The following is a 54513-nucleotide window of genomic DNA, read 5'->3' as shown; positions in this document are numbered from 1 at the left end:
GGGGTGAAGGAAGAGGAGAGGAAGGTCGGCGGCGGGGGCCAGGGGCACAGCCAGGCCGACTGAGCGGCTGTGCGCGGGCCGGCCGCGCGGGGTCAGCCGACCTCGTTCTCGGCCACCGCCTGCCCGCGCACGGTGACGTCGCCGCCGTAGAACATCCCGGTGAACACCGGCGCGTACGTCAACTGCACCTCGACCTCGACCCGTTGGGCGTCCGCCGCCACGCAGTGGGTCGCGGCGATGTCCGGGCCGGACATGTCCATCTCGCGGGCGAACGCCTTGACCCGGGCGTCGCAGTTCTCGTAGTTGATCGGCGCCGGGCCGCCCTGGTTGTCGTAGAGGGCCTCCCGGTCGATGTCCTGGGCGGCGTAACGGGCGGCCTGTTCCGCTATGTCGGCGGCGCGTTCCCGCTTCGAGATGGACATGCCGCCGTCGATGACGAAGGCCGACAGCGACAGGAAGACGAGCGCGAAGATGATGACCGCGCCGGCGCCCGAACCACGGTCGTCCAGGCGGGTACGGCGGGACGACAGCCAGCCGCCTACACGTTGCCAGCGGTCCCGGTGGTCCGAGCGGAGCCTCACGCTGTCCTCCGGTACGGGTCCAGCGGTGAGCTGAAGCTCGCCGTCAGGGTCGTGGGCACGTCCAGGCCCAGCATCGCCAGGCCCCGGACCCGGCAGCTCACCTCGACCGTGAAGATGGTGTCCGGCTCGAAGCCCTGGCTGGTCTGCACCACGGTGACCGGGCCCGAGCAGACGTCCGCGAGGTCGGCCTCGGCCGCCTTCCGCGCCTCCGCCATCGCGGTCGCGTGGTCCTTCTGGATCGAGCCCGCGCGGGCCGCGTCGCGCGCCGCGCCGTCGAGCGCGCCACGGCCGTCGACGAGCTGGCCGAACGCCACCAGCACCAGGATGAAGAGGATCATCACCGGGGCGAGGATGACCACCTCCACGGTGGACAGTCCCCGGTCGTCGACGAGCCGCCTGCGACAGCGCTTCCTGGGACAGGACCACGGCATCAGTTCCCGTCCTCCCGTACGAACCTCTCCACCGGCCCCGCCGACTGGGCGTGCACCGTCAGGTCCAGCCCGGGGAACACGGTCGGCACCCGGGCGGAGATCTCCACGCCCACCGTGTTCTGGTCCGGCTGGAGCATGGTCACGTCCGGCGACAGCACCAGCTGCGGACCGAGCTGGCCGATGTAGCTGTCGACCACGGTCCGCGCCTCGCCGCGCCACGCCCCCGGCTGGTCGTGGGCCGTGGCGCGGGCCTTGCGGGCACCGGCCTGGGCCGCCGCCTGTGCCACGTGGTCGGCGAAGAAGTAGAGGGCGAACTGCACCGTGGCGAAGATCATGAAGAACAGGACCGGCGTGAGCAGCACGAACTCGATCGCGGTCATGCCGGAGTCACCGCGGGCGGAGGCGGCCTCCACCCGGCGGCGCATCCATCGAGCTACGCGCACCGACAACCCCGTTGACTCGAAGGGACGTTCAGCAGGTCTTGCTCGCGCTGGCGCCCTTGATGCAGTCGCCGACCTTGGTCGCTCCGTCGCTCAGCGCCTGGTTGATGATCGCCGCGACCACTCCCACGATCGCCACGACGACCGCCGAGATGATGACCCACTCGACCGCGGAGGCGCCGCGGTCCAGCTCGCCGGAGCGGGCCCGCTCGACACGGCCGCGCAGGAACGTGACCAGGAAGTCCACGGCCGGGACACCGGTGTGGAAGTTACGTGCGTTCATGACGCGTTGTCCTCTCGAAGTCGTCCGAAGTGCGAAGAAGGTCTGCGGAAGGGCTCTGCGGCTCTGCGGTAGGGCTCTGCGACCGGCTCACGACACCTGGAACACCCGCATCGCCGCCGGGAAGATCAGGAAGACCAGGAACCCGGCGCACAACAGCAGTTGCGCCACCAGCATCGACTGCGACTTCTCGCCCGCGCTGCCCTCGATCTCGGCGAGTTCGCGGTGCCGCATGGTCTCGGCGCGGGAGGCGAGGGACTCGCGGACCTTCGCGCCGTCGTCGGCCACCAGGGCCAGCGACGCGGAGAGGTCCTTCAGCTCCTCCACGCCGATCTCCTCGCCCAGCTGCCCCAGGGCCTGCCACTGGCTGATCCCGGTGATGCGGGCGTCGGCGAGGGCGTTGCGGATGCGCCGCGTCGCCCAGCCGTCGGAGACCTCCGCGGCGGCCATGAGCGCCTCCGGAAGGCCCCGCCCGCCGGCCAGGCTCATCGACACCAGGTCCAGGTACGCCCCGATCACGCGCCGCAGGTCACGCCGCTTGTCGGCCGCGTCCCGCCGTACCTCCAGGTCGGGCAGGAAGAAGAACAGCAGGGCGCAGACCAGCGCCAGCCAGACCGGGATGACCGGGCTGCTGCCGAAGCCCATCGTCCAGACGACGGCGAACAGGAACGGGCCGAAGAACAGCCCGGCCACCGCCAGCAGCACCTTGGTCGCCAGGAAGTTCTCCCAGCTGCGGTCCAGGACGGCCAGGTCCGCGCGCAACGACCGCTGTTCCCAGCCCTGTTGCAGATAGAACTCGGACACCCGGGCGCCGACCTCGGCCCGCAGCGAGCCGAGGCGGCCCCGGTCGGACGTCGTGCGTGCCGACTCGTAGGCCGTACCCCGCGCCCGCATCGCGTCGATCCGCGCGACCTGCGCGACCGCGCTGCGCCTGGACGGCATCAGGGCGCGGATCAGGACGTAGACGCCGAGGCCGAGGACCGCGCCGACCACGACCGGCATCGTCAGGTTCACCGTCGTACCCCCTCGTCGGACTGGGCGGACTGGGCGGGCGTCCGCGGGCGGACGAACTGCACGGCCGACTCGTCGCGGACCAGGAAGCGTTCGGGCGTCTCGATGGTCGACAGCTTGCGCAGCCACCAGAAGCCGAGCGCGAACAGTCCGCAGACGCAGGCGAGGACGAGCTGGCCGACCGCCGTGCCGTACGGCTCCACGAAGTCGCGGTTGAAGATGGACAGGCCGAGCACGAACGCGATGGAGACGGCTACCACGATCTGCACGGACCTGCGGGTGGAGGCGCGCTGCGCCATCACGCGCTGGCGCATGTCGACCTCCTCGCGCGCCGACTTCGCCAGCGCGCCCAGCACCTGCCGCAGACCGGGCCCGCGCAGGCGCGCGTTGAGGATGAGCGCCGCGACGATGATGTCGGCGGACGCGTCGTCGATCTCGTCGCCGAGCTGCTGGAGCGCGTCGGGCAGCGGGGTGCGCGAGCGCAGCCGGTCGACCAGGGCGTCCAGGTGCGGGCGCAGCACCGGGGCGGCGGCGCGGGCCGACGCCGGGATGGCCTGCTCCAGGCCCACCGCGCCGGCGATCGTGTCGCGCAGCGACTCCGTCCAGGAGGCGAGGGCCTCCACGCGGCGCATGGCGGAGCGTTCCTCCGCGGCGCCGCCGAAGAGACGGTCCCAGAAGAAGACGAGCACGCCGGCCGCGATGCCGGCCACCGCCCAGCGGGTCAGCAGCAGCACGACGAGCCCGACGATGGCGGCGAGCGAGCCGCGCTGCCCGGCGAACCGGATCAGCTCGCTCGCCCGCTCGGCCGCCTTCTGCTTCTCGTGGTCGGGCTTGGCGGGCAGGCCGCGTACGGCGACCACGAACAGCGCCAGTCCGCCGCCGACGGCGACGCCGCTCGCGATCGAGTACAGGACGGTCGTGGAGAACAGGCCGCCCATGGTGCCGAGCGAGCCGAGAGCCTCGTACGTCATGTCAACCCCACGTCCCGGTCGGCCGGTAGCCCTGCGCGATCAGGTCCTCCAGGCACGCTATGGGCGCGTGCGGGACGATCCGCCCGTCGGGGGCCTCGGCGAACACCTCGCTGGACAGCACACGGCCGTCGACGCCGTTGACCTCGCGGACGGAGGTGACCATGCGCTGCAGGCGGCCGCCCGTCTGGTAGTCGTTGCGCCGCTGGATGAACACGACGAAGTTGACCGCGCCCGCGATCAGCATCTGGCTGGCCTCGATGGGCAGCCGCTCGGACGCCTGCAGCGCGTAGGTCGAGATGCGGTTGAAGACCTCGCTGGAGCTGTTGGCGTGGATCGTGGACAGCGAGCCGTCGTTGCCCTGCGACATCGCGTTCAGCATGGTGACGATCTCGTCGCCGAGGACCTCGCCGACGATGACCCGGGACGGGTTCATGCGCAGCGACCTGCGCACCAGCTCGGCCATCGAAATGGCGCCCTGGCCTTCGGAGTTGGGCAGCCGTTCCTCGAACGCGACGACGTTGGGGTGCAGGTCGGGGAAGGTGTCGAGCCCCAGCTCCAGCGCCCGTTCCACGGTGATGAGCCGCTCGTGCGGCGGGATCTCGTTGGCGAGGGCGCGCAGCAGCGTGGTCTTCCCGGCGTTGGTGGCGCCCGCGATCATGATGTTCTTGCGGGCGCGGACCGCGCAGGCGAGGAAGTGCGCGACCTCGGGGGCCAGGGTGCCGTTGCCGACGAGGTCGGAGATGAAGACCTTGCCCATGCGGGCGCGGCGGATGGACAGCGCCGGGCGCCGGGCGACGTCCATGACCGCCGACAGGCGCGAGCCGTCGGGCAGCCGCAGGTCGAGCTGCGGGTTCGCGGAGTCGAAGGGCCGCGAGGACAGGCCCGAGTAGGCGCCCAACACCTGGATGAGCTCGATCAGCTCCTCGTCGGTGTCGGCGACCGGCTCGCCCCTGATCTCGCGGCCGTCCGCGAACCCGACGAAGACCTGGTCGCACCCGTTGATGTCGATGTTCTCGACCTCGGGGTTGTCGAGGAGGGGCTGCAGCCGGCCGACGCCGAAGAGGGCGGCGTGCACGGCGGCCGCGTACTGCTCCTCGGTCTCGGCGTCCAGCGGCGTGCGCCCGGCGTTGATCTCGGAGCGGGCGTACTCCTCCAGGATCTGGGCGATGACGGCGCGCGCGTACTGCCGTTCGTCCTCGGTGGACATCGGCGTGACGCCGTTCGCCTGGTCCAGGCGGCGCTGTTCGGCGATACGGTCGCCGGCCTCCTGCCGGAACCGCTTGACCAGCTGGTGGTCGACAGCGGTCATGCCCCGGCCCCCGCACGCCCGCCCACGGGGCCGTGCGCGGGTACGGACCAGGCGGCGCCGTACTGCTGGTAGAGGTCCGCGGTGACCTTGCGGGCGGAGCGGATGAGCAGCGACTTGTCGAGGCGGCCGCGTTTGCGTCCGGCCAACTGGTCCGCTCCGGCGGGGTCGTCGGCGATGGTGCCGACCACCCGGGCACCGGTCTGGGCGTGTACGAGCATGTCGTTGACCTGGCTCGCGAGTTTGCCGGCGTTGGCCGGGTCGGCGACGAGGACGACGCCGATCAGCGGGGTGCCGAGGCTGGCGGCGCCGCGCGGACCGCCGTGCAGCTTCGCGGACAGGGCGGCGGCGCGGTCGCGGACGCGGGCGATGGCCTCCGGCTCGGTGCGGGAGACCAGCAGTACGAGGGCGGCGTGCGGGAACAGTTCGACGGCCGGGGTGTCGCCGCTGATGCGTCCGCAGTCGGCGATGACGTCGGCGGGCGCGTTCGGGGAGTCGCCGAGGGAGGCGAAGGCGTGGCCGAGGGTGGGCCACAGCCCGGCCAGACCGGCGGCCTGCTCGGCGATGCCGAGCCCGACGAGCACCTCGAGGCCGCCGCTCAACGGCTGCACGTGGTCCCAGAGTTGGTCGGGGACGAGGCCGCGCCGGGCGGTCGCCGCTATGGACAGCATGCCGGTGTTGGGGTTGAGCGGGCCACCGTGCGCGGCGGCGCTGCGGTAGACGAGGTCGCCGCCGGCCGGGTCGGTCTCGGCGAGCAGGACACGGCGCGGCCAGACCGCCGCGAGGGCGACGGCCGCGGTGGTGACGCCGGGGGAACCCTTGTCGGCGGCCAGTGCGATGAGGGCCATGGTGTGCTGGAGCCGCCTTCTAGTTGCCGGAGACGAGCACGAGGGCGACTTCGCCGTCGGAGGCGGCCTGGGCCAGGGAGGCGGCCTTGTCGCTGTCGACGGTGAGCGTGACCGGCAGGTTCGTGCTGCTGACGAGGTCGCCGCTCTTCTGCGGCTGCACGTAGCTGACGCGGGCCTGCTCCACGATCACGGAGCCGCCGCCGGCGGAGGCCGAGGAGTTGCCGGTGCTGGTGTTGCTGTTGCTGTTGCTGTTGCTCGAGTTGGTGTCGGACCCGACCCGGTAGGCGGCGACGGTGTCCCCGGCCTCCAGCCCGCTCGGGTACTGGCCCGCCTTGAGGGACAGGCCGACGGTGGCCTTGCCCGCCTGGACGCCGGCGTCGTCGCCGAACATCTCCCCGACGGCGACGACGCCGGGCGGGATGGTGTTGACGGCCTTCAGCTTCTTCAGGGCGGCCAGCTGGGACCACTCGACGTAGTGGATGCCACTGTCCTGGGCGACCATCACGGAGGTCACGTTGTCGTTGGTGACCGAGCCGCCGGCCGGGATCTCCTTGGTCACCTTCACGACCTCGATCCGCTCACCGGCCTGCAGCACCAGCATCGTCGCACCGAGCGCGCCGACCAGGATCAACAGGACGGCCAGGGCGGCCAGGGCGGGTTTGCGCTCGCGAGGGGGTGTGGGGAGCCGCTCACCGACCGACGGCTGAGCCGGAGCGGCGGCACGGCCCGCGCCCGCACCCGTACGCTCTTGGATCTTCACGCAACCGCTCCCCGTACGTCCAAGACGTTGTCTGCCACGTCTGACAAATCCCCGGCACAATCGGACACTTCACCCCGCGTCCGCCCGCACACAGACGCGCCGGACGTGCCGGACGTGCGGGACGTACCGCCCGAGCTGGGCGAATAGCCATCGCTGGGGTGACTGTCAAGCCATGGCACCGTATCAGCCGCACATAAGCCCCTCAAGGCACGACGGACCCCATGCGTCGCAAACCACTTCGTCTCGTCTCATCTGCAACTGCATTCAGATCCGGGTCGGTTGTGCCAGGCGATTGACCGGGACATCAACTGTGCTCTGGCGAACCCGGGTTGTCGCCGCAAGGCCGCCACAAAAGGCGCCGCCAAACCACGGCACAGCAGCTCCGCGCCCCTGCCCAGCGACCTCCAACTCCCCCTCACGAGAAGGCCACGATGCCTGCACAGATAACTCACGCGGCGTACACGGCAAGGCGCCAGGGACTCCGCCGAACCGTGGGCGAGACTGTGCGGCGACGCCCGCTTCACCGCTTCGAGTGAACCCAACACCCGCCGCCGACAGACTTGTTCGCTGTGGCGAAACCCGGAACCCCACCGATAACGTCTGTGCCCTTGACGAACTTCAGTCTCACGGGGAGTCCACTGTGAAGCGCCGCACTCTAGCCGCTGCCGCCGCGCTCGCCGCGACCGCAGCCCTCCTGCTGACAGCCTGTGGGGACGGGGACGACAGCGCCAAGGCCAACGACAAGATCGCCGGAGCCGACACCGGCAGCGACTCGGCCAAGCCTTCACCCACCGAGGGGGACGCCGCCGACCGACCCAAGATCACTCTGCCGAGTGACCTCACCGACGCCTTCGACGGCTGGAAGACCGGCGATGCCACGAAGGACGCTGTTCTGGGGGATGTCGCGCAGAGGATCGACGCCACCAATTACGCCATCGCAAAGGGCGATGCCGACCTGCCGGCGCTCACCTTCTACTACAGCGGCGGTGCCCTGGCCGATGCGAAGGACTGGGTCCAGTCGATCGCGAAGGAGGGTTACTCCATCACCGGCGTCAATCGCTACTACAACGCCAAGGTCGACGTCTTCGACTCGGCGTCGGCGGGCGTCGTCTACTGCGAGGACCAGAGCAAGGCCTTCGCGAAGGTCCGCAAGACCGGCAAGGTCATCAAGACGGAAGTGAACAGCGACTCTTACGTCATCTACACAACCCGACTGGAGAAGAACAAGCAGGGCGTGTGGCAGACGACGAAGCTCACCTCGCAGAGGGGCCACAAGTCGTGCATGCCGTGACATCGCGCAGCCGCTTCGCCCTGACAGGTCTGCTCGCCGGGGCCATTGCTCTTGCCGTCCCCGGAACGGCATCCGCGACGTGGCCGCCGACCAAGGGCACTCAGGGCAACACCGAGCAGACCGGCAGTTCCAGTGCCGGCACCCTGATTTCCAAAGTGACATATTCCGGCTCCGTGCGATCCGGAGGCGGCACCACCGTCCAACCGGTCACGGACTGGACTCCTCCAGCGTGCTGGTACGAACCCCGTTCCGTCGACGAGTTCAAGACGTACGTCGAAACGATGTACGAGGAGACCCTCAACACACCCGGCCAGGCCAATTACGCCAAGGCTGCGGTCGGTCAGTTCCGGGACATCTACAAGGACGGCAAGTACAAGGACTACAACGAGGACAAGGCCGACGAGGGGAACTGGTGGGTCGCCGTCCAGAACCCCGACCGCCTGGACGACCCCGCCAGCATGGAGTGCAGTGAGCTCCCCTTCTGGGTGGCGAACAACGACACTCCCCCGGTGCCCCAAGCCGTCACTCCGAAGGTCCTCGCCGAGGCCGCGTACAACGCGATTCAGCTTCCTGTCACCAAGGTGACTCTCGCTCCCGAGAACATCACCAAGGTCAACCTCCCCACCTGGGCCTGGCTCGACAAGGCCAGATTCAAGGAGGTCTCCGTGACCGCGTCACTCGACGTCGCCGGTCTGAACATCCAGGCGACGACCACCGCGAAGCCGGTCTCCCTGAAACTCGAGCCAGGCACCAGTGACGCCGAGACCTACCCCGCATCCGGGACGTGCACGCTCGGCGCAGGCGGCTCGATCGGCGAGGCCTACGCAAAGGGCAAGGCCGACCGGAATCCACCGTGCGGCATCAAGTACCTTCGGTCGTCCGGCAACGGCACTTTCAAACTCCGGGCCACCATCACCTGGCAGATCAACTGGACCGGCACCGGCGGCGCGGGCGGCGACCTGCCCGACGGCACGTTCGGCAACGACCAGGCGGTCACCGTCCAGGAGATCCAGTCCGTCAACCGTTGACCGAACGCGGGAGGACCCAGCATCGCCCCGGTCCGCCCACCGATCGCAGAAACCGGACCACGTATGAGTGACCTGCACCTCGAAGACACGATCTTCCAGGATCTGAAGAAGACCTTCTCCTCCATCAGCGACCGTATGGAGACCACCCGTCGCGCCCTGCGCGGCGCGGACGCCTCCGCCGTCGGCGAGAGCAAACTCGTCGAGGACGTACAGGACTTCGCCGACGACTGGGCCTACGGCATCAAGCAGCTCGGCAAACACACGCACGGCGCCGTGAAGATGATCAACATGATCGGGGAGAGCTTCGGCAAGCTCGACCTGGACCTGGCCGAGTCCCTCAAGGCCCCGAAGAAGAAGGGGAAGTGACGTGGCTGGACAGCGGCCTGCCTTCCCGCACATCGGGTGGGATCCCACCCCGGGGAGCGTCGAGGACACCCGGGAACTCGCCAAGCGGTTGGGCAAGCTCGCCGGCGAACTGGGTACGGCACTCGGGGAACTGGAGCGGATCGAGTGCGGTGCCTGGAAGGGCAAGACCGCGATCGCCTTCACCGACTACATAGGGAAGGACGTCACCCCGCTCGTCCGCAAGAGCCACGACTCCTTCGACAAGGCCTCCCGAGCCCTGCACCGCTGGGCCGACGAACTCCAGGACTTTCAGGAGCGGGCGGACCGACTGGAGAAGAGCGCCGGCGAAAAGCTCGACGCCAAGGCCAAGGCCGAGGGGAAGGCCGGTGGCAAGGGCAGCGAGGAACTGGGCAAGGCCTCCAGCGCGGTGGACGGCGTCATCCAGAAGGTCCACGACCTGGAGGAGGAGTATCGCCAGGCCGCCCGGAAGATCAGCAAGGAACTCGACAAGGCCGCCGACATCGCGCCGGACGAGCCCGGGTTCTGGGACAAGCTGGGCAAGGGCATAGCGGACACCTGGGACGCCACCGGAGACTGGCTCAAGGAACACGCCGATCTGATCAAGGCGATCGGTGACGTCCTCAGCGATGTCACCGCGGTGCTGGGCATGCTGGCCATCGTCACGCTCCCGTTCCCGCCTCTCGCAGCGATCTTCGGTACGGCCGCGCTCATCGGCAGTGGACTGGCCCTGGCGGCTCACGGGTTGGCCAAGGCCAGCGGCGCCGATGTGAGCTGGATGCAGGTCGGCCTCGACGCGGTGGGGCTCTTGCCGGGCATCGGGATGTTCGGCAAGGGTGCCAAGGTGGTCGGCCGCGTCAAGGCCGTCGCTACCGCAGGAAGACTCGGCGAGGGTTTTCAAGCCTCAAGGATCGGTAGCGCGCGAATCTTTCTGTCGTTCGGGGGAGAATCGACGCACATCACAGGAGGGCTCGGCAAGGCGGGCCTAGTGAAGATCGGGGGTATGTCGAACGATGTCTACGAAGTTGCTCACGGCACCAGTGGCCTGATGTCGCGTATGGGCGGTCTCGCCGTCGCGGGCTATCACCCAGGCCAGTTGATCGGCACGAAGGGAATCAACGCGGTCGGTCTCAAAATCGATCCGTTCGGTATGGGCGGCAGAGCCCTGGACGCCGGCATCAAAATCGCGCCCAAGATCTACGGACATCTCACGGACGACTGATTCCTGGTCACGGATCAGCCTTTTTCCGTTCGCCGTGGGAAATTGCAACGGCAAGAGACAGACGTGAAGCGATGGCCCAGCGGCCGTCACGAAGGAGGTCCGCATTGCCATGAATATTTGGCAGCCCGATTCCCATGAGACGCTCATCGCGCGCGCTCCTCTTACTTTCGCCACCGGCACAGCCACGCGCGTCAAGGGAATGCGTTGGTTCCGGGACACCGAGCGCAACGACATCCAAGGTGAACTGCCCGGCTGGCCCAAGGGGCCGACGTACACCGCCCATTCCGTCGGCGGCACTGTGGGCCGGAACGTCATCAAGGGTGCCGCACTCGTCGCGGGCGCTGTCATCGTGGGGTTTCTCTCCTCACACGGAGGAAGCCTCAACGGCACCCCTTCCTCGAACGCCGGAACAAACATCTCGTACGACGAAGCTGACGAGGTCGACGACTTCCCCGTCATGTGGTCCGCGCCGGGGACCATCGCCCGCACCCTGCCTTGGCAGTTGGACCCCGGCCGGTCCTCAGCGAAGCGATACCGCACGCACGCCGTCATCACCGACCGACGGGTCCTGATCGTGGGCTTCCCCTACATCAGGGGTAATGACGCACTCATCGACGATGAGCTTCTGTGGGAGATCCCTAGATCCAGCATCGAAAGGGTTGAACTCCGTAACTTCAGAATCGGGAACGACGCGAAAATCGTCTTCACAGATGGCTCATGGTGCAGAGTTAGCAGCGTAAATCGGGAGAGGCTCACCCGATATTTGATCGAGCCTCTGGATTTCATTGCGCTGGACGCACTCACGCCGGCTCAGCGAAGCACTGCCGAATCCTTTGCGGCGGCCCAGGCACCGGACGCCCTGCCACCTCTCGTGAAACGTAACCCTTGCGGATGTTTCCGAATCGAAGTTTTTGCGCCCAGCACAACCCATGCGTTCTTCGGCCACTCGGGGCTTTATACGGTCATGGACGATAGCGGCAACGAAGTCGGGATCATGGATCACCACAAAGAAGACATGCTGACATGACTCCCACCCCGCCCGACCAGAACGGCGCACCCCTCACATGACCCCTTCCGCAGACCTCACCATCCCCCTACATGTCAGCCCAGCCGACGAGGACCTACCACCGATCTGGTTTCTCACCCCGGAGGGATTCTTCACCCTTCCTCTGGCCGCCACGCCCGAGGAACGAGCCGAAGGTGCCCGCGCCTTCGTGCGCGAGCTGTACTCCCGAGGCGACGAGAGCGTATGGGCGCCCGCCGCTCCCTACTACGCGGCCATCGCCGAACTCATGGGCGACACGGGGCTTTCCTATGCCGCGATGGGCCTGTTCTCGACAGCGGAGGACGACGGCCCAGAGGGCGAAGTGACCAGACACGAACCGTCGGAGGGCGTCGCCCAATGTGCTCTCACGGTGGCCATCACCCCCACGGACCAGGCAGTCCCCGACCCGGACGTCATCGCCCAGGGCACCCTCGCGGCTCTCTCCAGCGACCCTTACAACGACGCCATCCGGCTCGACCTGCCATGCGGCCCGGCGGTGTCCTGCATCACCCTGCGTGAGTACACCCTCAGTCCAGAGGTGACGGCCAGCGGCGAGGAGATGAAGCTGCTCACCGGGCAGATCCAGGTCCACGTCCCCTTTCCCACCGGTCCCTTCACCGCGATTTTCACCCTGCACACGGCATCGATGGAGCACTGGGCCGAGATCTACCGCCTCATGTCGACCGTGCTCCAGACGATCTCTTTCACGGACCCGGTCGAGGAACTGGAGTAACCGCTGGAACGACGCTGGTCGAGAGTCGGAGCGAGGCGGGCTCCGGTGTTCAGCACAGGACCGTCACGGCGACACCGACCATCGCCGTTGCGCGGGGCCAGAACCACCGCCGTGCCGTCCTTCGCCCTCTGCTGGAGGTCCTGGATGAACTCCTTCTTCAGGTGCGGCGAGTTGTCCACACCGCGGAAGGTCAGGTCCGCCGGCGCAATGTCCCGGTGGGGAGCGGATTGATCCGCATGGTCCGCACGGCCTCGTCGGCCAGTTCTGTGATCTCGGCGCTGAGTGCGATCTTCTCCCAGGTCACCGTGACGACGATGAGCGTCTGCAGATGCGGTGGGAAGACGGCGTACCGGATGAACTCCGTGACCTTCCGGCCGAGCCCGAGCATGCGCTTGACCTTCAGCAGTGACTGCACCCGCACCGCCGGTCCGGCGGCCAGTTCGAGACGGGTGATCTGCGGCTCCCCGATGGCTTCGGCGTTCCCCCATTCGAGCAGCAACGGGGTGACCTCCTCGGCACTCGGCCGGGGCACCCCCTCGTCGCTGTAGCCGTCGACCGAGAGATCGGCGAGTGCCTCCCCCGCCTCCGTGTTGTACGCCGCCGCCAGGGTCGGGAAGTCCTCGTTGAGGTCGACGGCCCTTCCGACCATGTCGTCGAAGACCGCGCTCTTCTCAATTTCCGGGCCGAGCGGGTTGAGCCGGTTCACCACCTCTGTGGCCAGCGCCTTCGCCTCGGCCTTGGTGCCGGCCTGAAGGGTCAGGTCGACCCAGCCGGGCTGGAACTCGAAGGTGCACTCGTAGTGTCCGGCCCGCAAGGTGCCCTCGTTCGGTGAGGTCACGTCTCTTTCCTTTGAGCAGGGCGTCGTCGTCCGCTCAGCCGAGGAGCGGGTCGCGGCTCGATGGCGTCGAGATCAAGCCGTCGGTACCGGTGCGGCGGGACGTGGCGGTCCCGCCGCGCCGGTACGGCCTGGAAGCGCCGGTCAGCCCTTGGCTGACCTGGCGAGCTGGTCGTCCAGCTGCTCGTAGGCTTCCTTGGCCTTCTTCAGGAAGTCCGACAGGCCGTGCAGGCCCTGGATGGTCTTCGTCGCGCCCTTGGTGAAGTCCTTCATCGAGTCGTCGTAGGCGCCGGAGGCCTTCTGGGTGGTGAAGCCGTTCTCCACCAGCTGGCTGACCCGCTTCTCGACCGACTTGATCTTGTCTTCCAGGTCGTGCATGTCCTTGATCAGGTCACCCGCGACCTTCTCCATCTCTGCATAAGTAAGGTCTGCGTCTTTGCCCTTGCCCATGACGGCTCTCCTCCCGTTCGTGCGGCCGCAGGGCCTGCCCCCGTGGCGCTGTCGTTCAACGCGGCTGGCGTGGACGCCCGTTGAGCGTCCGTGCGCGGTCGCGTCCGCATGAGCAAAGATCTTACGGGTGTGGCCCGTGGGGCCACAGCGCTCTCTTGCGAGGGAATCGTGAACCGGCGCGTATCCCGTTGCTATCGGCAAAGCCGTTGCGGATATGGTCACTTGCACGGTGAGTGGGCCCGGTGGGCCGAGCGTAGTGGGGGACTGACGTGCGTCTGAGTCTGACCGTCGTCGATCCGGTCGGCGGTGCCAGCGCCGACGTGGTGCTCGACGCCGATCCGGAGTCCACGGTCGGTGACATCGCCCGGGAACTGGCGCGTCACGTCGGCCTCGGCGACAGCGCGCAGGTCATTCCGATCGGGGCGTCCCGCACCCAGGCCGGTGGCCAGGCCGGCGGCGGCTCCGGTGCTCCTCTCGCCTACGTCGACGGGTACGCGCTCGACCTCGCCGCCACCGTCGTCGGGTCGCCGCTGCGCGACGGTGTCGTCGTCAGCCTGCACGACCCGGCGGGCTGCGTCCTCGGCGAGCCCACCGGCGTCGTGGAGTTCCGGGTGGTGGGCGGACCGGGGGCGGGTGCCGTGCACCGGCTGGGGGTCGGGAAGTACGACATCGGCAGCGGTGCCGCAGCGCAGTTGCGTATCGATGATCCCGAACTGCCGCGACGGGCGGCTACTTTGTCCATCGCCATCGACGGGACCTGCCAACTCCACTTGCACACGGGCAAAGAGGACGCCGTCCGGCTGGACGGGGAGGACTTCGAGGGCGGGGAGTGGCCTCTCCGGTCGCAGCTCGCGCTCGGGAACACCCTTCTGGAGCTGACCCCGTACGCCCCGCCGAACGCTGCCCTGAAGTGGTCCGACGACGGCGCGGCCCTCGACTACAACCGGCCCCCGCGGCTGCGCCCCGCCGAGCGCACCACGCACTTCATGCTGCCGAACCCGCCCGGCGACTACGAGGCCCGCCCGCTGCCGTGGCTGATGGCGCTGCTGCCGCTGGTCGGCGCCGTGGTCTCGGTGCTGATCTTCGGACGCTGGTACTACATGGTCATGGCGCTGATGAGCCCGATCATGCTCTTCGGCAACTACTTCATGGACAAGAAGCACGGCCGCAAGTCGCACGCCAAGCAGGTCAAGGAGTACAAGGAGCACAAGGCGCGGATCGAGAAGGACGCCCAGGACGCGCTGGTCACCGAGCGCGGCGACCGGCGGCAGGCCGTGCCCGACCCGGCCGCCGTGCTGACCTTCGGCACCGGGCCCCGTACCCGGCTGTGGGAGCGGCGGCGCACCGACGCCGACCATCTGCTGCTGCGCTTCGGCACCGGGCGGCTGCCCTCCGAGGTGGAGCTGGACGACCCGCAGCAGGACGAGCACAAGCGCAAGGTCCGCTGGTACATCGAGGACGCGCCCGTCGCGCTGCCGCTGCGCGAGCTCGGGGTCATCGGCGTCGCCGGCCCCGGCGACTCGGCGGCCGCGCTCGGGCGGTGGGCGGTCGCGCAGACCGCCGTGCTGCACAGCCCGATGGACGTGCAGTTCTACGTCCTCACCGACAACGACGCCCGCACCCGCTGGGACTGGGTGCGCTGGCTGCCGCACGCCCGCCCCGCCGCCGGGCAGGACGCCAACGTTTTGATCGGCACGGACTCCGAGACCGTCGGCGCGCGCGTCGGCGAGCTGACCCAGTTGCTCGACGCCCGGCAGAAGGCCCTCCAGCAGGGCGGGCGCAACAAGAACGACGGGCCCGCCTTCACGGACCCCGACATCGTCGTCGTGTGGGACGGCTCGCGGCGGCTGCGGTCGATGCCGGGCGTCGTACGGCTGCTGCGGGAGGGTCCGGCGGTCGCGATCTACGCGATCTGCCTGGACGAGGAGGAGCGGTTCCTGCCCGGCGAGTGCCAGGCGTTCGTGGTCGCCGAGCCCCGCCGGACCGACGGAAGGACCGACGGAAGCACCGACGCCGGTTCCCCCGTCGTCCCCGCCCAGCAGTCCGCCGGGGGATTCCCGTCGTTCCAGGCCTGGCATCAGGGCGCGCAGCATGCCGAGCAACAGAGCGAAGAGGAGCTGGAGTTCCGGCTGCGGGTGGAGCAGACGGGGGCGCTGCGCAAGAAGGACGTACGGCCGGACTTCGTGTCCGCCGCCTGGTGCGCCCGGCTGGCCCGCTCCCTCGCGCCGCTGCGCGACATCAGCGGGGAGACCGAGGACTCCGCGCTGCCGGCCGCCAGCCGCCTGCTGGACGTGCTGCAGCTGGAGCCGCCGACGCGTGACGCGATCGCCGCGCGCTGGCGGATGGGCGGGCAGTCGACGATGGCGGTCATCGGCGAGTCGTACGACGGGCCGTTCGGCATCGACCTGCGCCGGGACGGGCCGCACGGCCTGATCGCCGGTACGACCGGTTCCGGAAAGTCGGAGCTGCTGCAGACGATCGTGGCGGCGCTGGCGGTGGCGAACACGCCGGAGAACATGACCTTCGTCCTCGTCGACTACAAGGGCGGTTCGGCGTTCAAGGACTGCGTCAAACTGCCGCACACCGTCGGCATGGTGACCGACCTGGACGCGCATCTCGTGGAGCGCGCCCTCGAATCGCTGGGCGCGGAGCTGAAGCGGCGCGAGCACATCCTCGCCGCCGCCGACGCCAAGGACATCGAGGACTACCAGGACCTGGTGCGCAGGGACCCGAGCCATGCGCCGGTGCCGCGGCTGCTCATCGTCATCGACGAGTTCGCGTCCATGGTGCGCGACCTGCCGGACTTCGTCACGGGCCTGGTGAACATCGCCCAGCGGGGCCGTTCGCTGGGCATCCACCTGCTGCTGGCCACCCAGCGGCCGAGCGGTGTGGTGTCGCCGGAGATCCGCGCCAACACCAACCTGCGCATCGCGCTGCGCGTGACCGACACCGGCGAGTCCACCGACGTCATCGACGCGCCGGACGCCGGGCACATCTCCAAGAGCACGCCGGGCCGGGCGTACGTCCGGCTCGGCCACGCGTCCCTGATCCCGTTCCAGTCCGGCCGTGTGGGCGGCCGTCGCCCCGGCGCGGCCGACCCGGCGGTCCTCGCGCCGTGGGCGGGCGAGCTGACCTGGCAGGACCTGGGCCGGGCGGCGCTGCGCAAGCCGAAGACGGAAGCGCGCGAGGACGACGAGATCACCGATCTGAAGGTGCTGGTGGACGCCGTGCGGGAGGCCAACCGGGCGCTGGGCATCCCGGCGCAGCACTCCCCCTGGCTGCCCGCGCTGGACGAGACGCTGCTGCTCGACGACGTGCCGGCGGTGCGCGCCCAGGGTGCGTTGCCCGCCGCCCCGTTCGGCGTCGAGGACCTGCCTGCCGACCAGGCCCGCCGTCCGGTCGCGGTGGACTTCGCGACCTTCGGGCACCTCATCGTCGCGGGCGCCCCGCGTTCCGGCCGCTCGCAGGTGCTGCGCACCATCGCCGGTTCGCTGGCCCGCACCAACTCCTGTGCCGACGTCCACCTGTACGGCATCGACTGCGGCAACGGCGCGCTGAACGCGCTGACCCGGCTGCCGCACTGCGGCGCGGTCGTCGGCCGCAACCAGCTGGAGCGGGTCGAGCGGCTGATGAACCGGCTGAGCGGCGAGCTGAGCCGACGTCAGGATTTGCTGGCCGAGAAGGGGTTCGCCGATGTCGGGGAGCAGCGGGCCGCCGTCGCCGAGGAGGAGCGGCTGCCGCACATCGTGCTGCTGCTGGACCGCTGGGAGGGCTGGCTGCCCACGCTGGGCGAGCACAACCACGGTGACCTGACCGACCAGATCATGGCGATGATGCGGGAGGGCGCGAGCGTCGGTATCCACGTGGTCATCACCGGTGACCGGCAGCTGCTGGCGGGCCGCATCTCCTCCCTCACCGAGGACAAGTACGGTCTGCGGCTCGCCGACCGCGCCGACTTCTCGATGCTGGACATCAACTCCCGCAAGGTGCCCGAGGAGATCCCGCCGGGCCGCGCCTTCCGCAGCGAGTCCGCCACCGAGACGCAGTTCGCGCTGCTGTCCGAGGACACCACCGGCCAGGGCCAGAACGCCGCGCTGCTCGCCATCGGCGAGGCGGCCGCCGCCCGCGACGCCGAAGTGCCGCGCGCCCGGCGGCCGTTCCGGGTCGACGTGCTGCCCAGCCGGATCTCCTTCGAGGACGCGTGGGCGATGCGCGACCCGGCGACGACGTCGTCCCCGCTGTGGGCGCTGGCCGGCGTCGGCGGCGACGAACTCACCGCGTACGGGCCCGACCTGGCCGAGGGCGTCCCGGCGTTCGTGATCGGCGGTCCGGCGAAGTCCGGCCGCAGCACGATGCTGCTCGCCTTCGCCCGTTCCTTCCTCGCCAAGGGCGTCCGCCTCGTCGTGGCGGCGCCGCGGCCCTCACCGCTGCGTGAACTGGACGGGCAGGAGGGCGTGTTGCGGGTCTTCACCGGCCGGGACGTCGACGAGGACGAGCTGGAGGAGGTCATCGGGTCGGCCAAGCCCGAGGAGCCGGTCGTCGTCCTGGTCGACGACGCGGAGGTGCTGGACGACTGCGACGCCGAGGATGTCCTCAAGCGCATCATCGAGCGCGGCGCCGAGGAGGGGCTGGCCGTGGTGATCGCCGGTGACGAGGACGAGATCTGCGACGGGTTCTCCGGCTGGCAGGTGGATGCGAAGAAGGCCCGCCGCGGCATCCTGATCCTGCTCTCCCCGCAGGAGTCCGGCTCCGGCGAGCTGATCGGCATCCGCACCACCCGCAGCATGGTCGGCGGCCCCATCACCCCCGGCAAGGGCATGCTGCACCTGGGCAGCGGGGAGCACCTGACCGTGACGACGCCGCTGTGACCGTGCGGCGGGGATGAGTACGGGGCCGGCCGGGCCAGGCCAGGCCGAGGCGCGGGAGAGCGGCGCCGACCGGGTTGCGGTACGAGCACCGGCCGGGCCGCCCGCGGCAGGAGAAGCCGAGGTAAGGCGGGTTCAGCTGCGGTTTCGCCGTACCGGTCCTGCTCGCCGCGCCGGCCGTCGTCGTACCGCCGGCCGTGGCCCGCCAGGAGTGGGGCGAGGACGTCCGGGGCGGCCTCGCTCCTTCCTGGCCGGGGGGCGGTTACGCGTTCGCCGCCTGCGTCGGGGTGCTGGTGCCGGTCGCGTTCGGCGCCCTGATGACTCCGCTGTTCCGGATGGACTGGAAGAAGCGCAGGGCGCGTTCCCTCGCCCGGGCGGTCGCCGCTCTGCCCGGGCCGGCCGTCCGCGAGGCGCCGATGAGCGTGATCACGGGGGTTGTCCGTCCGAAACACGAGCGGGACCGGGACGGTGCGTGCTACAGCGAGGGCAGCCCCTGCTGGGTCCACGTGCACTACCGGTTCGTGTGGGCTGTCGGTCCGGCCGCCACCGTCGCGGGGTCCGCGCTGCTGATCGCCCCGCTCGTCAGACACGCCCGTCCGGCCGGCGCTTCGGCTACCCCACCCGGGACATCCGGGCCGTAGGGTTCCCTTCCGCCTCGCTGTCCGAGGCGTACGTCAGCTCGTCGCCCACCCGGGTCAGCCGTACCGTGTGCGCGGCCGGGTTGCAGCCGTCGTGGTTCGTCCTGGCGCCGACCGACGTGGCGACGATCTGCTCCTTCGTCACCGACTTCAGGGTCAGTACGTCGTTGCAGACGCCGCCCAGCTGGTCGGTCTGGCGGAGCTTGCCCAGTTCCTCGCCGACGCCCGCCCGGTGGACGGTGAGCCGGAAGGTGCCCATCGGCAGGGTGCCGTCGAGGCCGAGGCCCTGTCCCTCCCAGGTGCCGAGGTAGGCGTCGGGGACGGTGGACGGGGCTGTGCCGGTGGCGCTGGGGTCGCCGGTCGGGGTCGTGCCGGGCGGGGACGTGGCGGGTGTGGCGGGCGGTTCGGACGTGGCCGGGGTGGCCGGCGTGGCGCCGACGGAAGGTGAACGGGTGCCGGGGCCGCTCGCGGTGTCGTTGCCGTCCTTGGGCAACAGGTCGAGGACGAGCACCGATCCGACGGTCACCGCCGCGAGCGCTCCGGCGACCGCGAGCGCCACCGTGCAGCTCAGCCGGCGTCCCCGTCCGCCGTCCCCCGGCACGGACGTCGCGGCGACGGACACGGACAGCTTCCCGGGAGCCGCGCCAGGGTTTTCGGCGGGGCCCTCACCGGGACGCTGTTCCGCGGCGGGGGCGTCACGCGGCTCGGGCACCGGGGACGGCGGCATCGCCGGGGCGGGCCCGAACTCCCCCAGCGTCGGCTGCCCGGCCCCCTCTCCCCCGGCCGTGGGCGACTCCCGCACCGACGGGCTGCTGAACCCCAGCGGCCCCGAAGCGCTCTCCGCCGCCTCCAGGTTCAGCAGCCGTACGGCGCTGCGGCTGACCTGCTCCACCAGCGTCCCCGGCAGCCAGCCGCCCGCGATCAGCCGGGCCGCCCCCTCGGGGGCGAGCCGCCGGGCCACTTCGGCGGGGGCGGGCCGGGCGTCCGGGTCCTTGGCCAGGCAGCTCTCCACCAGCTCCCGCAGCTCGCCGCCCGGCAGGCCGAGTTCGGGCGGTTCGTGGACGACCTTGTACAGCAGCGCGGCGGACGAGTCCCCGGGGAACGGGGGCCGGCCGGTCGCGGCGAAGGCCAGCACCGCGCCCAGGGAGAAGACGTCGGCCGCCGCGCCGGCCGGCTTGCCGAGGATCTGCTCGGGGGACATGTAGCCGGGCGAGCCGACCGACACGCCGGTCGAGGTGAGGGAGGCCGTGCCGTCCGTGGCGCGGGCGATGCCGAAGTCGATCAGCAGGGGTCCGTCGAGGGTGAGCAGCACGTTGGACGGTTTCACGTCCCGGTGCACCAGCCCCAGCGCGTGCACCGCCGCCAGCGCCTCGGCGAGGCCCGCTCCCAGCGCCCGTACCGAAGGGGCGGGCAGCGCTCCGCCGTCCGCGACCGCCGACGCCAGGGAGGGGCCGGCCGCGTAGGCCGTGGCGACCCAGGGCACGGCCGCCTCGGTGTCGGCGTCGAGGACCGGCGCGGTCCAGGCGCCGCCGACCCGGCGCGCGGCGTCGACCTCGCGCCGGAAGCGGGCGCGGAACTCCTCGTCCAGCGCGAAGTGCGGGTGCACGATCTTGACCGCGACCGTGCGGCCGCCGGCGCTGCGGCCCAGGTAGACCCGGCCCATGCCGCCGGAGCCGAGCCGGCCCAGCAGCCGGTAGGGCCCCACGGCGGTGGGCTCGTCGACTCCGAGTGGCTGCATGGCCCTCCCCCGTGATGACCCCGTACGCCTCGTGTCCGGCAGCGTAGTGACTACGGCTGGAGCAGCTCCACCTTCACGTCCGCCGGGAAACCGGTCGTCGGCCCGACCCGCCGGGCGAACTCGGCGACGGCCTCCAGCTGCGGGGGCCCGAACCTGAAGTCGAGGGTGGTGAAGTACTGCTCCAGGACGCGTTCGTCGAAGGCCTCCCAGCGGGCCGCCTGCTCGGCGACCTTGCCGACCTCCTCCAGGGAGAGGTTGCGGGAGGCGAGGAACGCCTCGTGGACCTTGCGGGTGATGACCGGCTCGCGCTCCAGGTAGTCGCGGCGGGCCGCCCACACGGCGAAGACGAACGGCAGGCCGGTCCACTCCTTCCAGAGCCGGCCGAGGTCGTGCACGGCGAGGCCGTAGCGCGGGCCGTCGAGGAGGTTGGCGCGCAGGGCCGCGTCCCCGATGAGTACGGCGGCCTCGGCCTCCTGCATCATCACGCTGAGGTCCGGCGGGCAGGTGTAGTACTCGGGCGTCACGCCGAAGCGGTCGGCCAGCAGCAGCTGGGCGAGGCGGACCGAGGTGCGCGAGGTCGACCCGAGGGCGACCCGGGCGCCGTCCAGCCGCTCCAGCGGGACCTGCGAGACGATGACGCAGGACATCACCGGGCCGTCGCAGCCGACGGCGATGTCGGGGAAGGCGACCAGTTCGTCCGCGTGGCGCAGGAACTCGACCAGGGTGACGGGCCCGATGTCGAGGTCGCCCCGCACCAGCTGCTCGCTGAGCTTCTCCGGGGTGTCCTTGGTCAGCTCGAAGTCGAGGAGCGTGCCCGTTCTCGCGAGCCCCCAGTACAGGGGCAGGCAGTTGAGGAACTGGATGTGGCCGACGCGCGGCCGGGTGCGAGAATTGTCCACATCGCGAGGCTAGCCCCTATGGGGTACGCTCCAGACTCCGCCCCGGTAGTCAACCCCGACGCCATCTTCAAACATCCGGGTGACGTGATCTTGACCTCTGTTGCGTTCGGCTGCCCGCATGCTAGGCTCGCCGCAAGTTGCAGTTTGGTTTCCCTTGCAGTACAGAGCCTGCGGAGCATGTGACCGCGGGCTCTAGTCGTTTTCAGACGTATGCAGTTGTGCGGCATTCTTGTTTTCACACTTGCAGGGTTCTGGAGCAGGGCAACCCTTTGGGCCCAAGGAGGGCTTATGGCTACCGGAACCGTGAAGTGGTTCAACGCCGAAAAGGGCTTTGGTTTCATCGCCCAGGAAGGCGGCGGCCCCGATGTCTTCGTCCACTACTCCGCGATCAACGCGAACGGCTTCCGTTCGCTCGAGGAGAACCAGCAGGTGACGTTCGACGTGACCCAGGGCCCCAAGGGTCCCCAGGCCGAGAACGTCACCGCCATCTGAGTTGACGAGCCCAAAGCTCTGATCCGGAACAGATAGCAGTACCAAGGAGCCCCGCGCCGCAAGGCGACGGGGCTCCTGCCTTTCCCCGCGCGCCCCGCGCGACGCGCCCGCACAGCCTCCCGCCCGCCGGACCGGTCGGGCGGGGGCGGTGCGGGTGAGTGGGGTCGTCGTGCTCGCGGCCGGCACCCACGCCCTGCGACTGGCCGGGCCGGGTATGCGCGCCGCCCGGCCCGGCCCGGGCGGTGTCGGGGCCGGTGATCGCCCGGAGGGAGGAGCGGGTCACTTCAGGCCGATGGCCGCGCAGTCCGCCGCGTAGGCCGAGGTGCAGATGTCGTCGACGGTGTAGACGCCGTCCGCGATCACCGTCTCCTTGATGTTGGCCTTGGTGAGCGCGACCACCGGCACCAGCAACGAGGGGATGTCCTTCCGGGTCGGGCTGTCGACCTTCTCCTGGGTCAGCGCGTCGAACTCGATGTCGTGGCCCTGGACCTTGGTCACCGCCATCCTCGCGGCGTTCGTCGCCTCCAGCAGGAACGACTTGTACACGGACATGTACTGCTGCCCCGCCACGATGCGCTGCACCGCGTCCAGGTTCGCGTCCTGCCCGGTCACCGGCGGGATGTCGGTGGCGCCCGCCTCCTTCAGCGTGTCGATGACGGCGCCCGCCATGCCGTCGTTGGCCGAGTAGACGGCGGCTATGCGGCTCAGCCCGACGGCCTGGATCGCCTGCTTCATGTTCGCCGCGGCGGCCTCGGGCTTCCACTCCTTGGTGTCGTACTGCTCGGCGATCTGCACCTTGCCCTTGAGCTCGCTGAGCGCGCCCGACTTGAACCGGCCGGTGTTCGGGTCGGCGGGGTCGCCGTTCATCATGACGATCTTGCTGGTCGCCGCCTTCGAGCCGAGCGCGTCGAGGATGGCGCGGCCCTGCACCTCGCCGACGAGTTCGTTGTCGTGCGAGACGTAGGCGTCGATCGGGCCCTGTGCGAGCCGGTCGTAGGCGATGACCGGTATGCCGGCGTCCTTGGCCTTCTGCACGTCCGGGGCGATGGCCTCGGCGTCCACCGCGTCGACCAGGACGACGTCCACCTTGTCGTCGATCATCTCCTGGAACTGCCGGCTCTGGGTGGCCTTGCTCGCCTCGGCGTTGGCGTAGCGGACCGTGCCCTTGCCGTGGGTGAGCGAGGAGACCTCCTTCTTGATGATCGGGTAGTCGAACTTCTCGAAGCGCGCCGTGTCCTTGTCGGGGAGCAGGAGACCCACCGTGAGGTCGTCGCCCTTCGTCGGCTCACTGGAACTGCCGCTTGCGCCGACATCGTTGATGACGCCGCACGCGGCGAGGGAGAGCGCGGCGGAGAAGCCGGTCAGGGCTGTAGCGGTGCGACGCGCTACGGCCCTTCGGGTGGTGCGAGGGTTCACGTCAGGGGGCCTTCCGCACCAGGGAGCAACATCGGTGCCAGACCGCCGACAGCAAAGCGTCACCCGCCTGACACGTCAAGATGTTGTCGTAACAAGCGCGCAACTGATGTTTACCGGTCGGTATTTTGGGCATCGCGGGGCAGTCAGCGCCTGGCCGTCCGGGAGCCCCTCTCCTGCGCGTACAGGATCTCCACCTCGGCCGCGAAGTCCCGCATGATCGCCTCCCGGCGGAGCTTCATCGACGGCGTCAGATGGCCCTCCCGCTCGGTGAGGTCACGGGGCAGGACGGCGAAGCGGCGGATGGACTCGGGGCGGGAGACCAGCTTGTTGGCCTCGTCGACCGCGCGCTGCAGCACCGCCCGCAACGCCTCGTCGTCCACGAGCCGTTCCACCGGGACGGCGGGCCGGCCGTTCATCCGGCACCAGTGGGCGATGCCGTCCTGGTCCAGCGTGATGAGCGCGGAGATGTAGGGGCGGCCGTCGCCCAGGACCATGCACTGGGAGATGAGGGGGTGCTGACGGAGCCAGTTCTCCAGCGGGGCGGGCGCCATGTTCTTGCCGCCCGCGGTGATCAGGATCTCCTTCTTGCGGCCGGTGATCGTCAGGTAGCCCTCGTCGTCCAGGCGGCCCAGGTCGCCCGTCGCGAACCAGCCGTCCGCCGACGCGGGGGCCACCCCGCCGCCGTGCGGGTCCCAGTAGCCGCGGAACACCTGGCCGCCGCTGAGCAGGATCTCGCCGTCGGCGGCTATGCGCACCCTCGTGCCGGGCAGCGGCCAGCCGACCGTGCCCAGACGGGGCTTGAGGGGCGGTGTCACCGTCGCCGCGCCCGTCGACTCGGTCAGGCCGTAGCCCTCGTAGATCTCCATGCCGGCGCCCGCGTAGAAGGCGGCGAGGCGGCGGCCCAGCGGTGAGCCGCCGCAGATGATGTGCCGGACGCGGCCGCCCATGGCGTTGCGGATACGGCGGTAGACGAGGGGGTCGTAGAAGGCGCGGGCCGCCTTCAGCGCCGCGCCCGGGCCGGGGCCGGTGCCGGCATGGCCGGCCTCGGTCGCCTCTCCGTGGCGGACGGCCACCTTCGCCGCGCGGTCGAAGGCCGTCACCCGGCCGCCGCTCTCCGCCTTGGCCCGCGCGCTGTTGTAGACCTTCTCCAGCATGTACGGGATGGCGAGGAGGAAGGTGGGCCGGAACGCGGCCAGGTCCGCCAGCAGGTCCTCCGCCGCCATGCTCGGCGCGTGGCCCAGCCGGACCCGGGCGCGCACGCAGGCGATCGCCACCATGCGGCCGAAGACGTGCGACATCGGCAGGAACAGCAGGGTCGCGGCGTCCTCGGTCGACTTCGGCTTGAAGACCGGGTAGAGGAGTTCGATCGCGTTGTCGACCTCCGTCAGGAAGTTGCCGTGCGTGAGCACGCAGCCCTTGGGGCGGCCGGTGGTGCCCGAGGTGTAGATGACGGTGGCGAGGGTGTCGGGGACCAGCATCCCGCGGCGTACGGAGACCTCCTGGTCGGGGACGTGCCCGCCGAGTTCGGCCAGCCGCTCCAGGTGCTGCTTGTCGACGACCCACAGGTGGCGCAGATCGGGCAGGCGGCTGAGCTCCGGGCCCAGGGCCGCCGCCTGCCCGGCGGTCTCCGTCACCAGGGCCACCGCGCCGGAGTCCTGGAGGATCCAGCGGGCCTGGAAGAGGGAGGAGGTGGGGTAGATCGGGACGGTGACCAGGCCGGCCGCCCACGCGGCGAAGTCCAGCAGCGTCCACTCGTAGACCGTCCGCGCCATGACGGCGATCCGGTCGCCCGGCGCCAGCCCCTCGTTGATCAGACCCTTGGCGAGGTCCAGCACCTGCCGCGCGAACTCGGCCGCCGTCACGTCCGTCCAACGGCCGTCCTCCGTACGGCGGCTGAGGACGCGGTCGGCGGGAGCCGCCTCGGCGTTGTCGAACGGCAGGTCGGCCAGCGAGCCGTGGGTGGCCGGCGGGACGAGCGGCGGCACCGACACCTCCCGGACCTCCCCGTCCAGCTTCCGTACCTCCGGCTCCACCAGCCGGGGCACACCGTCGTAGTCGTACGCGGACGGATAGGACACGGACATGGCAGCTCCTGAGGCGTGCGGCTCGGTTCCGCTGTGCAACCGGGTGTACGGGACGCGCGTGCCGAGACGTTCACCGCCGGTGCGCGGCCGGCGGGGGCACCGCTGATCGGGACGGTGATCGTACGGGGCTCAGATGGGGAGTTGGTGCGGGTTCGGGGAGGGTCCGGGGCCGGGCGTGTGCAACCTCGGGGTGACGTGGGCTACGTGAGGACCCTTCAGTTTCGCTCCAGGATCGCCGTCACGCCCTGGCCGCCCGCCGCGCAGACCGAGATCAGGCCGCGTCCGGGGGCGTCCCGTTCGGCGAGCAGCCCGGCCAGCGTCGCCACGATCCGCGCGCCGGTCGCGGCGAACGGGTGGCCGGTGGCGAGGGAGGAGCCGGCGACGTTCAGGCGGGCGCGGTCCACGGGCGCGAGGCCCCGCTTCTCCCAGGCCGCGAGCGTGGCCAGCACCTGGGAGGCGAACGCCTCGTGGATCTCGACCAGGTCGAAGTCCTCGATGCCCAGGCCCGCCCGCTCCAGCATGCGCGGGACCGCGTACGCGGGCGCCATCAGCAGTCCGTCCTCGCCGCCGGCGACGTCGCCCGCGACGAAGTCCACGGCCGCCGTCTCGTACGCCGTCAGATACGCGAGGGGTTGGAGCCCGCGCGCCTCGGCCCACTCCTCGGAGGCGAGCAGCACGGTCGCTGCGCCGTCCGTCAGCGGCGTCGAATTGCCCGCGGTCATCGTCGGGTTCGGCGCGTCCAGGCCGAACACCGGCTTCAGGGACGCGAGTTTGGCGGTCGTCGAGCCCGGGCGCAGGTTCTGGTCGCAGGCCAGGCCGCGGAAGGGGATCACCAGGTCCTGGAAGAAGCCGCGTTCGTAGGCCGCCGCGAGCTTCTGGTGGCTGGCCGCCGCCAGTTCGTCCTGCGCCTCGCGGGTGATGCCCCAGGCGCGGGCGGTGACGGCCGCGTGCTCGCCCATCGAAAGGCCGGTGCGCGGCTCGGCGTTGCGCGGGATGTCGGGGATCAGCTGGGACGGGCGGACGCGGGCGAGCGCCTTGAGCCGGCCGCCGGCCGACTTCGCCCGCCGGGCCTCCAGCAGGATGCGGCGCAGCCGGTCGTTGACGCCGAGGGGCGCGTCGCTCGCCGTGTCCGCGCCGCCCGCGACCGCCGACTCGGTCTGCCCGAGGGCGATCTTGTTGGCGGCGGCGATCACGGCCTGCAGTCCCGTGCCGCAGGCCTGCTGGATGTCGTAGGCCGGGGTGCGGGCGTCCAGCTTCGAGCCGAGGACCGTCTCGCGGGCGAGGTTGAAGTCGCGGGCGTGCTTGAGGACCGCTCCGGCGACGAACTCACCGACGGCACCCGGCTCCTGGAGGCCGTACCGCTCGACGAGGCCGTCCAGCGCGGCGGTCAGCATCTCCTGGTTCGACGCGGTGGCGTACGGGCCGTCGGAGCGCGCGAACGGGATGCGGGCGCCGCCGATGATCGCGACCCGCCGTGCCGCCGGGCGCTTCAGGTGGCTCATCTCGACCTGCTCCTCACCTGTGACATAGGATTACCTCCGGTAACCTTACTCCAGAGTAACCAAGGATCCGCGTGGGGAGAAGGACTGTGGCCGACCGATATCTCCGCTTCACCGGCACCGCGCCCGGCCGGTTCCTGACCCGGCGGCTCGGGCTGCCGCAGCCGGAGCCGCTGCGGCGCTGGTCGCCGGAGCACCCCGCCCTGCCCGGTCCCCTGCTGCACCTCACCGCCGGGAAGTCCGGGCTGGACCTCGCGCCGGTCCTCGCCCGCACGGGGCTCTCGGCGGGAACCGGCTCCCCCGCCGCCGTCGTCCTCGACGCCACCGGCGTGCGGGACGTCGGCACGCTCGCCGAGGTGCACGCCGCCCTCCACCCCGTCGTGCGGTCCGTCGCGGGCAGCGGCCGGGTCGTGGTGCTGGGCGCGCCCCTCGACGCCGACGACCACCACCAGGCCGCCGCCCAGCAGGCGTTGGAGGGGTTCACGCGCTCGCTCGGCAAGGAGATCGGGCGGGGGCGGACGGTGAACCTGGTGCGGCTCACGGACCCGGCCGCCGCCGAGTCGACCCTGCGCTTCCTGCTCTCCCCCAAGTCGGCGTACGTCAGCGGCCAGGTGATCGAGGTGGGCCCCGCCGCCCCGGACGCCGTTGCCGCGGGCGCCGCCGCCCCGGACGTCACCGTCGACCCGGACCGCCGCCCCCTCGCCGGGCGCACCGCCCTGGTCACCGGCGCCGCCCGCGGCATCGGCGAGGCGGTCGCCGAGACGCTGGCCAGGGACGGCGCCCGGGTCGTCGTACTCGACGTGCCGCAGGCCGAGGCGGACGCGCGGCGGGTCGCCGAACGGCTCGGCGGCACGGCCCTCGCGCTCGACATCACGGCCGCGGACGCCGGCCGGCGGATGGCCGAGGCGCTGCCCGACGGCCTGGACGTCCTCGTCCACAACGCCGGCGTCACCCGCGACCGCAGGCTGGTCAACATGCCCGCGGAGCGCTGGAGTTCGGTGCTGGAGGTCAATCTGGCGAGCGTGCTGCGCAGCACGGACGAACTGCTGGCCGCCGGGACGCTGAAGCGCGGCGGGCGGATCGTGGCGACCGCCTCCATCGCGGGGATCGCCGGCAACGCGGGCCAGACGAACTACGGCGCGAGCAAGGCGGGCGTCGTCGGGCTGGTGCGCTCGCTCGCGCCGCGCGCGCTCGCCGAGCACGGGGTGACGGTCAACGCGGTCGCGCCCGGGTTCATCGAGACGAGGATGACGGCCGCGGTACCGCTGTTCATCCGGGAGGCGGGCCGCCGTATGAACTCCCTCGCCCAGGGCGGGCTGCCCGCCGACGTCGCCGAGGCCACCGCCTGGCTCGCACACCCGGCCTCGGGCGCGGTGAACGGGCAGGTCCTGCGGGTCTGCGGCCAGAGCCTGCTGGGGGCCTAGTGTCCGTCGTCCTCACCGGCTCCCCCGCGCTGGCGCCCCTGCTCGCCCGCGGCGCACTGCTGTCGCCGTTCAAGCGGCCCCGCCCGGACGCCGGCTTCCCGCACGACCGGCTCGTGCTGCCCGGCCTGCGCGCCGACCCCGACCGGCTGGCGGCCTACGAGCGGGTCTGCGGCTTCGCCGCCGGCGACGGCCGGCTGCCGCTCACCTATCCGCACGTGCTGGGCTTCCCGCTGGCCATGCGGCTGATGAGCGGCCGGGACTTCCCGCTGCCGCTGCTCGGTCTCGTCCACACGTCGATCGGCATCACCCGGCACCGGGCGCTGCCGGCCACCGGCGCGTACGAGATCGCCGTGCGGGTCGCCGGCCTGACGCCGCACCGGCGCGGAACCGAGGCCACAGTGGCCACCGAGGTGCGGGACGGCTCCGCCGTGGTGTGGGAGTCGACGAGCACCTATCTCGCCCGGCACCGTACGACGGCCGGAGCGGGCGCGGGCACCGGAGCGGGCGCGGGCGCGGGCGCCGGAGCGGCTGCCGGCGCTGCTCCCGGAGCGGGGACCAGTCCCGGAGCGGGGACCGGTCCCGGAGTGGGTGCCGCCGCCGAGCGGGAGGTACCGGGGTCGCTGCCCGCGGTCGCCGAGTGGCACCTGGCCGGGGACCTCGGCCGGCGCTACGGCGCCGCGTCCGGCGACCGCAACCCGATCCACCTGCACCCGCTCACCGCCCGCCTGTTCGGCTTCCCGCGCGCCATCGCACACGGCATGTGGACCGTGGCCCGCTGCCTCGCCGCCCACGGCACGCCCGAGTCGGTGCGCGTACGGGCCGACTTCCGGGCACCGGTGCTCCTGCCGGGAACGGTGACCTACGCGGCGGACGGCAACCGATTCGAACTGCGCGGCGGCGACCGCGTCCACGTGAGCGGCCGAGTAGAGGCAACGGCACCCTCTGCCGGCCGCTGACCCCGCGCCGGTGCCCCCCGGAGCAGCGCCGCGAACCCCTTCGCCGGGGGCCCGATCGGAGGCGCGACCGCCCTCGCGGGGGGCGCTTCTGACAGCGCCGCGAGCCACCGGGCCGCCCGGCGCACCGGCGCACCGGGGCCGACGCCCCGAACGCCGCCCGGAGGCTACCCGGCCGGCCTCCGCAGACCTGCGCACGGGCGCAGGGGCGACCTCGGGGGCTCAGGCCGCCGGGCGGGCACGGCGCGGCGCGGCGGCAGGGGCGCAGGGGCGCGAACTCCGGGCCGGACACGCCCCGAGCGTCGACGCGAGCCGCCGGGCCGCCGGGCCGCCGGGCCGTCCAGCGCACCGGCGCCGACACCCCGCACACCGCCCGGACGCTACCCGGCCGGCCTCCGCAGACCTGCGCACGGGCGCAGGGGCGACCTCGGGGGCTCGCGACCTCGGGGGCTCGCGCCGCCTGGCGGGCACGGCGCGAGGATGCGCGGCTCGGCGCTACGGCGCAAGCGCGGCGGCGCGCGACGCGACGCGATGACGCGCGACGCGGTCCAGCGCCGCGAACCACCGGGCCGCCCGGCGCACCGGGGCCGCCCCGAACGCCGCCCGCGGTCCTGCGCAGGGGGATCAGGGTTCGGGGGTGGGCGGGGGGGACCAGGGGTGTCCGGTCATCAGGTTGCTCAGGCCTGCCCAGGCGAAGTTCATCAGGGTGGCCGCCGCCTGCCGCGCGGTGACGCCGGGGGTGGCGTTGGCCCAGGCGGCGAGGGACTCGGCGGCGCCGACCAGGGCCTCGGCGAGACCGGCGACCTCGTGCTCGGGCAGGTCGGGGTCGCGGTGCGCCTCCCGGGCGGCGACGGCGATCAGCTGCGTGACGAACGCGACGAGCTCCTCGCGCATCGCGGCGGCCTCGGCGGCGAACCGCTCGCCGTGGGTACGGGCCTGCAGGTGCAGCACCGACCAGCCGTCCGGGTTCTGCGCGGTGTGCGTGAAGAACGCCCGCAGCCCGTCCCAGAGTTGGCGGTCGGCGGGCAGATCCCGCCGGACGCCGGCGCGCACCGCCTCGGTCAGCGCCTTCGCCTCGCGGCGGATGCAGGCCGTGAACAGGTCTTCCTTGGAATTCAGGTACAGGTAGACCAACGGCTTGGAGACACCGGCGAGTTCGGCGATCTCGTCCATGGATGCGGCCATGTAGCCACGCTGGCCGAAGGTCCGTACGGCGGCGTCCAGCATCTGCTGTTCGCGGACCGCGCGCGGCATCCGCTTGGTCTTCACGGCACCCATGGGGCAAGGTTACGGCCTGTCCGGCGGATCGGTCCGGCTCCGGGGCGCGGCGGCCCGCTCCGCGGGGGCCTCCCGGTCAGGTCGCCCCGAGGTTTTCCCGAGGTTTCCGACGATGTTACCGACGAGGTTTCCGACGAGGTTTCCGACGAGATTCTCTACGAGGTCTGTTCCTGGGTGCGTCCGGCCGCCTCGTCGGCCGCCTCGTCCTCCTGGGAGCGGCTGGCGGCCAGGTTCGCCTTCATCCGGTCCACCCGCTGCACGACCTGCTCGGAGGCCCGGTCCCGCTCCCCGCGCAGCACGACGAAGCTGATCGGAGCGGAGATCACCAGCGACAGCAGCACGATCCACATGCCGTTGGAGTCGCCGAGCCCGCGCGGGACGACACCCGCGTACACGAGGCCCCAGACGGCCACGAGGCAGCCCACGAAGATCCCGAGGCGCATCAGCGTGTAGCGGAGCATCTCAATCCACTCTTCCGATTCCAGAAAGGAGCAAGGAGCACTGTCCAGTGAAGCACGCTCACCCCGCGATCTTCCGGCCGGGGCTCAGCCCAGCGGCAGCAGCATGATCACGTCGTCGCGGTCGTCGCCGGGCGCGACGCGGATGGCGCCGGGGACGCGGCCGACCTCCTTGTAGCCGCAGGAGCCGTAGAAGCGCTCCAGGCCGAGTCCGCCGCGGCAGGTGAGCCGGATCGCCTCCACGCCGTCCAGACCGCGGGCGGCCTCGGCGGCGGCCGCGAGCAGGTCCCGGCCGTACCCGCGGCCCTGGTGGCGGGGGTGCACCATCACGGTGTAGAGCCACACCCAGTGCTTCATCAGCCGGTGGGTGTTGTGTGTGAGGAACGCCGCGGCCGCCACCCGTCCCTCCTCGTCGTGCCCGCAGAGCAGGCGGGCGCGCCCCTCGCTCATCGCCACGAAGTGCTTCAGCAGCTCGGGCCGGATCTCCTCCCGCGTCACCGGGGGCACGAACCCGACGGCGCCGCCCGCGTCGGTGACGTCGGCCCACAGGTCGAGCAGGCCGTCGCGCAGGTCGGGCGTGACGGACGGGTCCAGGGTGAAGGTAAGGGGCATGCGCGAATCGTATCCCTTACGGAACGTGCGACGCTTACGACAGCACGCGCGCCGCCACCTCCAGGTCCCCCACCAGCCCCCGGTACGCCGCCTCCCGGTCGTCCGCCCGCAGCACCGACGACGGGTGCACGGTCGGCACCAGCCGCCGCGGACGCCCGTGGATCTCCTCCTCCAGCACCGTCCCGCGCACCCGGCCGACCCGGAACGACGAGCCGAGCAGCGCCTTGCCCGCGGTGGCGCCCAGCACCACGACCAGCTCCGGCTCGACGACCGCCAGCTCGGCCGCCAGCCACGGCCCGCACGCCGTCATCTCGCGCAGGCTCGGCGCCTTGTGGATCCGGCGCTTGCCCGGCCCGGCCCGCGCGAACTTGAAGTGCTTGACGGCGTTGGTGACGTACGCCTCGCCGGGATCGATGCCGACCTCGGCGAGCGGCCGGTCCAGCAGCCTGCCCGCAGGTCCGACGAAGGGCCTGCCCTGCCGGTCCTCCTGGTCGCCGGGCTGCTCGCCGACGAGCATCACCCGGGCGTCCTCGGCGCCCGCGCCGAAGACGGTCTGCGTGGCGTCCCGGTGCAGGGGGCAGCCCCGGCAGCCGGCCGCGGCCTCCCGCAGCCCGCCGAGCGTGAGCCGCCCGGGCAGGAACGGCTCGGCGGTGTAGGCGTCCTCGGGAGCCTCGGTGCGCACCATGCCGGGCGGGTACCCGCCCGGCACCGGGCGTCACGGCTCACGTGGGCGTCAGGCGGGCGTCACGTCACACGCGCATCGGCTGCGGGGTGTCCCGGCGCGCCGGGTCCGGGCCGTCGAACTCGCGGATGATCTCGTAGCGGGTGTTGCGCTCCACCGGGCGGAAGCCGGCGTCGCGGATGAGGTCCAGCAGGTCGTCGCGGGTCAGCTTGTTCGGCGTGCCGAAGTTGTCCGCGTCGTGCGTGATCTTGTACTCGACGACCGAGCCGTCCATGTCGTCGGCGCCGTGCTGGAGGGCGAGCTGGGCGGTCTGGACGCCGTGCATCACCCAGAAGACCTTCACGTGCGGGACGTTGTCGAACAGCAGCCGGGAGACCGCGAAGGTCTTCAGCGCCTCCGCGCCGGTCGCCATCTGGGTGCGCGCCTGAAGGCGGTTGCGGATCTTGCCGTCCTTCATGTCCACGAAGTCGTGCTGGTAGCGCAGCGGGATGAAGACCTGGAAGCCGTTCGTCTCGTCCTGCAGCTCACGCAGGCGCAGCACGTGGTCGACGCGGTGCCGGGGCTCCTCGATGTGGCCGTAGAGCATGGTGCACGGGGTCTTGAGGCCCTTCTCGTGCGCCAGGCGGTGGATGCGGGACCAGTCCTCCCAGTGGGTGCGGTGGTCCACGATGTGCTGCCGGACCTCCCAGTCGAAGATCTCCGCGCCGCCGCCGGTGAGGGACTCCAGGCCGGCGTCGATGAGCTCGTCGAGGATCTCGGAGGCGCTGAGCCCCGAGATCGTCTCGAAGTGGTGGATCTCGGTGGCCGTGAAGGCCTTCAGGGAGACGTCCGGCAGGGCCGCCTTCAGCTCCCGCAGCGACCGCGGGTAGTAGCGCCACGGCAGGTTGGGGTGCAGGCCGTTGACGATGTGCAGCTCGGTGAGGTTCTCCGACTCCATCGCCTTGGCGAGCTTGACGGCCTCCTCGATGCGCATCGTGTACGCGTCCTTCTCGCCCGGCTTGCGCTGGAAGGAGCAGTAGGCGCAGGAGGCCGTGCACACGTTGGTCATGTTGAGGTGGCGGTTGACGTTGAAGTGGACGACGTCGCCGTTCTTCCGGGTGCGTACCTCGTGCGCCAGGCCGCCCAGCCACGCGAGGTCGTCCGACTCGTACAGCGCGATGCCGTCCTCGCGGGACAGCCGCTCACCGGAGCGGACCTTCTCCTCCAGCTCGCGCTTGAGCCCGACGTCCATGCCGTTACCTCTTTCTGAGAAGACTCCGTCAACCGTACGCTGTGCCCGTCAGACCTCTTCCGGCAGCTCACCCACCCGGTTCTCCCACTTCGTGGACAGCACGATGGTGGTACGGGTCCGGGAGACGCCCTTGGTCCCGGAAAGCCGCCGGATGATCCTCTCCAGGCCGTCCACGTCCGCCGCCCGGACCTTGAGCATGAACGAGTCGTCGCCGGCGATGAACCAGCAGTCCTCGATCTCCCCGAGGTCCTTCAGCCGCATCGCCACGTCCTCGTGGTCGGCGGCGTCGGAGAGCGAGATGCCGATCAGCGCGGTGACGCCGAGGCCGAGGGAGGCGGCGTCGACGGTGGCGCGGTAGCCGGTGATGACGCCGGCCGCCTCCAGCCGGTTGATGCGGTCGGTGACGCTGGGTCCCGACAGGCCGACGAGGCGCCCCAGCTCCGCGTACGAGGCCCGGCCGTTCTCCCTCAGGGCCTGGATGAGCTGCCTGTCCACCGCGTCCATGCGATCGAAGCCTTCCGCTGTAGGAGTTCCTGAAGTCTGAAGTGCTGAGAGGTGCTGCGAGGTGCTGCGAGATGCTTGGAGGTACTGAGAGTGCTGAGAGGTGCTGCGAGGTTGCTCGGCCGTACCGCCGCTGTACCGCCGCCGTACCGCCGCCTTGCCGCCGGACCGCCGGACCGCCGGACCGCGACGTGCTCTACCGGCCCGGTTCCGGTGCGGCGCCGCCGCCCAGGCCGCCCTTCCACCGCCGGTACAGGCCGTGTTCGACGCCCGCCGCGTCCAGCACCCGCCCGGCGACGAAGTCCACCAGGTCCTGGATGTGGGTGGCGCCCGCGTAGAAGCCCGGCGAGGCCGGCACCACGCTCGCGCCGGCGTCGTCCAGGGCGACCAGGTGACGGAGGGTCTGACCGTTGAGCGGGGTCTCGCGCACGGCCACGACCAGCCTGCGGCGCTCCTTGAGGGTGACGCTCGCCGCCCGCTGCAGCAGGTCCTTGGACAGCCCGAGGGCGACGCCCGCGACGCAGGCGGTGGAAGCGGGCACGATCAGCATGCCCTTGCTCGGGTACGACCCCGAGGACGGTCCGGCCGCGAGGTCCCCGGCGCTCCAGTGCCGTACGCCCGCGAGGTCCACCTGGAAGCGGTCCGGCTTGCCGTCGGCCCCCCGCGACAGCCATTCCCGCAGGTCGTCCTGCCAGTGGCCGTCCCGGAAGGAGATCCCCGTCTCGTCGAGCAGCGTGAGCCGCGAAGCGCGGCTGACGACCAGGTCGACGCTCTCACCGGCCTCCAGCAGCGCGCGCAGCACCGCGGCGGCATACGGCGTGCCGGATGCCCCGGACACCCCCACGATCCAAGGCGTGCGCTGCTTTTCTCCTGCGTTCACATCTTGAGCGTACCGGTGGGGCGGGGGGTGTTCAGGACCGCGCTGCCCGGGCGCCGCGCAGGCGGCGCTGCCGACCCGGCAGCCACTGGTTGATATAAGGTTGTCGGCGATATATACGCCCGGTCGTGGGAGGCCTCATGTCCAAGACCCTGGTCGACATCGACGACGACAAGCTGGCCTTCGCTCAGCGCCAGCTCGGCACCAAGACCAAGCGGGAGACCATCGACCGCGCGTTGACCATAGCGTCCGCCATCAGCGCCGACGACCGGGCACGTGCGCTGGGCTGGCTCCAGGAGAACGCCGACGCGTTCCTGGACTTCGACCTTCTCGAGGAACGGGAACGGGCGGGGTTGTGACGTACCTGGCCGACACCTCCGCCGTGTGGCGGCTTCTGCGCCGGCAGCTCGGCCCACCGTGGCCCGACCGTGTGGCACGAGGACTGGTCGCCATCTGTCCTCCCGTCGAGGCCGAACTGATGCCGGGCCTCCGGTCCGACCGGGACTACGAGCCCTTCTTCACCGTTCTCGGCCAGACCTTCGGCTGGGTTCCCGCACTCGACGACCCGTGGCCGAAGATCGTAGAGGTACAGCGGGACCTGGTGAGGATCGGGCACCATCGCGGACCTTCCCCCATGGACATCCTGATCGCTCTCACCGCCGAGCGGCATGGCCTGACCGTCCTGCACGTCGACGACGATTTCGAGGCCATCGCCAAGGTGAGACCAGGCATCCCCATGACCCGGGGTGAGGCACGCGGCAACTGATCCCGCAACACCCCACCGCCCGTCACGGCGTCACAGCGTCAGCCCCCGTACCAGCAGGTCCAGCAGGGCGCAGCCGAACAGGGCGATGCCGATGAAGCCGTTGACGCTGAAGAAGGCCCGGTTCAGGCGGGAGAGGTCGTGCGGGCGGACGATCGAGTGCTCGTACCCGAACGCGCCCGCCACGATCAGCAGGCCCAGCCAGAAGAAGGCGCCCGCGCCGGTGGCGAGGGCGTACCAGACGAACAGTGCCGTCGTCACCGCGTGGCAGACCCGCGCGCCCCAGATCGCCGCGGGGATGCCGAAGCGGGCCGGGACCGACATGACGCCGATCTCGCGGTCGGTCTCGACGTCCTGGCAGGCGTAGATCAGGTCGAAGCCGCCGATCCAGACGCCGACCGCGAGGCCCAGGATCACCGCGTCCCAGGACCACTCGCCGGTGATGGCGAGCCAGCCGCCGACCGGGCCCATCGCCTGGGCGAGGCCCAGGATGGCCTGCGGGAAGTTCGTGAACCGCTTGCCGTACGGGTAGACCACCATCGGGATCACCGCGACGGGGGCCAGGGCCAGGCAGAGGGGGTTCAGCAGGGCGGCGGAGCCGAGGAAGACGACCACCGCGATCAGGGCGCCCGTCCAGGCGTGCTTCACCGACATCGCGCCGGTCACCAGCTCGCGGTGCGCCGTGCGCGGGTTGCGGGCGTCGATCTCCCGGTCGATGATCCGGTTCACCGCCATGGCGAAGGTGCGCAGGCCCACCATGCAGACGGTGACCAGCAGCAGCTTGCCCCAGTGGATGTTCCTGTCCCACTCGTACATCGCGGTGAGCGCGGCGATGTACGCGAACGGCAGGGCGAAGACCGAGTGCTCGATCATCACCAGGCGCAGGAAGGCCTTGGTGCGTCCCGGCTGCGGGATCGCGGCGGAGGCGCTGGTCACAGGCCGTACTCCTTCCAGCGGCGGTCCACCTTCGCCGCTGTCTCCGGGTCGGACAGGACCATGTCGGGCCAGCCGCCGTCGCGGGTGTAGCCCTCCTCGGGCCACTTCTTCGTCGCGTCGATGCCCGCCTTGCCGCCCCAGAACTGCTGGTAGGAGGCGTGGTCGAGGTGGTCGACGGGGCCTTCGACGACGGTGAGGTCGCGGGCGTAGTCCGTGTTGCCCAGGGCCCGCCACGCGACCTCGTGCAGATCGTGCACGTCGCAGTCGGAGTCGACCACCACGATCAGCTTCGTCAGGGACATCATGTGCGCGCCCCAGATCGCGTGCATGACCTTCTGCGCGTGCTTGGGGTACTTCTTGTCGATCGAGACGATGGCGCAGTTGTGGAAGCCGCCCGCCTCGGGGAGGTGGTAGTCGACGATGTCCGGGACGATGATCTTCAGCAGCGGGAGGAAGAACCGCTCCGTCGCCCGGCCGAGCGGACCGTCCTCCGTCGGCGGCCTGCCGACCACGATCGACTGCAGCAGGGGCCGCTTGCGCATCGTCACGCAGTCGATCGTCAGGGCGGGGAAGGGCTCCTGCGGGGTGTAGAAGCCGGTGTGGTCGCCGAAGGGGCCCTCGGGCAGCATCTCGCCGGGCTCCAGCCACCCCTCCAGCACGACCTCCGCGTTCGCCGGCACCTGCAGCGGGACGGTCTTGCAGTCGACCATCTCGATCCGCCGACCCGCGACGAACCCGGCGAAGAGGTACTCGTCGATGTCGCCGGGGAGCGGGGCGGTGGAGGCGTAGGTGACGGCCGGGGGGCAGCCGAAGGCGATGGCGACCGGCAGGCGCTCGCCGCGCCTGGCCGCCACCTGGTAGTGGTTGCGGCTGTCCTTGTGGATCTGCCAGTGCATGCCGATCGTGCGCCGGTCGTGGCGCTGGAGGCGGTACAGGCCGAGGTTGCGGATCCCGGTCTCCGGGTCCTTGGTGTGGGTCAGCCCGAGGTTGAAGAAGGAGCCGCCGTCCTTGGGCCAGGTGAACAGGGCCGGCAACTGCTCCAGGTCGACGTCGTCGCCGGTGAGCACGACCTCCTGCACCGGCGCGTCCTTCACCTTCTTCGGCGGTACGTGCGTCATCGCGCCGAGCTTGCCGAAGGCCTCGCGGACGCCGACGAACCCGTGCGGCAGCTCCGGCTTCAGCAGCCCGCCGATCTTGTCGCTGATGTCGCCGTACGCCTTCAGGCCCAGGGCCTTGAGCAGGCGGCGGTCGGTGCCGAAGACGTTCATCGCGAGGGGCATCGAGGAGCCCTTCACGTTCTCGAACAGCAGCGCCGGGCCGCCCGCCTTCTGCACCCGGTCGACGATCTCCCCGACCTCCAGGTACGGGTCCACCTCGGCCTTGACACGTTTGAGGTCGCCCTCGCGTTCCAGTGCCCTGAGCAGGGAGCGAAGATCGTCGTATGCCATGCGTCCCAGTATCTGCCACCCGATACGCTGGCTCGGTCACCGGGGCCCGCTCACACGTCTGGGGGATCGCACGACGATGCTCAGGTATCTGCCCTTCCTGCTGGTCCTGGCGCTGTGGATCTACGCGTTCGTGGACTGCCTGAACACGCCCGAGGACGAGGTGCGCGGGCTGCCCAAGGTGGCCTGGGTGTTCATCATCCTGCTGTTCGGCGAGGTGCTCGTCGGCCCGGTGGCGTGGCTGGTCGCCGGCCGGAAGCGCACCGCGCCGGCCGCCGGGCGGGCCCGCTGGGTCGCTCCCGACGACAACCCCGAGTTCCTGAAGTCGCTGCGCGAGGAGAACCGGCGCGGCGAGGACAACGACGACGCCTGAGAGCACGGACGCCTGCCGGGGGTGACGCCACCCGGCACCCGGCACCCGGCACCCGGCAAGGTGTATGGGCCGCCCGCTCGCGGACGTCATGCCTCCCGGGGCGGGGCGTCCGGTCGCAGGACGAGTTCCAGCAGGCCCGGGAAGCGGGCGTCGAACTCCCTCCTGCGCAGGCGGTTGACCCGCCGGGGGCCCTCGTCGCGCTGCTCCACCAGACCCGCCCCGCGCAGTACGGCGAAGTGGTGGCTGAGCGCCGCCTTGCCGACCGGCACGTCGAAGCTGCCGCAACTGCGCGACCACTCGGCCGACTCCGCCAGCTCCCGCACCAGGGTGAGGCGTACGGGGTCGGCGAGGGCGGCCAGCGCCGTCTGCACGGAGACGTCGTCGGGGTGGGTGTGTTCGGGGGCGGCCCGATGACCGGTGGTGGTCCGCTGTGCCACGCCGTGCTCCTGTCCGCTCTCCGCTTGCCAGTGTTCGATGAGAACCATACACTCACGACTGTTCGCTTTTGATTGAACAGTTTCGGCTGGACGGGGTTTTGGCATGCGCGCGGTGGAGTTCCAGGAGTACGGCGGTCCCGAGGTGCTGAAGGTGGTGGAGGCCGACGTCCCCGAACCGGGCCCCGGCCAGGTGAGCGTCGACGTGGCGTACACCGGGGTCAACTTCGCCGACCTCAAAGCGCGTTCGGAGGGCTACCGGGTCACGGACCTGCCCTTCCGGCCGGGCCTGGAGGTGTCCGGCCGCGTCCGTGCGGTGGGCGAGGGCGTCACCGGTCTGACCGCGGGGCAGGAGGTGACGGCCCTGACCGGCGGCGGGGCGTACGCGGACGTGGTCCTCGCCGACGCCGTGACCGTCTTCCCGCTCCCGGCGGGTGTGGACCTGCGCACGGCGGCGGCGCTGCCGACCGTGCTGCCCACGGCCTACGCGCTCGTCCACTCCGTGGGCCGGCTGCAGCCCGGCGAGACGGTGCTCGTGCAGGGCGCGGCGGGCGGGGTCGGCACCGTGGCGGGGCAGCTGGCGAAGGCGGCGGGCGCCGGGGCGGTGTACGGCGTGGTGTCGGGCGCGGCGAAGGCGGCGTACGCGCGCGAACAGGGCTACGACGAGGTGTTCGTCGGGGAGTTCGCGGAGCCGGTGCGGGCGGCGACCGGCGGCCGCGGGGTCGACCTCGTGCTCGACCCCGTCGGCGGCGAGACCCTCCGGGCCGGCCTGGCCTCGCTCGCGGTCTTCGGGCGGCTGGTCTCCTTCGGCAACGCGAGCTCGGCGCCGGCCTGGAGCGTGGGGCAGCCCGAGCTGTATCCACGGGGCGTGTCGGTCGGCGGCTTCTCGATCCTCACGCTGGCGCGGACCGCACCGGGCGAGCTGCGGTCACTGGCCGAACGGGCCTTCGCGAAGGCGGTGGACGGGACGGTGTCCCTGCCGGTGACGGCCGAGTTCGCCCTGGAGGAGGCGGCGGAGGCGCACCGCCTGATGGGGGCACGGACCAGCACCGGCAAGCTGCTGCTGCGGGTGGGCGGCGCGCACTGAGGACCAGTTGCCCGCACCACTGGGTGCGGGCGGCGCCGCTCACTCCTCCGGGTTGGTCTCGCTCACTCCTCCGGGTTGGTCTCCAGCCAGGTCAGCTGCATGTCGTCCAGGAGGGACTCCAGGGGGCGGCCGGAGGCGTGGGCGTTGATCTCCACCTGGACCGTGGCCCAGCAGGTGAGGCTCATGACGAGGACGCGCAGGCCGTCCGTTCCGTAGCGGTCGAGGATGTCGTCGGCACAGTCCAGGGCCTCCCGGGCGATCTCCTCGGCGGGGTAGGTGCCGGCCGCCCTGCGCAGGAGGTCGATGGAGAGGCGGGAGACCTCGGGGGTGAGGGCGGCCAGCCGCTTGTCCTCTTCTTCATCCACGCGCTCACCGTAGGGGATGGGGCGCCTTCTGTGCCGTTTCCCGGGGGAAACCGCCCGTAAGGGAAGAACGCGTGAAGATCCCGGCGGCGCCCGCCCGGCCGCCGCCCGCCGCCGCCGGCACGGCGGTTGCCCTGCTGTTCCCGCCACCGGAGAGTGGGACGCATGGATCCGGCACAGGCACGCACCTGGCTCAGCACCGCCGTCGCGGAGGCGCGCGCCGGCCTCGCCGAGGGCGGCATCCCGATCGGGGCCGCGCTGTACGGCGCCGACGGCACCCTCCTCGGGCGCGGCCACAACCGGCGCGTCCAGGACGGCGACCCCTCGGCGCACGCGGAGACGGCCGCGTTCCGGGCGGCGGGACGGCAGCGCTCGTACCGCGGCACGACGATGGTGACGACCCTGTCGCCGTGCTGGTACTGCTCCGGCCTGGTCCGGCAGTTCGGCATCTCCCGGGTCGTGATCGGCGAGGCGGAGACCTTCCACGGCGGGCACGACTGGCTGGCGGAGCACGGCGTGGAGATCGTGCTGCTGGACGACCCCGAGTGCGCCGCGATGATGCGCGACTTCATCGGCGAACACCCGGCCCTGTGGAACGAGGACATCGGTGAGTGAACCGGTGAGCGAGTCGGTGAGCGGACCGGTGAGCGACTGTGAGCGACTCTGCGTGACCGGCCCTAGGAGCGGGTCTCCAGGACGTCGATCAGGCGCTCGAAGCGGGCGCGCCAGCGGGCCTCGGACTCGTGCTCGCCCTGGAACTCGTGGGTGAAGCGGAGCAGGCAGCCGTCCTCACCGGCCCGTTCCAGGTGGAACCTGACCCGCCCGCCGCCCCGCAGCGTGTACTCGGCGACCCGGTCCACGTCCCACGCCGTGACCTGCCCGTCGCCCAGGTCGCGCAGGGAGACCTCGCCGCCGAGCCGGGGCTCGAGGACGTCGACGGCGGTGAACCACTCCGCGAGCCCCTCCGGGGTGGCCAGTGCCGGCCAGGCCTGCTCCATGGGCCGCGGGAGCCGCACCAGGAAGTGCAGGATATGCGTGTTCCCGTGGGTCTGGCTGGTGCCCTGTTCGATGGAACCGGTCATGACACCAGCCTGACGCGCACGGGAACGTCGCGCACCCGATGGGGTGAAGACTCCGTCCTACACGCCCGCGTAGGAGTGCTTGCCGGAGACGAAGATGTTCACGCCGTAGTAGTTGAACAGCCAGCAGCCGAACGCGAGCAGGGCGAGGTAGGCGGCCTTGCGGCCCTTCCAGCCGGCCGTGGCGCGGGCGTGCAGGTAACCGGCGTAGGCGACCCAGGTGATGAACGACCAGGTCTCCTTGGGGTCCCACCCCCAGTAGCGGCCCCACGCGTCGCCCGCCCAGATCGCGCCCGCGATGATCGTGAACGTCCACAGCGGGAAGACGGCCGCGTTGACGCGGTAGGAGAACTTGTCGAGGCTCGCCGAGGCGGGCAGCCGCTCCAGGAAGGACGTCGCGAAGCGGCCGGGCTTGCCGCCGGTGGCGAGCTTGTTCTCGTAGCTGTCCTTGAACAGGTACAGCAGCGTGGCGACCGCGCCGACGTAGAAGACCGCGCCGCACAGGATCGCCGTGGAGACGTGGATGTACAGCCAGTACGAGTGCAGGGCGGGCACGAGCTGGGCGCTGGCGGTGTACAGGACGGTGACGGCGAGACCGAGGTCGAGCAGGACCGTGGTGATCAGGAACAGCCCGAGCCAGCGGATGTTCTTCTTCAGCGCGAGCAGCGTGAGGTACACGCCGACGGCGACCGTCGAGAAGGTGATGTTGAACTCGTACATGTTGCCCCACGGCGCCCGCTGCACCGACAGGGCCCGCGCGAGCACGCCGCCGAACTCGACGAGGAAGGCGAGCGCGGTGAGGGAGACGGCGATGCGCCCGTAGAGGTCGCCCTGCGCGTCCCCGCCGTGCGCGCCCGGCCCGTCCGGCACGTCACGGGAGCCGGCGGCGGACCGCACGACGACCTTCGGCCGCTCCAGCACGGCGGTGCCGCCGGCCTTCTTGACGGTGACGGCGGGAGCCGCCGCCTTCTTGGACGTCTTGGGCTCGGTGAGCGCGGCGGCCGTGCGGCCCACCTTGCTGCGGCTGCCGAAGAGCCATTCGGTGATGTAGGCGAAGAAGGCCAGGGTGTAGACGGCCATCGCGGAGTAGATCAGCGTGTTGCTGATGTTCGCGAGGTGTTCGTTGGTGGCGGCGGCGAGAGTCACTGCTTCTCAGCCCCTTCGGCAGGAACGACTTCGGGGTCGGGGGAATCGGAGGGATCGGCGGAGTCGGAGGAGTCGGCGGAGACCGGGACGGAGGGGTCGGGGGCGTCGTCGGCGTCGGGGGCGGAGTCGGCGTCGGGGGCGCCCGGCGCCTGGTCGTAGAGGATTCCGGCGAGGTCGCCGAGTTCCTCGGGCACCTTGGCGGACTCGCTGCGGCCGAGCCCGGCCATCTCGACGACCGTGACGCCGTCGGCGCCCCGCGTCGCCCGTACCCAGACCCGGCGCCGCTGGACGAACAGCGACGCGGCGAGACCGAAGATCGCCACCAGGGCGCCGCCCAGCGCCCACCCGCTGCCGGGCTGCTGGGTGATCTGGAACTGCGCCCACTCCCTGACGTGCTTCTCCAGGGTGATCGAGCCGGCGCCGTTCGGGAGCGTCATGGTCTGGCCGGGGTGCAGGTTCTTGCGCAGCACCTGGCCGTCGGCCTTCTTGAACGGCTTCATGTTCTTCAGGTCGAGCTGGTACACGCTCTGCGGGATGCCCGAGTCGACGCCGAGGTCGCCGTGGTACCCCACCAGGTTCAGCGTCGGGTTGCGCAGCGCCGGGAAGGTGGAGGCCGTCTCGCTGCCCACGGTGTAGGTCGGCAGGAAGAACGCCTGGAAGCCGAGCTGCTCCCGGACGCCCTTGGCGTTGCGGTAGCCGTCCATCACCTTGATCGCGCCGGAGGAGGTGGCGAAGGAGTCCAGCGGCAGCAGCGGCACGGCGTCGCGGTAGACGACGTTGCCCTTGCCGTCGCGGACGGTGACGACGGGCGCGTAGCCGTGGCTGGCGAGGTAGACCTTGGAGTCGCCGACGGCCAGCGGCTCGTTGACCCGGATCGTGGTGCTCTTCTCCTTGCCGTACGCGCCCACGCTGTAGTTGATCCTGGCCTGGTAGGTGCGCGGCGTGCCCCGGTTGGGGCCGGTTTCCTCGTAGGTGCCCCGGAAGTCCTTCAGGTCGAAGCTGAAGGGGGTGAGGTCGTCGGTGGTGAAGAGGTTGCCGGACTTGAAGTTGTCGTACTGCGTGATGGTGTTGGCGAAGCCGTCGCCCTCGACCACCAGCTTGTAGCCCTCGGACTTGAACAGCTGGCCCCAGGCGAAGGCGACCAGCATCACGATCAGCGCAACGTGGAAGGCGAGGTTGCCGACCTCGCGCAGATAGCCCTTCTCGGCGGCGACCGCGTCACCGGTGGCGTGCGCCCGGAAGCGGCGCTTCTTCAGCAGGGTGAGCGCGGCCTCGCGGACCGCTTCGGGCTCGGCGGTGGTGCGCCAGGTGGTGTAGGCGGGCAGCCGGGTCAGGCGGCGCGGGGCGGCCGGCGGGCGGCCGCGCAGCTGGCCCACGAACTGCCAGGTGCGGGGCACGATGCAGCCGATGAGCGAGACGAACAGCAGGATGTAGATCGCGGAGAACCACACCGAGCTGTAGACGTGGAAGAGGCCGAGCCTGTCGTAGACCGGCCCGAGGATGCTGTGGTCCTTGCGGAACTGGGCGACCTTCGTCGCGTCGATGCCGGTCTGCGGGATCAGCGAGCCCGGGATCGCGCCGAGCGACAGCAGCAGGAGCAGCAGCAGCGCCACCCGCATCGAGGTGAGCTGGCGCCAGAACCAGCGCGCCCAGCCGATCACGCCCAGGGAGGGCATGTTCGGCAGCTCCTCCTTGGGCGCGGTGGACAGCTGGGAGCCGGCGGCCCCCAGGTCCTGGTCCTCGCCGGTGGCGGGGGCGTTGTCGGCGGTGGTCTTGCTCATCGATCAGATCCCCACAGTGAAGCCGGCGGACCAGGACTGCATGTCCTGCACGAGGCGGTCCCAGGCGCCGGTCAGCAGCAGCAGACCGGTCACGATCATCATCGTGCCGCCGATCCGCATCACCCAGACATAGTGGCGCTTGACCCAGCCGAAGGCGCCGAGCGCCTTGCGGAAGACGACCGCGGCGAGCACGAAGGGCACGCCGAGGCCGAGGCAGTAGGCGACGGTCAGGACGGCCCCGCGGCCCGCGCTGGACTGCTGGGAGGACAGGGCCAGCACGGAGGCGAGCGTCGGCCCGATGCAGGGCGTCCAGCCGATGCCGAACAGCGCGCCCAGGACGGGGGCGCCGGCCAGGCCGGCCACCGGCCGCTTGTGGAGGCGGAACTCACGCTGGGTCATCCACGGCATCAGGCCCATGAAGAAGAGACCCATGAGGATCATGAACGCGCCGAGCACCTTCGACAGGACGCCCTTGTTGTCCTGGAGGCTGTCGCCGAAGTATCCGAACAGCGCGCCGCTGGAGACGAACACGGCGGTGAAGCCGAGCACGAACAGGGAGGCGCCCGCCACCATCCGCCCGCGCCGGGCCTCGGCCAGGTCGGTGCCGGTGACCCCGGTGACGTAGCTGAGGTAGCCGGGGACGAGGGGCAGGACGCACGGGGAGAAGAAGGAGACGAGTCCGCCGAGCAGCGCGACGGGCAGGGCGACCAGCAGGGCGCCGTTGAGCACCGTGCCGTTGTAGCCCGTCGCGGCGAGCGTGGTGACGGCGCTCACGTCACTTCTCCGCGAGGACCGGGGTGACCATCTTGCGCAGCTTCTCCTCGCTGAGCGCGGCCAGCGAGCGGGCGGCGATCCTGCCGTCCCGGTCGAGGACGAGAGTGGAGGGGACGGCCTGCGGGTTGAGCGTGCCCTTCTTGAAGCGGAGCATCAGCTTGCCGGTCGGGTCGTACAGGCTGGGGTAGGTGATGCCCTGCTGCTTCTCGAAGGCGACCGCGTTCTGGATGCTGGTGTCGCGGGTGTTGATGCCGACGAACTGCACGCCCTGGTCCTTGAGGTCCTGGTAGACCGTCTCGAAGTTGCGCGCCTCGGCCCGGCAGGGGGCGCACCAGGAGCCCCACATGTTCAGGACGACGACCTTGCCCTTGAAGGAGGCGACGTCGACCTGCCCGCCGTCGACGGTCTTGCCCGACAGGTCGGGCGCCGCGGCGCGCTCCCCCTTCTTCGCGGTGGAGATGCCGTCCTTGCCCATGACGAAGTTGGTGTCACCGCCCCCGCCCGAGGTGCCTCCCGAACCGCACGCGGACACGGTCAGCGCGGCGGCCGCGGCCAGGGCGGCGAGGGCGGCACGGCTTCGTCGGTTCGAGCGCAGGGGGGCGCGGCTGGCGGCGGTCATGTGAAAAGTTTCGCATGTCCGTTCCGAGGATCTTGCGCACCCCCCTCGCGGTCGCCCGGGGGCCGGGAACGCGCACGTCAGACGGTATTCGCGGAGGCCGTGGAGGCCGTGGACGCCGTGGACGCCGTGGAGACGTCCTTGAAGAAATCCTTCCAGCCGCCGGCGGGCTGCTGCCCGACGTCGAGGGTGCGCAGCTTCGCGAGCACCTCGGGCTTCTGTACGTCCATCCAGTCGGCGAACTGCCGGAACGAGACGAGGCGCACGTCCGCGCCCTTCTCCTTCTCCCGCGCGATGTGCTTCAGCGCCTGCTCGACGGCGTCCATGTAGATGCCGCCGTTCCACTGCTCGAAGTGGTTGCCGACGAAGAAGGGCGCGCGGTTGGTGTCGTAGGCCCGCTCGAAGCCCGATATGTACGCCTGGGCGGCCTGCTCGCGCCAGGCCGGGTAGTTGTAGGCGGGCGCGTTGGTGGAGTTGACCGACTGGTTGGCGAGCATGTTGTAGTCCATCGACAGGACCTCGAAACTGTGTCCGGGGAAAGGTATCTGCTGCAGGGGCAGGTCCCACAGGCCCTGCTTCTTGTCGGGCCAGACCTGACGGCCGCCGGGCGAGGAGGCGTCGTAGCGCCAGCCGAGCTCGCGGGCGGTGGGCAGCAGGTTGTCCTGGCCGAGCAGGCAGGGGGTGCGGCCGCCGACGAGTTCCTTGTCGTAGTCGAAGGGCAGGGCGGGCAGGTCGGTCCAGCCGGTGTTGGTGCGCCACTCCTTGACGAAGGCCTTGGCCTGCTGGATCTCGCTCTTCCACTGCTGGGGCGTCCAGTTGCCGACCGTGCCGGAGCCGGAGCAGAAGTGGCCGTTGAAGTGGGTGCCTATCTCGTGCCCTTCGAGCCAGGCGCGGCGGACGTTCTTCAGGGTGGCCTTGACGTGGTCGTCGGTGAGGTAGCCGATGTCGGAGGCGCCGCGCGGGTTGTTGGGCGGGTCGTACAGGCGCTTCTTCGACTCCGGCAGCAGGTAGAGGCCGGAGAGGAAGAAGGTCATGTGCGCGCCGTGTTCCTTGGCGAGGTCGAGGAAGCGCGGGAAGAGGCCGTTGCCCACCTCGCCGGCGCCGTCCCAGGAGAAGACGACGAACTGCGGCGGGGTCTGGCCGGGCTCCAGCGGCTCGGGCTTCTCCGGCTGCCCGGGCTGGCTGCCGGTGAAGGAGGTCGAGCCGTCGCCGAGGGGACGGGCGGGATGCCCGGTGGGCTTCTTGCCGTGCCCTCCGGAGCCTCCGGCGCCCTGGCCGCGGGTCGACCCGTGCGACGGCTTGAGGCTGCCGCAGCCCGCCAGTCCCACGGTGGCCGCGGCTCCCGCACCGAGACCGAGCATTCCTCTCCGAGAGAGCGCGCGCATTACAACCCCGTTCGTCATGTCATCTGGCAGTCACACAGTCAGATGACATGACGAACGGGGAGGTTCCGGCCGAGCTCACCGGTTCCGCAACGAATGTCACGAGCGCGTCATGACGCTTCGGACGTCTCAGGCGCCGAAGGCCTTGTCCTTCCCCTTCACCGGCCTGGCTCCGGCGAGGAGATGGGCCGGGACGAGGTCGCGGGCCGGCTCGGAGTAGCCGACGGACACGATCCGGTCGCCCTGGTAGGTGAAGGTCGTCAGCGAGGCGAGCGTGCACTGCCGCTTGCGCGGGTCGTGCCACAGCCGCCGCCGCTCGACGTACGAGCGCACGATCCAGATCGGCAGCTGGTGGCTGACGAGCACCGCCTCGTGGCCGCGGGCGGCGTCCTTGGCCGCGTCCAGCGCCCGCATCATCCGTACGACGATGTCGAGGTACGGCTCGCCCCAGGACGGCTTGAACGGGTTGACCAGGTACTTCCAGTTCTCGGGCCGGCGCAGCGCCCCGTCCCCGACGCCGAAGGTCTTGCCCTGGAAGATGTTGTCGGCCTCGATGAGCCGTTCGTCGGTGGCCAGGTCGAGGCCGTGCGCCTTGGCGATCGGGGTGGCCGTCTCCTGGGCCCGCTCCAGCGGGGAGGAGACGGCGTGGGTGATGTCGCGGGTGGCCAGGTGCTCGGCGACCCGGTCGGCCATCTGCCGGCCGAGTTCGGACAGGTGGTAGCCGGGCAGCCGCCCGTACAGGATCCCGTCCGGGTTGGCGACCTCGCCGTGCCGCATGAGGTGGACGACCGTGATGTCGCTCGGGGTGCTCACGCCGTCGCCTCCGCAGTTGCTCGGGCCGCCGCCGGGAGGGCGTCGGCGATCTTCTGGACGGCCTGCTCGTCGTGGGCCGTGGACACGAACCAGGACTCGAAGGACGACGGCGGCAGGTAGACGCCCTGCGCCAGCATCGAGTGGAAGAACGCGGTGAAGCGGAAGGACTCCTGCTTCTTGGCGTCCTCGTAGTCACGGACCTCACGGTCGGTGAAGAAGACGGAGAACATGTTGGAGGCGTTCTGCACCCGGTGCGCGACGCCCTCCTTGCTCAGCGCCTCGGTGACCAGCCCGCGGACCTGCTCCGACACGGCGTCGACCCTGTCGTACGCGGCCTCGTCGAGGAGGCGCAACTGGGCGAGGCCGGCCGCGGTGGCGACCGGGTTCCCGGAGAGGGTGCCGGCCTGGTAGACGGGCCCGGCGGGCGCGAGGTGCGCCATGACGTCGGCACGGCCGCCGAACGCGGCCGCGGGGAAGCCGCCGCCCATCACCTTGCCGAAGGTCATCAGGTCGGGCCGGACGCCGTCGACGCCGTACCAGCCGGCGCGGCTGGTACGGAAGCCGGTCATGACCTCGTCGGAGATGTAGAGGGCGCCGTTCTCCCGGCACGCGTCCTTCAGGCCCTGGTTGAACCCGGGCCGCGGCGGCACGACGCCCATGTTGCCCGGCGAGGCCTCGGTGATCACGCAGGCGATCTCGCCCGGGTGCCGGTGGAAGGCCTCCTGCACGGCCTCGAGGTCGTTGTACGGCAGCACGATGGTGTCGCCGGCCTGGGCGCCGGTGACGCCCGGGGTGTCGGGCAGCGCGAAGGTGGCCACGCCGGACCCGGCGGAGGCGAGCAGCGCGTCCACGTGCCCGTGGTAGCACCCGGCGAACTTGATCACCTTGGCGCGCTGGGTGAACCCGCGCGCGAGCCGGATGGCCGACATGGTCGCCTCGGTCCCGCTGCTGACCAGCCGCACCTGCTCCACGGGCTCGACCCGGGCGACGATCTCCTCGGCGAGCGCGACCTCGCCCTCACCGGGGGTGCCGAAGGAGGTGCCGCGGGAGACGGCCTCCTGCACGGCGGCGATCACCTCGGGGTGGGAGTGCCCGAGGATCATGGGCCCCCACGAGCACACGAGGTCGACGTACTCGCGCCCGTCCGCGTCGGTGAGGTACGGCCCCCTGCCGGACACCATGAACCGGGGCGTGCCGCCCACGGCGCCGAAGGCGCGCACCGGGGAGTTCACGCCGCCGGGGGTGACGGCGGCCGCTCGGTCGAACAGGGCCTGCGAGACAGGCGCGTCGTATGAATAGGGCAATTCGCTCATGACCTGCGACTTCTCCGACCTTCTCCGACTTGCTCGGGATCCGGTTGCCAGTGACCTCATCAGGGTAGGCCAGCAGCCGCCGGCGGCAGCGGGCACACGGGCCCGGCTCCTCTGCACGGCCCGCGACCGGCCCCGCGCCCGGTCTCCTGGCCCGGTGCCCCCTCCCCGAGCCCCGTGGTCTGCGAGACTGGGACCTGATACACACAGCTCACGGGCCCCATGACGCACACGGGCGTGGTCGGGGGCTCCGAAGATCCCGCGGAGAGGTATTTCAGCGCACGTTTCGGCGTGCGGCCGTGGGGGAGGTCACTGACACGATGATCGGGTTGCGCGGCGGGGGCCACGCGTCCTAGAAAAGCAGTCGGGTGGAGATATGCATCGCGGTGGCGGACTGGGCGAGGGGACTGACGACCTGGGTCCTCGACGTGCCCGGCGGGGAAGGCACCGACGCGAAGCGGAGGAATCTGCGGAAGCACTCAAAGGACACGGCGTACCGGGTGAGTCGGAGCGCGACGAACGACGTATGGAACGTCGGATCGATCAGCTCAGTACGGGAAGCAGGAATGGTGGTCGGGTGGGGGTGACGTACAAGTACTTCGGCGCGCCCGACGGCGCGACCGCGGCCCGCGTCCCGATCTCGATGCGCCCCGAGGAACTCGGCGGCGACGAGCTCGGCATGGGCGGCATGTTCACCAAGATCAAGCCGGAGACGATGGCGGCGATGGTCCTCACGGGCATCGAGGGCGTCCCGCTGCACAAGGTGCCGCCGCTCGAGCTGGTCGTCCTGCACCCGGACTACGCGGTCGTGAAGCTGCCCATGACGGTCGTCGACCCCCTGCGCGGCATAGGCGAGGAGGCGGTCGGCGCGGCGGCGTTCATCTGGTCCACGGTCCCCGACCGCGGCGGCCCGCGGGACGCGTTCAACGTCTACCAACTCCTGCACGAATGGCAGGACTTCAGCCACCGTCTGCACGAGGCGGGACACCAGCCGTACTGCCTGGTCTGGCCGTGACCCGGGGTTTCGCACGGATGGTGGGGCGGGGCCTGCGGGTCCCGCCCTTGCTGGTGCCTGTCGGTCGGCCGAGTTGGGGCTTGCGTCGGCGGTCGTACGCGTCAGTTCCCAGCCTGTGAGACGCGAGGCAGCCTATGGGTGAGGGCCCCGTGATCAGCATCCCCGGCTCCGTCGTACCGGCCACGCAGAGAGATCCAAGGCGAACTCACTGAATGACCGGTTCGTACCCTTTGGTTCGGAAAGCAGACCATGGGCAAGAGCCTTGGAGGCTATCTCCGGTCCGTCGGTTTCCCTGAACCGTGGACTCCTCAACTCAGCTTCAAGGTCTTCCTTGGGTGTGCGCCGCCGCCCTGTGTCCTTGCCCTGCCAAGAGGTAGGAAGCTTCCAGGATGTTCTGTACAGGGTGAACGCTTCGGGAAAGAGCAGGAGCCAAGCCTCGGACTCAGCCGCCGCCAGGGCATAAACCGACTCACTGCTGCCGGCGGCTCTGGCAAGAGCCGCCGACACATTCCGACGAGCGCTGTCGTACGCGGGCCCCGGAGGAGCATCCATATCCTCGTGCACGAAGACGCCTACGAGGCTTCCCTTCTTCAGCCTTGCTTTGCCACGCGCCTTGTTCACCAAAACGTTTGCAGCCGTAGCCAGTTCTTCACCCGTCTTCTTGCGGAGTCGGACCGGATCAGTGATCTCGGTGAGCATAACTTCGGCAGCTAGGGTCGGGTGGAGACCCTTGATCAAAGAGGCCAGAATGCGTCGATCGTTGGCGCTTTCCCCCGCCAGGACCACGATCCCCTTGGCTGAATCCTTGACCGCGCCTCCGCGCCTCACAGGTCATCCTCCGTTAGATCACCTCTCAGAACGCCTGAGAACCAAAGCTCGCCGAGTGGCTGATCACCGGTCTCTGCGACGATGGCCTTCACTTCTTCCACGGAAAGGGCGGGGATGATCGAGGCACCGCCTTCATCGCGGTCGCACACGATGAACTCTTCGGGCGTCAGACGGTCCACCAAGGCTGGTGAGTGCGTTGCCACGATAAGTTGGGTTCGTTCCGAAGCCTCCCGCATCCGCTCCACGATCAGTTCGAGTGCCTGCGGGTGCAGACCATGGTCGATCTCTTCCACGCAGGTAAGTGCCGGCGGGTGCGGGTCATACAACATGGCCAGCAACCCCAGCAGACGTACTGTGCCGAACGACGCATCTGCCAGCGGAGTGGTGCGGCGGAGGCCCTTCTCGTGCAACACCACGGCCAGTCGGTCCGCGTAACCTCCAACTTGTTCAAATTCAATAGCTTCTAGCTGTGGGAGCAATCGGCGGGCATCTGCGGTCAGCAGGCCCCACCGTTCCTCGTCAGCACTGAGCTGCACAAGGAATGCCGCCAAGTTCTCGGCGTGAGGCGCCAAGTGACCAGCCAACGTAGAACTGGATCGTGTGGGCTGCCTTGCCGCGTTGACATCCACATCGAACACCCGGAACGAGGAGAGACGCTCGGCAACCCTGGACACCTCCTCGCCACCGTCCGAACGGCCCAGGCGTGGCAGTGTCGAGAGTCCACTGCTCAAACGTTGAATGCCGATCTTGTCGCGCCCCGACTCACGACCTGCCCGCTCGTCGACAACTGTGGCCTCCTCACCGGAAATAGTGATGCGTCGTCCTCTGCCCCCAGTGCGTTTAAAAGCGAAACTCTCGCGACGCGAAAGGATGTAGGACTGCGGGCTGTCTGACCTGGGAGCCGTGCGCCTGAGGATGGTCAAGGCGTACTCATCTGGAGCATTCAAACTCGCGTGAGTGGTCCAGTTCGCCTTGAGATGGATCTTGAGAGACGTCGGCGGCTTCTCGCCACCCCAGAAGGCAACTTCGTCAAAGCCTCCCTGCTCGTCCAGGGCAGGCCGTAGGTCGGTGCGGATGATGGCAGCCAGGAAGTCGAAGACCTTCAATACGTTCGACTTACCAACCCCGTTGGGTCCTACGAGGACTGTCAGTGGCCCGAGAGGGATCGTCACATCGCGCAGGCTGCGGAAGTTCTCGACATGTAGTTCAAGGAGGCGGCCGGGCATGGGATGAACCTACCGAGTGGGTGAGCGCGGGACAGACGGCTTGGATGCGGTCGGCTTCATCCAGCCAACCTGAGCGGTTGTTGTGTTGTCTGACATGCGGAGCAGCGTAGACGTTCCAGCTGACATCGTGTTCCCTCGCGACGCCACGCTCGCTGCCGTCCGATTGCACTGTGTGTACCCGCGGCAAGCCTCCATCGGACACAGATCTTGAGCCAGCGCATTGCGCATACGCCCGTCCCGCACACACGGATCGTCCACGTCAGGTCGATAGGACGACTTACCGACCGCGCTGCCGAGGAAGCACCTCAAGCCGGTCTTCGTCCAGCCCGATGCATGCCCCTCCAGCACAGTGAGGAGCTGGAGGAAAGACTCTTCCGTCAGCCCACCCGCCTCCGGCATCGAGGATCTGGCCAACAGAGGCGCCGGCCGGTGGGATCGGGAGCCCCGAAACCTGGGGCGAGAACTGCCAGAGGCTGCCATCGGTCGACTCGCACCGGGACTTGAAAGCAGGAGTCCAATACTCACCGCTGCTACTCGTGAACCACGCCCGATTGCGGATTGGACGGCAGCGTCAATGCGATGTCGGCAGGCAGGGCCGGAGGACGCCCACGCACGTTGGTGGGCGCTCGACGGACCCGATGCGGCCTTCCTCGACGGGGAGACGATCAACGCATCCTGTCTCACAGCGCTTCGTCGGCTACAGCCTCGCAGCCCGCGAGCAAGTCATAGCCCTCGCGGCGCATGCACTGTTGTTTCGGCTCATCGCGACTGGCACGCCCGGCAGGTCTTCAACGGCGAACCGCGCCCTGCCACGGCTGCCTGCCCCCGACAGCCCCACAGGAGACACCCCCTTCACAGAACATGCGTTCGACCTGAAAGATGGGCACGGTCGCGTGCCAGTTCGGTACGTCGCTCGTTAGGCAGCGCAGTCGAAGCGCAGAGTGGGCAAGCGCTGGCGGCCCTTGCCCGACTGCTACGGGAGGGGACCCCATGGGCGATCGCAGCACTATCGAGTGGACTGAGGCGACCTGGAATCCGACCACCGGTTGCGATCGCATCTCTCCCGGGTGCGACAACTGTTACGCCCTGACGTTATCCAGACGCCTCAAGGCGATGGGGGTGGCGAAGTACCAAGCCGACGGTGACCCCAGGACTTCCGGCCCCGGCTTCGGCCTCACCCTCCATCCGGACACGCTGGCCATCCCCCGTCAGTGGAAGACCCCCCGCATGGTCTTCGTCAACTCAATGAGCGACCTGTTCCACGCCAAGGTGCCCTTGGACTTCGTACAGCAGGTCTTCCAGGTAATCGCCGACACTCCACAGCACACCTATCAACTCCTGACGAAGAGGGCCCGCAGGCTCCGGCGACTGGCAGGCCAACTCGACTGGCCTGCCAACCTCTGGATGGGCGTCTCCGTCGAGAACGCGGATCACCTGGATCGCGTCGACGACCTGCGGCAAGTGCCGGCCGCGATGCGGTTCTTGTCCTGCGAACCGCTGCTCGGCCCTCTGGCAGGTTTGCGCCTGGACGGTATCGGCTGGGTGATCGCAGGTGGCGAATCCGGCCCCCGGCACCGCCCAGTGCAAGAGGAATGGCTGGTCGAGATCCGCGATGCCTGCAACGACGCCGACGTGCCGTTCTTCTTCAAGCAGTGGGGCGGCCGCACCCCCAAGTCCGGAGGCCGTGAACTCGCCGGCATCACGTGGGACCAGATGCCGCCCCGGCTGCACGTGGCAACAGTGCAGTAACGGCCAATCTTCAACGGACGCCGTACGCGCTCTGGTCACATATGGAAACGGTGTGTGACCCTCTCCCCAGCGGGGCCGTATGGGAGCAGGGGGAGCGGTCATGGCCGTACCGAAGGATGCCGTGTGGGAGCGCGATCCGCACACGGCTGCCA

Annotated in this window: 56 protein-coding genes and 1 pseudogene (2 of these 57 cut by a window edge); 20 read left to right on the top strand and 37 right to left on the bottom strand. The window is 70.4% G+C overall.

The genetic code is table 11. The features are described 5' to 3' along the window. On the top strand, positions 1-63 hold the 3' end of the coding sequence (locus ACH4ZX_RS18765; protein WP_398273481.1) for a hypothetical protein. Its footprint begins 291 nt before the window's first position; only the last 63 of its 354 coding nucleotides appear in the window; its start codon lies off the left edge, out of view; it ends in the stop codon at positions 61-63. Positions 64-92: 29 nt separating this feature from the next. Here the strand turns inward: ACH4ZX_RS18765 and ACH4ZX_RS18760 are convergent, their stop codons facing one another. The 9 genes from ACH4ZX_RS18760 to ACH4ZX_RS18720 form a co-directional block, all read right to left on the bottom strand. Next, positions 93-581, bottom strand: a complete 489-nt coding sequence (locus tag ACH4ZX_RS18760; protein WP_398273478.1) for a Tad domain-containing protein — start codon at positions 579-581, stop codon at positions 93-95. Next, the gene (locus ACH4ZX_RS18755) at positions 578-1012 is read right to left on the bottom strand and encodes a TadE/TadG family type IV pilus assembly protein (protein WP_398273475.1); all 435 of its coding nucleotides are present in this window, start codon (positions 1010-1012) and stop codon (positions 578-580) included. Before ACH4ZX_RS18755 ends, ACH4ZX_RS18760 begins: the two co-directional genes overlap by 4 nt. Continuing rightward, positions 1012-1461 (bottom strand): TadE family protein, encoded by a 450-nt coding sequence (locus tag ACH4ZX_RS18750; RefSeq protein WP_398273472.1) that lies wholly within the window; start codon positions 1459-1461, stop codon positions 1012-1014. The genes ACH4ZX_RS18755 and ACH4ZX_RS18750 overlap by 1 nt, the downstream gene beginning before the upstream one ends. 22 nt (positions 1462-1483) lie before the next feature. After that, entirely contained in the window at positions 1484-1735 is a 252-nt protein-coding gene (locus tag ACH4ZX_RS18745) for a hypothetical protein (protein WP_324786362.1), read from the bottom strand. Between the two features lie 87 nt (positions 1736-1822). Next, complete coding sequence (locus ACH4ZX_RS18740) at positions 1823-2746, bottom strand: type II secretion system F family protein (protein WP_398273469.1); 924 nt, start codon at positions 2744-2746, stop codon at positions 1823-1825. Next, a complete protein-coding gene (locus ACH4ZX_RS18735; protein ID WP_398273662.1) occupies positions 2743-3681 on the bottom strand; it encodes a type II secretion system F family protein in 939 nt (312 codons plus the stop codon). The genes ACH4ZX_RS18740 and ACH4ZX_RS18735 overlap by 4 nt, the downstream gene beginning before the upstream one ends. Before the next feature lie 34 nt (positions 3682-3715). Further along, positions 3716-5023, bottom strand: a complete 1308-nt coding sequence (locus tag ACH4ZX_RS18730; RefSeq protein ID WP_398273466.1) for a CpaF family protein — start codon at positions 5021-5023, stop codon at positions 3716-3718. Further along, the gene (locus tag ACH4ZX_RS18725; RefSeq protein ID WP_398273463.1) at positions 5020-5868 is read right to left on the bottom strand and encodes a hypothetical protein; all 849 of its coding nucleotides are present in this window, start codon (positions 5866-5868) and stop codon (positions 5020-5022) included. Before ACH4ZX_RS18725 ends, ACH4ZX_RS18730 begins: the two co-directional genes overlap by 4 nt. A gap of 19 nt (positions 5869-5887) precedes the next feature. Beyond that, positions 5888-6628, bottom strand: a complete 741-nt coding sequence (locus ACH4ZX_RS18720) for a hypothetical protein (RefSeq protein WP_398273460.1) — start codon at positions 6626-6628, stop codon at positions 5888-5890. 640 nt (positions 6629-7268) lie between these two features. Here ACH4ZX_RS18720 and ACH4ZX_RS18715 point away from each other — a divergent pair. From ACH4ZX_RS18715 to ACH4ZX_RS18690, 6 genes are all read left to right on the top strand, one after another. Next, entirely contained in the window at positions 7269-7919 is a 651-nt protein-coding gene (locus tag ACH4ZX_RS18715) for a hypothetical protein (protein WP_398273457.1), read from the top strand. 29 nt (positions 7920-7948) lie between these two features. After that, a complete protein-coding gene (locus tag ACH4ZX_RS18710; RefSeq protein ID WP_398273659.1) occupies positions 7949-8947 on the top strand; it encodes a hypothetical protein in 999 nt (332 codons plus the stop codon). Between the two features lie 63 nt (positions 8948-9010). Beyond that, on the top strand, positions 9011-9313 hold the full coding sequence (locus ACH4ZX_RS18705) for a hypothetical protein (RefSeq protein WP_398273455.1): 303 nt from the start codon (positions 9011-9013) through the stop codon (positions 9311-9313). A 1-nt stretch (position 9314) separates the two neighbouring features. Beyond that, entirely contained in the window at positions 9315-10532 is a 1218-nt protein-coding gene (locus ACH4ZX_RS18700; protein ID WP_398273453.1) for an enoyl-CoA hydratase/isomerase family protein, read from the top strand. 109 nt (positions 10533-10641) lie between these two features. Further along, a complete protein-coding gene (locus tag ACH4ZX_RS18695; RefSeq protein ID WP_398273450.1) occupies positions 10642-11559 on the top strand; it encodes a hypothetical protein in 918 nt (305 codons plus the stop codon). Between the two features lie 37 nt (positions 11560-11596). After that, positions 11597-12310 carry a hypothetical protein gene (locus ACH4ZX_RS18690; RefSeq protein WP_398273448.1) on the top strand — a complete coding sequence of 238 codons (714 nt, stop codon included), beginning with the start codon at positions 11597-11599 and terminating at the stop codon, positions 12308-12310. 190 nt (positions 12311-12500) lie between these two features. Here ACH4ZX_RS18690 and ACH4ZX_RS18685 read toward each other — a convergent pair whose 3' ends face one another. Both ACH4ZX_RS18685 and ACH4ZX_RS18680 read right to left on the bottom strand, forming a co-directional pair. Next, positions 12501-13148, bottom strand: coding sequence for a hypothetical protein (locus tag ACH4ZX_RS18685; protein WP_398273445.1), 648 nt, complete (start codon positions 13146-13148; stop codon positions 12501-12503). 141 nt (positions 13149-13289) lie between these two features. Continuing rightward, positions 13290-13595 (bottom strand): WXG100 family type VII secretion target, encoded by a 306-nt coding sequence (locus ACH4ZX_RS18680; protein WP_398273442.1) that lies wholly within the window; start codon positions 13593-13595, stop codon positions 13290-13292. Positions 13596-13864: 269 nt separating this feature from the next. Between ACH4ZX_RS18680 and ACH4ZX_RS18675 the strand changes: the two genes are divergently transcribed. Together ACH4ZX_RS18675 and ACH4ZX_RS18670 are read left to right on the top strand one after the other, a co-directional pair. Continuing rightward, positions 13865-18463 (top strand): FtsK/SpoIIIE domain-containing protein, encoded by a 4599-nt coding sequence (locus tag ACH4ZX_RS18675; RefSeq protein WP_398273439.1) that lies wholly within the window; start codon positions 13865-13867, stop codon positions 18461-18463. Between the two features lie 194 nt (positions 18464-18657). Beyond that, positions 18658-19101 (top strand): hypothetical protein, encoded by a 444-nt coding sequence (locus tag ACH4ZX_RS18670; RefSeq protein ID WP_398273436.1) that lies wholly within the window; start codon positions 18658-18660, stop codon positions 19099-19101. Here the strand turns inward: ACH4ZX_RS18670 and ACH4ZX_RS18665 are convergent. Both ACH4ZX_RS18665 and ACH4ZX_RS18660 read right to left on the bottom strand, forming a co-directional pair. Further along, entirely contained in the window at positions 19073-20836 is a 1764-nt protein-coding gene (locus ACH4ZX_RS18665; RefSeq protein WP_398273433.1) for a protein kinase, read from the bottom strand. The two genes, ACH4ZX_RS18670 and ACH4ZX_RS18665, sit on opposite strands and share 29 nt — an antisense overlap. Positions 20837-20886: 50 nt before the next feature. Continuing rightward, complete coding sequence (locus ACH4ZX_RS18660; protein WP_398273430.1) at positions 20887-21735, bottom strand: menaquinone biosynthetic enzyme MqnA/MqnD family protein; 849 nt, start codon at positions 21733-21735, stop codon at positions 20887-20889. 288 nt (positions 21736-22023) lie between these two features. Here ACH4ZX_RS18660 and ACH4ZX_RS18655 point away from each other — a divergent pair, with 288 nt between their 5' ends. Continuing rightward, entirely contained in the window at positions 22024-22227 is a 204-nt protein-coding gene (locus ACH4ZX_RS18655; protein WP_324786388.1) for a cold-shock protein, read from the top strand. Between the two features lie 279 nt (positions 22228-22506). Here the strand turns inward: ACH4ZX_RS18655 and ACH4ZX_RS18650 are convergent, their stop codons facing one another. From ACH4ZX_RS18650 to ACH4ZX_RS18640, 3 genes are all read right to left on the bottom strand, one after another. After that, positions 22507-23643, bottom strand: coding sequence for a sugar ABC transporter substrate-binding protein (locus ACH4ZX_RS18650; protein WP_398273427.1), 1137 nt, complete (start codon positions 23641-23643; stop codon positions 22507-22509). A gap of 143 nt (positions 23644-23786) precedes the next feature. Continuing rightward, complete coding sequence (locus ACH4ZX_RS18645) at positions 23787-25727, bottom strand: AMP-dependent synthetase/ligase (protein ID WP_398273424.1); 1941 nt, start codon at positions 25725-25727, stop codon at positions 23787-23789. A 215-nt stretch (positions 25728-25942) separates the two neighbouring features. Beyond that, on the bottom strand, positions 25943-27229 hold the full coding sequence (locus ACH4ZX_RS18640; RefSeq protein WP_398273421.1) for an acetyl-CoA C-acetyltransferase: 1287 nt from the start codon (positions 27227-27229) through the stop codon (positions 25943-25945). A gap of 86 nt (positions 27230-27315) precedes the next feature. Between ACH4ZX_RS18640 and ACH4ZX_RS18635 the strand changes: the two genes are divergently transcribed. Then, the gene (locus tag ACH4ZX_RS18635; RefSeq protein WP_398273418.1) at positions 27316-28650 is read left to right on the top strand and encodes a 3-oxoacyl-ACP reductase; all 1335 of its coding nucleotides are present in this window, start codon (positions 27316-27318) and stop codon (positions 28648-28650) included. After that, complete coding sequence (locus ACH4ZX_RS18630) at positions 28650-29606, top strand: MaoC family dehydratase (protein ID WP_398273414.1); 957 nt, start codon at positions 28650-28652, stop codon at positions 29604-29606. The genes ACH4ZX_RS18635 and ACH4ZX_RS18630 overlap by 1 nt, the downstream gene beginning before the upstream one ends. A 621-nt stretch (positions 29607-30227) precedes the next feature. Here ACH4ZX_RS18630 and ACH4ZX_RS18625 read toward each other — a convergent pair. The 7 genes from ACH4ZX_RS18625 to ACH4ZX_RS18595 all read right to left on the bottom strand — a co-directional run bounded on the left by ACH4ZX_RS18625 (position 30228) and on the right by ACH4ZX_RS18595 (position 35245). Next, on the bottom strand, positions 30228-30881 hold the full coding sequence (locus ACH4ZX_RS18625; RefSeq protein WP_398273411.1) for a TetR/AcrR family transcriptional regulator: 654 nt from the start codon (positions 30879-30881) through the stop codon (positions 30228-30230). Positions 30882-31036: 155 nt separating this feature from the next. Further along, positions 31037-31342 carry a DUF4229 domain-containing protein gene (locus ACH4ZX_RS18620; RefSeq protein ID WP_398273408.1) on the bottom strand — a complete coding sequence of 102 codons (306 nt, stop codon included), beginning with the start codon at positions 31340-31342 and terminating at the stop codon, positions 31037-31039. A gap of 84 nt (positions 31343-31426) precedes the next feature. Then, complete coding sequence (locus tag ACH4ZX_RS18615; RefSeq protein WP_398273405.1) at positions 31427-31951, bottom strand: GNAT family N-acetyltransferase; 525 nt, start codon at positions 31949-31951, stop codon at positions 31427-31429. Between the two features lie 34 nt (positions 31952-31985). Further along, entirely contained in the window at positions 31986-32636 is a 651-nt protein-coding gene (locus ACH4ZX_RS18610; RefSeq protein ID WP_398273402.1) for a UdgX family uracil-DNA binding protein, read from the bottom strand. Positions 32637-32700: 64 nt separating this feature from the next. Further along, positions 32701-33864, bottom strand: coding sequence for an aminofutalosine synthase MqnE (gene mqnE, locus ACH4ZX_RS18605; RefSeq protein ID WP_398273400.1), 1164 nt, complete (start codon positions 33862-33864; stop codon positions 32701-32703). Between the two features lie 48 nt (positions 33865-33912). Next, entirely contained in the window at positions 33913-34368 is a 456-nt protein-coding gene (locus ACH4ZX_RS18600) for an Lrp/AsnC family transcriptional regulator (protein ID WP_324786400.1), read from the bottom strand. 193 nt (positions 34369-34561) lie between these two features. Then, a complete protein-coding gene (locus tag ACH4ZX_RS18595; protein WP_398273397.1) occupies positions 34562-35245 on the bottom strand; it encodes a UbiX family flavin prenyltransferase in 684 nt (227 codons plus the stop codon). 137 nt (positions 35246-35382) lie between these two features. On the opposite strand from ACH4ZX_RS18595, the gene ACH4ZX_RS18590 reads away from it, so the two are divergent. Together ACH4ZX_RS18590 and ACH4ZX_RS18585 are read left to right on the top strand one after the other, a co-directional pair. After that, entirely contained in the window at positions 35383-35601 is a 219-nt protein-coding gene (locus tag ACH4ZX_RS18590; protein ID WP_398273394.1) for a type II toxin-antitoxin system VapB family antitoxin, read from the top strand. Further along, the gene (locus ACH4ZX_RS18585) at positions 35598-36008 is read left to right on the top strand and encodes a PIN domain nuclease (protein WP_398273392.1); all 411 of its coding nucleotides are present in this window, start codon (positions 35598-35600) and stop codon (positions 36006-36008) included. Before ACH4ZX_RS18590 ends, ACH4ZX_RS18585 begins: the two co-directional genes overlap by 4 nt. 30 nt (positions 36009-36038) lie before the next feature. Here the strand turns inward: ACH4ZX_RS18585 and mqnP are convergent, their stop codons facing one another. Together mqnP and ACH4ZX_RS18575 are read right to left on the bottom strand one after the other, a co-directional pair. Further along, positions 36039-36941 carry a menaquinone biosynthesis prenyltransferase MqnP gene (gene mqnP / locus ACH4ZX_RS18580; RefSeq protein ID WP_398273389.1) on the bottom strand — a complete coding sequence of 301 codons (903 nt, stop codon included), beginning with the start codon at positions 36939-36941 and terminating at the stop codon, positions 36039-36041. Continuing rightward, on the bottom strand, positions 36938-38389 hold the full coding sequence (locus ACH4ZX_RS18575) for a menaquinone biosynthesis decarboxylase (RefSeq protein WP_398273387.1): 1452 nt from the start codon (positions 38387-38389) through the stop codon (positions 36938-36940). The genes mqnP and ACH4ZX_RS18575 overlap by 4 nt, the downstream gene beginning before the upstream one ends. A gap of 76 nt (positions 38390-38465) precedes the next feature. On the opposite strand from ACH4ZX_RS18575, the pseudogene ACH4ZX_RS18570 reads away from it, so the two are divergent. Continuing rightward, positions 38466-38741: pseudogene (locus ACH4ZX_RS18570) on the top strand (PLD nuclease N-terminal domain-containing protein); the annotation flags it as partial. 104 nt (positions 38742-38845) lie between these two features. Here the strand turns inward: ACH4ZX_RS18570 and ACH4ZX_RS18565 are convergent. Beyond that, positions 38846-39244 (bottom strand): ArsR/SmtB family transcription factor, encoded by a 399-nt coding sequence (locus tag ACH4ZX_RS18565; RefSeq protein ID WP_398273384.1) that lies wholly within the window; start codon positions 39242-39244, stop codon positions 38846-38848. A 55-nt stretch (positions 39245-39299) separates the two neighbouring features. Between ACH4ZX_RS18565 and ACH4ZX_RS18560 the strand changes: the two genes are divergently transcribed. Next, a complete protein-coding gene (locus tag ACH4ZX_RS18560) occupies positions 39300-40280 on the top strand; it encodes a zinc-binding alcohol dehydrogenase family protein (RefSeq protein WP_398273381.1) in 981 nt (326 codons plus the stop codon). Between the two features lie 62 nt (positions 40281-40342). Here ACH4ZX_RS18560 and ACH4ZX_RS18555 read toward each other — a convergent pair whose 3' ends face one another. Beyond that, on the bottom strand, positions 40343-40645 hold the full coding sequence (locus tag ACH4ZX_RS18555; protein WP_360751445.1) for a hypothetical protein: 303 nt from the start codon (positions 40643-40645) through the stop codon (positions 40343-40345). 162 nt (positions 40646-40807) lie between these two features. Here ACH4ZX_RS18555 and ACH4ZX_RS18550 point away from each other — a divergent pair, with 162 nt between their 5' ends. After that, positions 40808-41257 carry a nucleoside deaminase gene (locus ACH4ZX_RS18550; RefSeq protein WP_398273378.1) on the top strand — a complete coding sequence of 150 codons (450 nt, stop codon included), beginning with the start codon at positions 40808-40810 and terminating at the stop codon, positions 41255-41257. A gap of 62 nt (positions 41258-41319) precedes the next feature. On the opposite strand, the gene ACH4ZX_RS18545 is transcribed toward ACH4ZX_RS18550, so the two are convergent. The 8 genes from ACH4ZX_RS18545 to hemL all read right to left on the bottom strand — a co-directional run bounded on the left by ACH4ZX_RS18545 (position 41320) and on the right by hemL (position 49546). Continuing rightward, on the bottom strand, positions 41320-41724 hold the full coding sequence (locus ACH4ZX_RS18545) for an SRPBCC family protein (RefSeq protein WP_398273375.1): 405 nt from the start codon (positions 41722-41724) through the stop codon (positions 41320-41322). 57 nt (positions 41725-41781) lie between these two features. Further along, positions 41782-42867, bottom strand: a complete 1086-nt coding sequence (gene ccsB / locus ACH4ZX_RS18540) for a c-type cytochrome biogenesis protein CcsB (RefSeq protein ID WP_398273372.1) — start codon at positions 42865-42867, stop codon at positions 41782-41784. Beyond that, on the bottom strand, positions 42864-44648 hold the full coding sequence (locus ACH4ZX_RS18535; RefSeq protein ID WP_398273370.1) for a cytochrome c biogenesis protein ResB: 1785 nt from the start codon (positions 44646-44648) through the stop codon (positions 42864-42866). The genes ccsB and ACH4ZX_RS18535 overlap by 4 nt, the downstream gene beginning before the upstream one ends. 3 nt (positions 44649-44651) lie before the next feature. Then, positions 44652-45422, bottom strand: coding sequence for a cytochrome c biogenesis CcdA family protein (locus ACH4ZX_RS18530; RefSeq protein WP_398273367.1), 771 nt, complete (start codon positions 45420-45422; stop codon positions 44652-44654). A 1-nt stretch (position 45423) separates the two neighbouring features. Further along, positions 45424-46041 (bottom strand): TlpA family protein disulfide reductase, encoded by a 618-nt coding sequence (locus tag ACH4ZX_RS18525; protein WP_398273364.1) that lies wholly within the window; start codon positions 46039-46041, stop codon positions 45424-45426. Between the two features lie 77 nt (positions 46042-46118). Next, positions 46119-47423 (bottom strand): polysaccharide deacetylase family protein, encoded by a 1305-nt coding sequence (locus tag ACH4ZX_RS18520; protein ID WP_398273361.1) that lies wholly within the window; start codon positions 47421-47423, stop codon positions 46119-46121. 126 nt (positions 47424-47549) lie between these two features. Further along, on the bottom strand, positions 47550-48197 hold the full coding sequence (locus ACH4ZX_RS18515) for a histidine phosphatase family protein (protein ID WP_398273656.1): 648 nt from the start codon (positions 48195-48197) through the stop codon (positions 47550-47552). Positions 48198-48229: 32 nt separating this feature from the next. Continuing rightward, positions 48230-49546: a glutamate-1-semialdehyde 2,1-aminomutase gene (gene hemL, locus ACH4ZX_RS18510; protein ID WP_398273358.1), complete on the bottom strand. Its 1317-nt coding sequence runs from the start codon at positions 49544-49546 to the stop codon at positions 48230-48232. Positions 49547-49919: 373 nt separating this feature from the next. On the opposite strand from hemL, the gene ACH4ZX_RS18505 reads away from it, so the two are divergent. Further along, entirely contained in the window at positions 49920-50558 is a 639-nt protein-coding gene (locus ACH4ZX_RS18505) for a hypothetical protein (protein ID WP_324786420.1), read from the top strand. Between the two features lie 153 nt (positions 50559-50711). Here the strand turns inward: ACH4ZX_RS18505 and ACH4ZX_RS18500 are convergent, their stop codons facing one another. Both ACH4ZX_RS18500 and ACH4ZX_RS18495 read right to left on the bottom strand, forming a co-directional pair. Next, positions 50712-51386: a hypothetical protein gene (locus ACH4ZX_RS18500; RefSeq protein ID WP_398273355.1), complete on the bottom strand. Its 675-nt coding sequence runs from the start codon at positions 51384-51386 to the stop codon at positions 50712-50714. After that, positions 51383-52612, bottom strand: coding sequence for an AAA family ATPase (locus tag ACH4ZX_RS18495; RefSeq protein WP_398273352.1), 1230 nt, complete (start codon positions 52610-52612; stop codon positions 51383-51385). The genes ACH4ZX_RS18500 and ACH4ZX_RS18495 overlap by 4 nt, the downstream gene beginning before the upstream one ends. Before the next feature lie 990 nt (positions 52613-53602). Between ACH4ZX_RS18495 and ACH4ZX_RS18490 the strand changes: the two genes are divergently transcribed. Together ACH4ZX_RS18490 and ACH4ZX_RS18485 are read left to right on the top strand one after the other, a co-directional pair. After that, positions 53603-54361, top strand: a complete 759-nt coding sequence (locus ACH4ZX_RS18490; RefSeq protein WP_398273349.1) for a DUF5131 family protein — start codon at positions 53603-53605, stop codon at positions 54359-54361. 100 nt (positions 54362-54461) lie between these two features. After that, a protein-coding gene (locus ACH4ZX_RS18485; RefSeq protein WP_398273346.1) for a three-Cys-motif partner protein TcmP crosses the window boundary here: on the top strand, positions 54462-54513 show its start. It continues 1076 nt past the right edge of the window; only the first 52 of its 1128 coding nucleotides appear in the window; it begins with the start codon at positions 54462-54464; its stop codon lies off the right edge, out of view.

It is taken from the genome of Streptomyces sp. NPDC020490 (assembly GCF_044335305.1).
Classification (GTDB): Bacteria; Actinomycetota; Actinomycetes; order Streptomycetales; family Streptomycetaceae; genus Streptomyces.
The sequence above is the reverse complement of the archived record's forward strand: the minus strand, read 5'-3'. Positions and strand labels throughout refer to the sequence as shown.

Excerpts from the sequence above, each read along its gene's own strand:
- ACH4ZX_RS18755 (WP_398273475.1), bottom strand. The coding sequence starts at position 1,012 with ATGCCGTGGTCCTGTCCCAGGAAGCGCTGTCGCAGGCGGCTCGTCGAC.
- ACH4ZX_RS18745 (WP_324786362.1), bottom strand. The coding sequence starts at position 1,735 with ATGAACGCACGTAACTTCCACACCGGTGTCCCGGCCGTGGACTTCCTG.
- ACH4ZX_RS18735 (WP_398273662.1), bottom strand. The coding sequence starts at position 3,681 with ATGGGCGGCCTGTTCTCCACGACCGTCCTGTACTCGATCGCGAGCGGC.
- ACH4ZX_RS18730 (WP_398273466.1), bottom strand. The coding sequence starts at position 5,023 with ATGACCGCTGTCGACCACCAGCTGGTCAAGCGGTTCCGGCAGGAGGCC.
- ACH4ZX_RS18725 (WP_398273463.1), bottom strand. The coding sequence starts at position 5,868 with ATGGCCCTCATCGCACTGGCCGCCGACAAGGGTTCCCCCGGCGTCACC.
- ACH4ZX_RS18705 (WP_398273455.1), top strand. The coding sequence starts at position 9,011 with ATGAGTGACCTGCACCTCGAAGACACGATCTTCCAGGATCTGAAGAAG.
- ACH4ZX_RS18695 (WP_398273450.1), top strand. The coding sequence starts at position 10,642 with ATGAATATTTGGCAGCCCGATTCCCATGAGACGCTCATCGCGCGCGCT.
- ACH4ZX_RS18690 (WP_398273448.1), top strand. The coding sequence starts at position 11,597 with ATGACCCCTTCCGCAGACCTCACCATCCCCCTACATGTCAGCCCAGCC.
- ACH4ZX_RS18680 (WP_398273442.1), bottom strand. The coding sequence starts at position 13,595 with ATGGGCAAGGGCAAAGACGCAGACCTTACTTATGCAGAGATGGAGAAG.
- ACH4ZX_RS18665 (WP_398273433.1), bottom strand. The coding sequence starts at position 20,836 with ATGCAGCCACTCGGAGTCGACGAGCCCACCGCCGTGGGGCCCTACCGG.
- ACH4ZX_RS18655 (WP_324786388.1), top strand. The coding sequence starts at position 22,024 with ATGGCTACCGGAACCGTGAAGTGGTTCAACGCCGAAAAGGGCTTTGGT.
- ACH4ZX_RS18645 (WP_398273424.1), bottom strand. The coding sequence starts at position 25,727 with ATGTCCGTGTCCTATCCGTCCGCGTACGACTACGACGGTGTGCCCCGG.
- ACH4ZX_RS18640 (WP_398273421.1), bottom strand. The coding sequence starts at position 27,229 with ATGAGCCACCTGAAGCGCCCGGCGGCACGGCGGGTCGCGATCATCGGC.
- ACH4ZX_RS18625 (WP_398273411.1), bottom strand. The coding sequence starts at position 30,881 with ATGGGTGCCGTGAAGACCAAGCGGATGCCGCGCGCGGTCCGCGAACAG.
- ACH4ZX_RS18620 (WP_398273408.1), bottom strand. The coding sequence starts at position 31,342 with ATGCTCCGCTACACGCTGATGCGCCTCGGGATCTTCGTGGGCTGCCTC.
- ACH4ZX_RS18615 (WP_398273405.1), bottom strand. The coding sequence starts at position 31,951 with ATGCCCCTTACCTTCACCCTGGACCCGTCCGTCACGCCCGACCTGCGC.
- ACH4ZX_RS18610 (WP_398273402.1), bottom strand. The coding sequence starts at position 32,636 with ATGGTGCGCACCGAGGCTCCCGAGGACGCCTACACCGCCGAGCCGTTC.
- mqnE (WP_398273400.1), bottom strand. The coding sequence starts at position 33,864 with ATGGACGTCGGGCTCAAGCGCGAGCTGGAGGAGAAGGTCCGCTCCGGT.
- ACH4ZX_RS18600 (WP_324786400.1), bottom strand. The coding sequence starts at position 34,368 with ATGGACGCGGTGGACAGGCAGCTCATCCAGGCCCTGAGGGAGAACGGC.
- ACH4ZX_RS18590 (WP_398273394.1), top strand. The coding sequence starts at position 35,383 with ATGTCCAAGACCCTGGTCGACATCGACGACGACAAGCTGGCCTTCGCT.
- ACH4ZX_RS18575 (WP_398273387.1), bottom strand. The coding sequence starts at position 38,389 with ATGGCATACGACGATCTTCGCTCCCTGCTCAGGGCACTGGAACGCGAG.
- ACH4ZX_RS18565 (WP_398273384.1), bottom strand. The coding sequence starts at position 39,244 with ATGGTTCTCATCGAACACTGGCAAGCGGAGAGCGGACAGGAGCACGGC.
- ACH4ZX_RS18560 (WP_398273381.1), top strand. The coding sequence starts at position 39,300 with ATGCGCGCGGTGGAGTTCCAGGAGTACGGCGGTCCCGAGGTGCTGAAG.
- ACH4ZX_RS18550 (WP_398273378.1), top strand. The coding sequence starts at position 40,808 with ATGGATCCGGCACAGGCACGCACCTGGCTCAGCACCGCCGTCGCGGAG.
- ACH4ZX_RS18545 (WP_398273375.1), bottom strand. The coding sequence starts at position 41,724 with ATGACCGGTTCCATCGAACAGGGCACCAGCCAGACCCACGGGAACACG.
- ACH4ZX_RS18535 (WP_398273370.1), bottom strand. The coding sequence starts at position 44,648 with ATGAGCAAGACCACCGCCGACAACGCCCCCGCCACCGGCGAGGACCAG.
- ACH4ZX_RS18525 (WP_398273364.1), bottom strand. The coding sequence starts at position 46,041 with ATGACCGCCGCCAGCCGCGCCCCCCTGCGCTCGAACCGACGAAGCCGT.
- ACH4ZX_RS18520 (WP_398273361.1), bottom strand. The coding sequence starts at position 47,423 with ATGCGCGCGCTCTCTCGGAGAGGAATGCTCGGTCTCGGTGCGGGAGCC.
- ACH4ZX_RS18515 (WP_398273656.1), bottom strand. The coding sequence starts at position 48,197 with ATGCGGCACGGCGAGGTCGCCAACCCGGACGGGATCCTGTACGGGCGG.
- hemL (WP_398273358.1), bottom strand. The coding sequence starts at position 49,546 with ATGAGCGAATTGCCCTATTCATACGACGCGCCTGTCTCGCAGGCCCTG.
- ACH4ZX_RS18505 (WP_324786420.1), top strand. The coding sequence starts at position 49,920 with ATGCATCGCGGTGGCGGACTGGGCGAGGGGACTGACGACCTGGGTCCT.
- ACH4ZX_RS18495 (WP_398273352.1), bottom strand. The coding sequence starts at position 52,612 with ATGCCCGGCCGCCTCCTTGAACTACATGTCGAGAACTTCCGCAGCCTG.
- ACH4ZX_RS18490 (WP_398273349.1), top strand. The coding sequence starts at position 53,603 with ATGGGCGATCGCAGCACTATCGAGTGGACTGAGGCGACCTGGAATCCG.